The 57671-nt window shown below is 70.3% G+C and carries 49 protein-coding genes; 32 read left to right on the top strand and 17 right to left on the bottom strand.

Annotated elements, in window-relative coordinates:
- Nucleotides 1-70: 70 nt before the first annotated feature.
- Together ACFYOS_RS19100 and ACFYOS_RS19095 are read left to right on the top strand one after the other, a co-directional pair.
- Complete coding sequence (locus ACFYOS_RS19100; protein WP_387142956.1) at nt 71-1063, top strand: hypothetical protein; 993 nt, start codon at nt 71-73, stop codon at nt 1061-1063.
- Between the two features lie 380 nt (nt 1064-1443).
- On the top strand, nt 1444-2082 hold the full coding sequence (locus ACFYOS_RS19095; RefSeq protein ID WP_387142953.1) for a hypothetical protein: 639 nt from the start codon (nt 1444-1446) through the stop codon (nt 2080-2082).
- Nucleotides 2083-2252: 170 nt separating this feature from the next.
- On the opposite strand, the gene ACFYOS_RS19090 is transcribed toward ACFYOS_RS19095, so the two are convergent.
- Nucleotides 2253-2732 carry a MarR family winged helix-turn-helix transcriptional regulator gene (locus ACFYOS_RS19090; protein ID WP_387142950.1) on the bottom strand — a complete coding sequence of 160 codons (480 nt, stop codon included), beginning with the start codon at nt 2730-2732 and terminating at the stop codon, nt 2253-2255.
- Between the two features lie 308 nt (nt 2733-3040).
- Between ACFYOS_RS19090 and ACFYOS_RS19085 the strand changes: the two genes are divergently transcribed.
- Both ACFYOS_RS19085 and ACFYOS_RS19080 read left to right on the top strand, forming a co-directional pair.
- On the top strand, nt 3041-3946 hold the full coding sequence (locus tag ACFYOS_RS19085; protein WP_387142947.1) for an NAD(P)H-binding protein: 906 nt from the start codon (nt 3041-3043) through the stop codon (nt 3944-3946).
- Nucleotides 3947-3989: 43 nt separating this feature from the next.
- Complete coding sequence (locus ACFYOS_RS19080) at nt 3990-4166, top strand: hypothetical protein (protein ID WP_387142945.1); 177 nt, start codon at nt 3990-3992, stop codon at nt 4164-4166.
- A 254-nt stretch (nt 4167-4420) separates the two neighbouring features.
- Here the strand turns inward: ACFYOS_RS19080 and ACFYOS_RS19075 are convergent, their stop codons facing one another.
- From ACFYOS_RS19075 to uxaC, 3 genes are all read right to left on the bottom strand, one after another.
- A complete protein-coding gene (locus ACFYOS_RS19075) occupies nt 4421-6217 on the bottom strand; it encodes a helicase-associated domain-containing protein (RefSeq protein WP_387142942.1) in 1797 nt (598 codons plus the stop codon).
- 489 nt (nt 6218-6706) lie between these two features.
- Nucleotides 6707-8767, bottom strand: a complete 2061-nt coding sequence (locus ACFYOS_RS19070; RefSeq protein WP_387142939.1) for a glycoside hydrolase family 3 protein — start codon at nt 8765-8767, stop codon at nt 6707-6709.
- A gap of 217 nt (nt 8768-8984) precedes the next feature.
- Complete coding sequence (gene uxaC, locus ACFYOS_RS19065) at nt 8985-10406, bottom strand: glucuronate isomerase (RefSeq protein WP_387142936.1); 1422 nt, start codon at nt 10404-10406, stop codon at nt 8985-8987.
- Between the two features lie 173 nt (nt 10407-10579).
- On the opposite strand from uxaC, the gene ACFYOS_RS19060 reads away from it, so the two are divergent.
- From ACFYOS_RS19060 to ACFYOS_RS19005, 12 genes are all read left to right on the top strand, one after another.
- Nucleotides 10580-11569 (top strand): LacI family DNA-binding transcriptional regulator, encoded by a 990-nt coding sequence (locus tag ACFYOS_RS19060; RefSeq protein WP_387142933.1) that lies wholly within the window; start codon nt 10580-10582, stop codon nt 11567-11569.
- A 66-nt stretch (nt 11570-11635) separates the two neighbouring features.
- On the top strand, nt 11636-12853 hold the full coding sequence (locus tag ACFYOS_RS19055) for an ABC transporter substrate-binding protein (RefSeq protein WP_387142931.1): 1218 nt from the start codon (nt 11636-11638) through the stop codon (nt 12851-12853).
- On the top strand, nt 12850-13989 hold the full coding sequence (locus ACFYOS_RS19050) for an ABC transporter ATP-binding protein (protein ID WP_387142928.1): 1140 nt from the start codon (nt 12850-12852) through the stop codon (nt 13987-13989). Before ACFYOS_RS19055 ends, ACFYOS_RS19050 begins: the two co-directional genes overlap by 4 nt.
- A complete protein-coding gene (locus ACFYOS_RS19045; RefSeq protein ID WP_387142925.1) occupies nt 13986-14912 on the top strand; it encodes an ABC transporter permease in 927 nt (308 codons plus the stop codon). Before ACFYOS_RS19050 ends, ACFYOS_RS19045 begins: the two co-directional genes overlap by 4 nt.
- Entirely contained in the window at nt 14912-15805 is an 894-nt protein-coding gene (locus tag ACFYOS_RS19040; protein ID WP_387142922.1) for an ABC transporter permease, read from the top strand. The genes ACFYOS_RS19045 and ACFYOS_RS19040 overlap by 1 nt, the downstream gene beginning before the upstream one ends.
- Nucleotides 15802-16416: a bifunctional 4-hydroxy-2-oxoglutarate aldolase/2-dehydro-3-deoxy-phosphogluconate aldolase gene (locus ACFYOS_RS19035; protein WP_387142919.1), complete on the top strand. Its 615-nt coding sequence runs from the start codon at nt 15802-15804 to the stop codon at nt 16414-16416. The genes ACFYOS_RS19040 and ACFYOS_RS19035 overlap by 4 nt, the downstream gene beginning before the upstream one ends.
- Nucleotides 16413-17621, top strand: coding sequence for a D-mannonate dehydratase ManD (gene manD, locus ACFYOS_RS19030; protein ID WP_387142916.1), 1209 nt, complete (start codon nt 16413-16415; stop codon nt 17619-17621). Before ACFYOS_RS19035 ends, manD begins: the two co-directional genes overlap by 4 nt.
- A complete protein-coding gene (locus ACFYOS_RS19025; RefSeq protein WP_387142913.1) occupies nt 17615-18571 on the top strand; it encodes a sugar kinase in 957 nt (318 codons plus the stop codon). The genes manD and ACFYOS_RS19025 overlap by 7 nt, the downstream gene beginning before the upstream one ends.
- Nucleotides 18568-20088, top strand: a complete 1521-nt coding sequence (locus ACFYOS_RS19020; RefSeq protein WP_387142910.1) for a UxaA family hydrolase — start codon at nt 18568-18570, stop codon at nt 20086-20088. Before ACFYOS_RS19025 ends, ACFYOS_RS19020 begins: the two co-directional genes overlap by 4 nt.
- Nucleotides 20085-21560 (top strand): mannitol dehydrogenase family protein, encoded by a 1476-nt coding sequence (locus ACFYOS_RS19015; RefSeq protein ID WP_387142907.1) that lies wholly within the window; start codon nt 20085-20087, stop codon nt 21558-21560. Before ACFYOS_RS19020 ends, ACFYOS_RS19015 begins: the two co-directional genes overlap by 4 nt.
- 83 nt (nt 21561-21643) lie before the next feature.
- On the top strand, nt 21644-22675 hold the full coding sequence (locus tag ACFYOS_RS19010) for a LacI family DNA-binding transcriptional regulator (protein WP_387142904.1): 1032 nt from the start codon (nt 21644-21646) through the stop codon (nt 22673-22675).
- A gap of 398 nt (nt 22676-23073) precedes the next feature.
- Nucleotides 23074-25290, top strand: coding sequence for a beta-glucosidase (locus ACFYOS_RS19005; protein WP_387142900.1), 2217 nt, complete (start codon nt 23074-23076; stop codon nt 25288-25290).
- Between the two features lie 213 nt (nt 25291-25503).
- Here the strand turns inward: ACFYOS_RS19005 and ACFYOS_RS19000 are convergent, their stop codons facing one another.
- A complete protein-coding gene (locus tag ACFYOS_RS19000) occupies nt 25504-25935 on the bottom strand; it encodes a hypothetical protein (protein ID WP_387142897.1) in 432 nt (143 codons plus the stop codon).
- 74 nt (nt 25936-26009) lie between these two features.
- Here ACFYOS_RS19000 and ACFYOS_RS18995 point away from each other — a divergent pair, with 74 nt between their 5' ends.
- Nucleotides 26010-26543, top strand: a complete 534-nt coding sequence (locus tag ACFYOS_RS18995) for a TetR/AcrR family transcriptional regulator (RefSeq protein ID WP_387142894.1) — start codon at nt 26010-26012, stop codon at nt 26541-26543.
- A 63-nt stretch (nt 26544-26606) separates the two neighbouring features.
- Here the strand turns inward: ACFYOS_RS18995 and ACFYOS_RS18990 are convergent, their stop codons facing one another.
- The 3 genes from ACFYOS_RS18990 to ACFYOS_RS18980 all read right to left on the bottom strand — a co-directional run bounded on the left by ACFYOS_RS18990 (nt 26607) and on the right by ACFYOS_RS18980 (nt 29780).
- Nucleotides 26607-27092, bottom strand: coding sequence for a nitroreductase/quinone reductase family protein (locus ACFYOS_RS18990; protein WP_387142891.1), 486 nt, complete (start codon nt 27090-27092; stop codon nt 26607-26609).
- A gap of 301 nt (nt 27093-27393) precedes the next feature.
- Nucleotides 27394-28842, bottom strand: a complete 1449-nt coding sequence (locus tag ACFYOS_RS18985) for an aldehyde dehydrogenase family protein (protein WP_387142888.1) — start codon at nt 28840-28842, stop codon at nt 27394-27396.
- Nucleotides 28843-29084: 242 nt separating this feature from the next.
- Nucleotides 29085-29780 carry a heme-binding protein gene (locus ACFYOS_RS18980; protein WP_387142885.1) on the bottom strand — a complete coding sequence of 232 codons (696 nt, stop codon included), beginning with the start codon at nt 29778-29780 and terminating at the stop codon, nt 29085-29087.
- A gap of 39 nt (nt 29781-29819) precedes the next feature.
- On the opposite strand from ACFYOS_RS18980, the gene ACFYOS_RS18975 reads away from it, so the two are divergent.
- From ACFYOS_RS18975 to ACFYOS_RS18940, 8 genes are all read left to right on the top strand, one after another.
- Entirely contained in the window at nt 29820-30947 is a 1128-nt protein-coding gene (locus ACFYOS_RS18975) for a sensor histidine kinase (protein WP_387142882.1), read from the top strand.
- The gene (locus tag ACFYOS_RS18970) at nt 30944-31576 is read left to right on the top strand and encodes a response regulator (protein ID WP_387142879.1); all 633 of its coding nucleotides are present in this window, start codon (nt 30944-30946) and stop codon (nt 31574-31576) included. Before ACFYOS_RS18975 ends, ACFYOS_RS18970 begins: the two co-directional genes overlap by 4 nt.
- Nucleotides 31573-32244: an ankyrin repeat domain-containing protein gene (locus tag ACFYOS_RS18965; protein WP_387142876.1), complete on the top strand. Its 672-nt coding sequence runs from the start codon at nt 31573-31575 to the stop codon at nt 32242-32244. The genes ACFYOS_RS18970 and ACFYOS_RS18965 overlap by 4 nt, the downstream gene beginning before the upstream one ends.
- A 305-nt stretch (nt 32245-32549) precedes the next feature.
- The gene (locus ACFYOS_RS18960) at nt 32550-33437 is read left to right on the top strand and encodes an ABC transporter substrate-binding protein (RefSeq protein ID WP_387142873.1); all 888 of its coding nucleotides are present in this window, start codon (nt 32550-32552) and stop codon (nt 33435-33437) included.
- Nucleotides 33434-34393: an amino acid ABC transporter permease gene (locus tag ACFYOS_RS18955; RefSeq protein WP_387142870.1), complete on the top strand. Its 960-nt coding sequence runs from the start codon at nt 33434-33436 to the stop codon at nt 34391-34393. Before ACFYOS_RS18960 ends, ACFYOS_RS18955 begins: the two co-directional genes overlap by 4 nt.
- A complete protein-coding gene (locus ACFYOS_RS18950; protein ID WP_387142867.1) occupies nt 34390-35154 on the top strand; it encodes an amino acid ABC transporter ATP-binding protein in 765 nt (254 codons plus the stop codon). Before ACFYOS_RS18955 ends, ACFYOS_RS18950 begins: the two co-directional genes overlap by 4 nt.
- Nucleotides 35154-36776: an amidohydrolase family protein gene (locus ACFYOS_RS18945; protein ID WP_387142864.1), complete on the top strand. Its 1623-nt coding sequence runs from the start codon at nt 35154-35156 to the stop codon at nt 36774-36776. The genes ACFYOS_RS18950 and ACFYOS_RS18945 overlap by 1 nt, the downstream gene beginning before the upstream one ends.
- Nucleotides 36773-37570, top strand: coding sequence for a serine hydrolase (locus tag ACFYOS_RS18940; RefSeq protein ID WP_387142862.1), 798 nt, complete (start codon nt 36773-36775; stop codon nt 37568-37570). The genes ACFYOS_RS18945 and ACFYOS_RS18940 overlap by 4 nt, the downstream gene beginning before the upstream one ends.
- Here the strand turns inward: ACFYOS_RS18940 and ACFYOS_RS18935 are convergent.
- The gene (locus tag ACFYOS_RS18935; protein ID WP_387142859.1) at nt 37453-38466 is read right to left on the bottom strand and encodes a LysR family transcriptional regulator; all 1014 of its coding nucleotides are present in this window, start codon (nt 38464-38466) and stop codon (nt 37453-37455) included. The two genes, ACFYOS_RS18940 and ACFYOS_RS18935, sit on opposite strands and share 118 nt — an antisense overlap.
- A gap of 667 nt (nt 38467-39133) precedes the next feature.
- The gene (locus tag ACFYOS_RS18930; RefSeq protein WP_387142856.1) at nt 39134-40540 is read right to left on the bottom strand and encodes a hypothetical protein; all 1407 of its coding nucleotides are present in this window, start codon (nt 40538-40540) and stop codon (nt 39134-39136) included.
- Between the two features lie 887 nt (nt 40541-41427).
- Here ACFYOS_RS18930 and ACFYOS_RS18925 point away from each other — a divergent pair.
- Together ACFYOS_RS18925 and ACFYOS_RS18920 are read left to right on the top strand one after the other, a co-directional pair.
- Nucleotides 41428-41589, top strand: coding sequence for a hypothetical protein (locus ACFYOS_RS18925; protein WP_387142853.1), 162 nt, complete (start codon nt 41428-41430; stop codon nt 41587-41589).
- 62 nt (nt 41590-41651) lie between these two features.
- Nucleotides 41652-42008 carry a VOC family protein gene (locus ACFYOS_RS18920; RefSeq protein ID WP_387142851.1) on the top strand — a complete coding sequence of 119 codons (357 nt, stop codon included), beginning with the start codon at nt 41652-41654 and terminating at the stop codon, nt 42006-42008.
- 93 nt (nt 42009-42101) lie between these two features.
- Here ACFYOS_RS18920 and ACFYOS_RS18915 read toward each other — a convergent pair whose 3' ends face one another.
- Together ACFYOS_RS18915 and ACFYOS_RS18910 are read right to left on the bottom strand one after the other, a co-directional pair.
- Nucleotides 42102-43010 carry an LLM class flavin-dependent oxidoreductase gene (locus ACFYOS_RS18915; RefSeq protein ID WP_387142848.1) on the bottom strand — a complete coding sequence of 303 codons (909 nt, stop codon included), beginning with the start codon at nt 43008-43010 and terminating at the stop codon, nt 42102-42104.
- Nucleotides 43007-45295, bottom strand: coding sequence for an LLM class flavin-dependent oxidoreductase (locus ACFYOS_RS18910; RefSeq protein WP_387142845.1), 2289 nt, complete (start codon nt 45293-45295; stop codon nt 43007-43009). Before ACFYOS_RS18910 ends, ACFYOS_RS18915 begins: the two co-directional genes overlap by 4 nt.
- 132 nt (nt 45296-45427) lie before the next feature.
- On the opposite strand from ACFYOS_RS18910, the gene ACFYOS_RS18905 reads away from it, so the two are divergent.
- Nucleotides 45428-45907, top strand: a complete 480-nt coding sequence (locus ACFYOS_RS18905) for a MarR family winged helix-turn-helix transcriptional regulator (RefSeq protein ID WP_387142842.1) — start codon at nt 45428-45430, stop codon at nt 45905-45907.
- Between the two features lie 209 nt (nt 45908-46116).
- Here the strand turns inward: ACFYOS_RS18905 and ACFYOS_RS18900 are convergent, their stop codons facing one another.
- From ACFYOS_RS18900 to ACFYOS_RS18880, 5 genes are all read right to left on the bottom strand, one after another.
- Nucleotides 46117-48597, bottom strand: coding sequence for a M14 family metallopeptidase (locus ACFYOS_RS18900; RefSeq protein ID WP_387142839.1), 2481 nt, complete (start codon nt 48595-48597; stop codon nt 46117-46119).
- Nucleotides 48598-49005: 408 nt separating this feature from the next.
- Entirely contained in the window at nt 49006-49197 is a 192-nt protein-coding gene (locus tag ACFYOS_RS18895) for a hypothetical protein (RefSeq protein ID WP_387142836.1), read from the bottom strand.
- Nucleotides 49198-49200: 3 nt separating this feature from the next.
- Nucleotides 49201-50223, bottom strand: coding sequence for a LacI family DNA-binding transcriptional regulator (locus tag ACFYOS_RS18890; protein WP_387142834.1), 1023 nt, complete (start codon nt 50221-50223; stop codon nt 49201-49203).
- 52 nt (nt 50224-50275) lie between these two features.
- On the bottom strand, nt 50276-51457 hold the full coding sequence (locus tag ACFYOS_RS18885; RefSeq protein WP_387142831.1) for an MFS transporter: 1182 nt from the start codon (nt 51455-51457) through the stop codon (nt 50276-50278).
- On the bottom strand, nt 51457-52368 hold the full coding sequence (locus tag ACFYOS_RS18880; RefSeq protein WP_387142828.1) for an ABC transporter substrate-binding protein: 912 nt from the start codon (nt 52366-52368) through the stop codon (nt 51457-51459). Before ACFYOS_RS18880 ends, ACFYOS_RS18885 begins: the two co-directional genes overlap by 1 nt.
- A gap of 194 nt (nt 52369-52562) precedes the next feature.
- Between ACFYOS_RS18880 and ACFYOS_RS18875 the strand changes: the two genes are divergently transcribed.
- The 4 genes from ACFYOS_RS18875 to ACFYOS_RS18860 all read left to right on the top strand — a co-directional run bounded on the left by ACFYOS_RS18875 (nt 52563) and on the right by ACFYOS_RS18860 (nt 57471).
- Nucleotides 52563-53663 (top strand): alpha/beta hydrolase family protein, encoded by a 1101-nt coding sequence (locus tag ACFYOS_RS18875; protein WP_387142825.1) that lies wholly within the window; start codon nt 52563-52565, stop codon nt 53661-53663.
- A 54-nt stretch (nt 53664-53717) separates the two neighbouring features.
- The gene (locus tag ACFYOS_RS18870; RefSeq protein WP_387142822.1) at nt 53718-54677 is read left to right on the top strand and encodes an NAD(P)-dependent oxidoreductase; all 960 of its coding nucleotides are present in this window, start codon (nt 53718-53720) and stop codon (nt 54675-54677) included.
- 2 nt (nt 54678-54679) lie between these two features.
- Entirely contained in the window at nt 54680-55936 is a 1257-nt protein-coding gene (locus ACFYOS_RS18865; RefSeq protein WP_387142819.1) for a M24 family metallopeptidase, read from the top strand.
- 62 nt (nt 55937-55998) lie between these two features.
- Complete coding sequence (locus ACFYOS_RS18860) at nt 55999-57471, top strand: NAD-dependent succinate-semialdehyde dehydrogenase (RefSeq protein WP_387142816.1); 1473 nt, start codon at nt 55999-56001, stop codon at nt 57469-57471.
- Nucleotides 57472-57671: the final 200 nt, after the last annotated feature.

The raw sequence follows: 57671 nt of genomic DNA, 5'->3' as shown, positions 1-57671 counted from the left end.
CGGACGAGTCGGGAGGGTGCCCGTGGTGCGGCGTCGCGGCGGACGACTCGCTCGGGCGATGGTGCGCGGGATGCTGCTGTTGGGTGGCCTCATCGCCACTTGGGTCGCTTACGACGCGGTCATGGACGATCCCGCATACGCCGTTGGCGAGCCGCGCCCGGGCATGGCCGGCGATCTGTTCGACCGCGCACGGGCGGTGGTTGGCAATGTCCTGTCAAGTCCGTCCGCGTCGCCTGGAGGGTCGGCGACGGTCGACCGCAGCCCGGCCGGGACCGACGCGGTGCGCGAGCCGGCGCCCGTGACCGCGGGGACAGCTGCCACCCGGGCGCCTGCCCGTGCGGAGCCCGACCCGGCGGTGCGGGTCCCGCCCGCTGGGCTGTCGGCGGCGGTGGCGCCGGTGCGTCGCGTGGTGGACCGGTCGGCCGGTACGGGGGTGGCGGGAGCCGTCGAGGCCGTCGCGCCGGTGACGCGTCCGCTCGTGGGCGTTGCGGCGCCGGTGCAGGAGATCGTTGGGACGGGACTGCGCAAACCCGTTGACGCCGTTGTCCGGCGGGTGGCCGACCCGGTCGTCGAGACACTGGCCCCCGTCCTTGCCCCGGTGCTCGGGGTGACCCGACCGATCGTCCGGCAACCGGCCCTGGTGGTTTTACCTGGCGATCTGGTCGAACCGAATCCCAGTCCTGCACGTGCGGTGCCGGTCATCACCACTCCGGGCACTATCGAGCACCCTGTTCGAGCGCCAGCTGCGACCCCGGCGCACCCGGAAGCCGCGCCGTACTGGAACGTGACGGCGGGGTGTAGGAGCGGCGGCGAGCCAGCCGCAAGCGCTGCGGTCGACGTGAGTCGTGACCCCGGGCGCGTCGGTGGGACCGGCGCCGGCGGTCTGACGCCGATCTCGTCCGGCAGCGCGAGCAGGTCCGCTGCCTCAGGCGCCGGTACGGCGACGGCAGCCGACATATCACCGCATCCGTGGACGCCGGAGTTGGTATCGCAGCGCTGCGCTTCGTCCTGGTGCGAGAAGTTCGCCCAACGATCGCCTCAGCCTGGCACCAGACCTGCCTGAGGGGCGCCTCGGCGTCACGTCGTGCGGCAACGGCTGACGCACCGGCACCGCCGGACAGGCAACGGAGGCGCGGTCGCGGGTCGCGGCCGCACCTCACCAACTGCCGGTCTGGGCGACAGAGTGGTGGCCCGCCGTCGTGCACGGCGGACGCCGTCATCGCCCCACGTGCCCATGGTGGTGCCACCGCGCCGTGACTCCCGCGCCCGCCCGGTCAGCTGGGCGCTCGTCCCTCGCCGGCGCTGATCCGTGACGCGACAGCGGAATGCACCGGCACGTCCGCTTCAGTGGCGGGCAACCACCTGACCGGACTGCACAGCCTCGCTTGGCGGACGGCAGTGCCGCCCACTGGGCAACCACGCCTAATCCACCGGAGATTCCGCATGACCGGCATTCTGTCCACAGTCCGCGCCCACTGGTGCGACATCGGCGAGATCGCCAGCCTCGTCGCCGACCCCGTGCACTCCTCAGCGATCGGCGCGTGGCTCGTGCCTGATGAAGACCAGCGACGCTCCGTGCTCACCGCCGTCTCCCGCATCTGGGTCGAACACGCCCTTCTCGTCGGCGACGCCTGTCTCCTCGATGACGGCTCCGCCGCCGCCGTCTGGTTCCACCGCTACCGTCCCATTCCGCCGCCAGGCAGCTACCGCCAACGGCTCGCCGCCGCCTCCGGTGACTACCTGGACCGCTTCCGATGCCTGGACCGCGTCCTCAAGGCCCACCGTCCCACCGATGCCCACAACCACTTGGCCTTCCTAGCGGTCCCGCCGGCGACCTGCCGTGTCACCCGCGCCTCGGTCCTGCTCGCCCGCAGCCTCGCTTTGATGGAACGTCTTGGGCTTCCCTCCTATGCAGAGGCAACGACTCTCGCCGAGGCTGCCCTCTATACCCGGCACGGCTACACCGCCCGCGACCCCTTCGCGCTCCCCGACGGCACCACGGTCCACCCGCTTTGGCGTCGGCCGGCGGGCCATCGCGCTGCCCCGGCAGTGAGACTGTCCAAAGGTCGACCAGGGTGGTGAGAAACGGGACCCGGCGACCCGACCGCCAAGGATGGGGGAGCGGACTGGGAGCAGCACGGTGCACTGAACGGCGCGCAACTGCACTCAACAGCCTTGAATTGCTCTCAACGGGCACCGTCCCCGATCTGGGGGTTACGTTTTCGCTGGTCAGACGCGGTGTAGCGTGCTGGTTAACACGGAGTGCTCAGCCGTATTGAGCAGCGTCCGGCGTAGCGGACCCGACGAGTTGGTGAACCCTCACCGCGGGCACCAGCCGGGAACGCCTCACGGTGGGCGGTCAGCAGCTCGACGGCGAAGTCTGGCACCGGGACGGTACGCCGACCGACGCGCAATTTCGGATTAAGGGCTTCACTCGGCCCAGGGCTGGAAGCCGGTGTCGAGGACGGCCTGGAGAGACGCGCGCAGTCGGCCCGCCGCGCGAGCGGCTTGAGGTTGGTGGCCATTGTTGTTCGGTCCATGGAGATCATGTCGGCGAGGCTGCTGATCGTCATCGCCTCGTGGGCGGCGAGCTTCTGCAGGATGGTCAACTGCGTGGCACGAAGGCCGACCGGGCCGAGGGCCTTGTCGTAGGTCGCCGTGAGGTACCGCGAGGCCCGCCGCAGTGCCAGGCAGTTGCACGGGTCGTCGAGGGGTGTCGGGGTACCAGTCATTTCTCCTCCTGGTTTCACCTCATGATCAGCGCGTATGCGCCCACGCCTCCGGGTACCGCGACGGGGGCCTTCAGGGAGGGGCGGCGGACCAGCCGCGCGGCGCGCGTCCTGGCGGCTCGGTGGATACGAGCATATACTCCTAATGCCGGTGCCGCAGCCCGGTCGCGACCGGAACGGACATCCGGCGCCTTGGAGGACAGCGCGGGCGGCGGGACGCACCATCACACCCGGCAGCCGCCGCGTGATCCATGCGCCTCCGCCGGAAGCTGTACGCGCCCCGGCGCTCCCGACCGCAAGGAGATCAACTCATGGCTGACAACGACCTCGTCCTCGTCACCGGTGTCGGTGGCGTGGGCCGTACCGTCATCGATCTCCTGCGGGCGCAGGACGTCCCAGTGCGGGCGATGGTCCGCCGCGACGACGAGCGTGCGGCCGAGTTGCGGGCGCTCGGCGTGGAGGTTGTCTTCGGCGATCTGACCCGGCCGGAGACGGTCGCGGCCGCGCTGCCGGGTGCCGGACGGCTGTACTTCGCCATGCCCGTGTCGCCGGACCATCTGCTGGCCGCGACCGTGGTGGCCACCGTGGCGCGGGAGTACGGGAAGCTGAGGGCAGTGGTCGCCATGTCGCAAGGGACGGTGTCCCAGATGACCGCCACCAGCACCGCCGAGTCACACCAACAACGGCTGCACTGGCTGGCCGAGCAGGTGCTGAACTGGTCGGGCCTGCCGGTGGTGCACATCCGGCCGACGTCGTTCCTCGACAACCCGCTCTTCACCACGCTGGCGGCGGCCTCGATCCGGGCGAACGGCACGATCGCGCTGCCGTTCGGCACCGGACGCACGTCGCCGATCGCCGTGGCGGACGTCGCCAGGGTGGTCGCCACCGTGCTCCGCGACCCGACCCCGCACATCGGGCACGTCTACGAGCTGACCGGGCCCCGCAGCCTCGACATGACGCAGGTCGCCGAGGAGTTCTCCCGGGCGCTGCAACGACCGGTGAGGTACGTGGACCTGCCGGCGGAGAAGTGGCAGTCGGAGGTGCTCACGAAAGCCGGCCTGCCGGCGCACACCGAGCAGCACATCGCCACCATGGCCCGACTGCACCGCGAGAACCGCTACGACCGCACGTCCGGCGACGTCGGGCGCCTCACCGGCACGCCCGCCCAGACGGTCGAGGAGTTCGTGGCCACCCGGCGGGACCTCTACCTAGGCTGACCAGCCCGAACCGCCCCCAGCAGGCTGTTGAGGAGACGATGCGATGTCACCCGTAAAGAACAGCAACGACGGCGCCACGGCGGCACGCCGGGCCCGGTTCGGCACGCTCCCGCGGCGGATCCGCCCCGAGGAGATGGTCGAGGAACGGGCGGTCACCGTGCCGGACCCGGCGAAGGACACCTACAACTCCGATCACTGGCTCGTTCGGTACTGCCTGTGAACCACGTCAACCACGAGATGGAGCTCCCGATGCGCATTCCCAGACCCCTCATGGCTCTCTCGATGGCGGTGCTGTCGATGGCCGTCGCCGTGGGTTGCTTCGCCCAGGTCTTCTGACGGCCGGTGCACGCGGGTCCCGGTCGTCACCGACCGGGGCGCCGTGCGCGTCAGGTCTTGGGCACCTGGTGGGCGTCGAGCACCGCCGCGACCTCGTCGGGGATGCGGGCAGGCAGGGTGCGTGCCGCTGCCAGCCCGTCAGGCTCGGTGGCGGCGGGCTCGCTCGATGACGTCCCGGCCGTCGGCGTCATGCTGGCGCGGCGCGTAGCCGGCCTTGCGCAGGGCGGCCATCGTGTCAGCCGTGGTGGCTTGGCTGGCCAGCACTGTCGGGGCGAGCAGACGCAGGTTGAGCTTGTCCAGCCGTTTGTCGGCGCAGATCTGCGTCAGCATCGCGGTGTCGTCGCTGACCAGGGTGCTGGCCACGGGCGCGACCCGTACCGAACCGTGCTGGCGGGCGACGTCGGCCAGCAGGTAGACCAGCGGTTGCGGCAGTGCGCCTTCGGCGATCTTCGTCAGGGCTCTCGTCAGGCGGTGCTCGGTCCAGCCTGCGTCGAACGCGCCGCGTACCGTCGCTGGGCTGAAGCGCCAGGTCGTGGCCGTGCCGCGGGACTCTACGATGGCGACCGCGTCGAGTAGCTCCGCCAGTTCCGGACCCGGTGTTCCTATCACCACCGCGGTCAGGTCGGCCTGCAGCCGGGCGGTGCCGGCGACCTCACCCAGGTCGCCGACGGCCTTGGCGATGTCACTGCCGGCCAGCAGCGCCTGCCCGGCGGGGCTGATCGCGCCAGCGCCGAGAACCCCCAAGGTCGTGGCCTCCTCCAGCAGACCGCGCGCCGCTGTGGCGTCGCCGAAGGCCAGCGGCTGCCGCCACCACATCCAGTGCGCCGCCTGCTCGAGGTCCGTCGCCGCCCGGTCACCCAACGTCCGCAGCGCGGCCATCCGGGCGTGCGCAGGCCAGGCTTCGTCGTAGTCCGGCAGCCACGGCCCAGTCTGCGACGACGGCAGATAGTCCAGCTCGCGCCACGCCTTCAGCATCACCGCCAGCCGCCGGTCCAGACCGAGCGTGAGCCAGCGGTCGTACGCGGCCGTCGGCATCACGTGTTCGTCGAGTTCGGCCAGCCCGGCCTTCTCGGCGACCGCCAGCAGCAGCCGCACGGTCGAAACCGTCACGCCAAGCCTCCTCGCCGTCCGAGTCAGCTCGCGCACACCTACGCCGCCGACCTTGACTGTGGCCAGCGGCTCACGTCCGGCCCCGTCCAGCAGCGCCGACAACAGCCCGACCACGGCGATGCCCTGCGCCTGGGCGTCGCGGCGCACTGTCGCGGAATCCGGCGTGTGCCAGGTAGCCGGCGGTTCCTGCGGCTGAAACGGAGCCCGGTAGTCCGCTCCTCGCAAAGCGAGCGCGACCTGACCCGCCAGCTGATAGTCGTCCCAGGTCACGCGGTAGACCAGCCCATGCTCCTCGGCCCAGTCCAGCGGATGCACCTGCCGATAGTGGCTGGGATACCGGCTACGGTGTGCGATGCCGCTGCCGCCGTAGTGACGGATTGGTCCACCGTCGCGATCAGCTTCCTCCAACACCGCCCGCGTCGCGACGGGCATCCGCTTGACGAGACCGTGGACGTTGTCCGTATCGAGGAAGAACTCCGCCACTGCCTCCAGCAGGTCTGCCTTGCGGCCCTTCGTGGGCAGCCCCAGGTTGCTCGCAACAACCTTCAGATCATCGATGTTCAACACCGCGGCGAGCTGCCCAGCCGACGGGCCGACACCCAGCGGACGGGCGAAGACCTCGCGCATGATGCCGTTCACCGCGAGCCGGCTCCGCAGCCGCCCGACAAGCCCCGCGTTGACGGCACGCTGCAGGTACGGCATTGCATCGGCGCCGACCAACGCCGACACCTCAGCCTCGGTGACGACGCCACCCAGTGCCAAAGCCGCCTCCAACACCTGCAGGGTCGGCAGGTCAAGGCCAGCAAGCTGATCAAATGGATTCACGAGGGCGCTCCCAGGACACACGGCGACACAGTGCATCCAACCTCACCCACGGCATCCCGTGACGCGACCCCCACCTGCGGCCAAACGCTGCGCCCAGCCGTCTGGCCCGCCGCCAGTGGCCTGAGGCCAGGGCGAGCGTTGGCCCGCAGGACGATGTCGCGCAGACAGGGAACGCCGTGGCGGGGATGCAACGTCAGACCGCCCCGGTGACGCTGCGATGAGACGTCGCATCGACCTCATCAGCGACAGCTCGAAGGCGGCGAGGACACCGCCGGGCATATCAAGTCTTTCCACCAGCTGACCGGGCACGACGTCGACGCGAGCAACGGGGTCCCGGGAATCCCGGGACCCCGTCAGGTGCAGGCAGGGTTGTCAACTGAGCGGGATCGCGCCGAGAAGACGCAGCCCGTGTTGGCGATCGGCTCGGATCTCGCTGATCCTGGCGCGGCCAGCCAGCCCCATCATCGTTGGCCCGGCGATCGGTAAGGGCTACCGGTAGCTCAGCCCGAAGCCGAACGTGTAGTCGTCTCCGGCCCGGTTGGTGTAGGCGTAGTCGAAGGCCTCGGCATAGCCGGGAACATCCGACGCGTTGTTCTCGACGGCCGCCGAGTTCTTCGGCACTGTCAGCGGGAGTCTTCCGGTGGGGTTGAAGCGACCGCGGAGCACGTCCACCAGAGCGTCGGCCTTGACGTTGAACGTGGCCACGACCGCCGCGGCATCCGGTTCGATCTCGTTGATCACCCACGGGTTGACCATGTTGATCGCCAGGATCGTCGGGACGGTCGCTTCGATCTCCCGGACCCGCGCCACGTCCACGCCGGTGTTGGCGTTGAGCTCGATCGAGACGCCCTCCGTGTCGGAGATCTCGTACGTGTTGGGCCGCACCCACACCAGGGCCGCCGTGGCCTCGGCGAGGTTGTCCACGATCCGCACCGTGGGGTCGGTCTCGCCGATGAGCTCCTTGAGTGCCGCGGTCTGCGCCGCGGCGTTGGTCCCGGTGACGACCTCCACGTACAGCCGGGTCGTGGCGACGTTGGCATCGGTCAGCGGCAACAGATCCTGGTCGTTGCGCATGAGCACGATCGACTTGCGGTGCGCCTCGTCGGCCTTCGCCTGGGACCGAGGAGATTCGGCGATCTTCTGGGCCAGCTGCGGGTCGACGTACGGGTTCTCGAAGAGGCCGAGCGCGAACATCTCCGTGAGCAGTGCCCGCACCGAGGGGTTGAGGTCGGCCTCGGTCAGCAGGCCCTGCCCCACCGCACGCACGAGACCGCTCGGGTCGTTGTAGTCGGAGAAGAGGTTGGTGCCGGCCTTGATGGCCTTCGCGTACCGCTGCTCCAGCGTCAGGTCCGACACGCCCCAGGGCATGGTGGTCAGCATGCCGCTGTCGCTGTTGACGTAGCCGGTGTGGCCCATCTCGGTGCGCAGCAGGTCCGTGATCAGAGCCTTGTTGTAGGCCCCGGCCACGTCCTCGAACGGCTGCCCACCCAGCTGCGGCACGCTCAATTCGTTGTTCGGGCGGTTGTAGTACGACATGACGGAGCTGGCACCCGCGTCGATCGCCGCCTGGAACGGTGGGAGCTGGTAGGCGTAGAGGCTGCCGGGCGTCGGATAGACCGCCCACTGGCCGTTCGCGTTGTGCGGATCGAGGCCCTTGTACACCGCGCCGTCGCCGGGGAAGTGCTTGACGGTCTGCGCCACGCTGTCGCTGCTGAGGTGCTCGCCCTGGAAACCGAGGACGAGTTCCCGGGCGTACGCGGCGTTGAGGTCCGGGCTCTCGCCGAAGGTGCCGCTGACGCGCCGCCACCGCGGCTCGGTGGCGGTCTCTATCTGGTACCCGTAGTTCTTTTCGATCCCGGCGGCACGCCACTCCTTGCGCGCGATCTGCGCGAATTCGCGGATCAGCGCCGGGTCGTGCGCGGCGGCGAGGCCGAGGGTGCCCGGCCAGGTGGAGAACTGCCCGGACGCCTCGACGATGCCGAACTCCAGATTGGTGCTGACGTGGTTGCGCGGGTTCGACGTGAAGACGATCGGGATGCCCAGGCGGGTGGATTCCGCGATCTCCTGGTAGTCGTTGGCGCGATCGGCCAGGTCGAAGGCGGTGGGGTTGTCGCGGATGACGAGGTAGCGGATGTTCCGGTCCCGGACGTACCCGACGGTGTCGGGGTGTGGGTCGGCGCTCGAGGGTGCGCCGCGACGCTCCGAGGTGATGTGCATCAGGCCGGCCTTCTCCGCGAGCGTCATCCGCCCGACGAGGTCGGCAGCGCGGTCCTTGGCCGACCGGCGCCAGTCCTCGTACGGGTCCAGCCGGCCGTTGTCGTTGAGATCCCGGAAGTATCGACCCTGGACCTTGATGATGTCCTTTACCTGGGACACGACGGTGGGGCCGTGGTGCGGGGCGTTGGAGTGCGCGGGCGGACGGTTGCCGCCGGAGTCGCGGTCACCGGTCGGCGCGGCGGCCGCCGTGCCGGTGAGGAGCATCGAGAGTGGCACGGACGCGGCGAGCAGGGCGGTGCCCCGCTTCCGCGCGCGCCTGAGGTCTCGACTCATCTGGAGTCCTCCTTCGTCCATCGGTGGTGGTGCGGGGGACAGCGTTGAGTTACCGCTGGGCCGACCGAGCCCCGGGTCGTAGTCCGTCTCGCGGGACCGGCCCGGGCGCCTTCACCATCTCCATGGCCGTGGTGGGGATCAATGCGTTGCCATAAGTTGCCCTGAGGTACGGGCGCGAGGGCACGGGACAGCGGGAGCGATCCCTGGCTGGTCGGCCTCACGCACCCCGTCGGGCGTAGGACTCCTGCGGGAGCCGGTAGGCGAGGTCGACTGCCGTCTCGACCGCCTCGTCCTCGGGGAGTCGGTTTTCCACCACGAGGCGGGCCAGATAACCGGCGTCGATGCGCCGCGACAGGTCGTGCCGGGCGGGGATCGACAGGAAGGCCCGCGTGTCGTCGACAAATCCGGAGGTGTTGTAGAAGCCGGCCGTTTCGGTGACCAGTTCGCGGAAGCGGCGCATCCCGTCTGGACTGTCGAGGAACCACCAGGGCGCACCGAGACGTACGGCGGGGTAGACGCCGGCGATCGGAGCGAGCTCGCGGGAGTAGACGGTTTCGTCGACGGTGAAGAGCACCAGGCGGAAGTTCGGGTCGCGGCCGAAGGCGCTGAGCACGGGCCGGAGGGAGCGGGTGAACTCGGTGGCGACCGGGATGTCGAACCCTCTGTCGGAGCCGAACGTTTCGTGGATCGCGGCGTCGTGGTCGCGGAGCACCCCGGGGTGGATCTGCATGACCAGGCCGTCGTCGCAGGACATCCGGGCCATCTCGAAGAGCATGTGACCGGCGAAGGCGGCGGCGGCCGCGTCGCTCACGCTGCCGTTGCACGCCTCGGCGTAGATCCGCCGAGCCTCGGTGACGGACAGCGGTTCGGCGGCGGCGCTGAGGTGGCCGTGGTCGGTGGCGCGCGCCCCGGCCAGGGCGAAGGTCTCGCGTCGGTGGCGCAGGGCCGCGACGAATCCGTCATAGTCCCCGGTGTCGATTCCGGAGAGCTCCTGGAGCCGCTGCACCTGCCGGACCCAGCCGGCATGCCCGAGGTGCGTGACGGCGTCTGGCCGGAACGTCGGGATGACCCGTTCGCCGAGCCCCGCGGAGCGGAGTTTCGAGTGGTCCTCGAGCGTCGAGGTGGCCGAGTCGGTGGTGGAGATCAGCTCGATGTTGAAGGCGTCGAGCAGCGCTCGTGGTCGGAAGCCGGGCTCCGACAGCCGGGCATCGATGAGGTCGTAGAGCGTGTCGGCGCTGTCGGGGCCAGGCGCGATGTCGATCTTCAGAACCTCGGCGATCTCGTGCTCCAGCCAGTAGCGGCTCGGTGTGCCGCGGAACAGGTGCCAGTGGGCGCAGAAGCGGCGCCAGATCTGCCGGGGGTCGGTCTCGACCTGGCCACCATCGACCCGGGGCACGCCGAGCTGCTCGAGCGGCACGCCCTGCGAGACGAGCATCCGGGTCACGTAGTGGTCGGGTACCACGAGCAGGTGCGCCGGGTCCGAGAAGCGCCGGTCGTCGGCGAACACCGCCGCGTCCACGTGCCCGTGCATGCACAGCAACGGCAGCCCCCGGGTGGACTGGTAGATCCGGCGGGCGACGGCTCGGATCTCGTCCCCCGCGGGCAGGGCTCGGTCGGGATGCAGACGCAGCTGTGCCACGCAACTCTCCTTTGACGCCTTGTCGAAACGGATCCTGAAAAGGATTGCACTCCAACCCACCCGCTACAAGGCAGGAGCGTCCCCGCTTCGGAAACATCCACGCAACAGAGTATTGACACGGGTCTGCAAACGGTTTCAAACTTGTCGCTCACAAGGGCTGAGGAGGTGGAGCCGTGCGAGCAACGATCCGCGAGGTGGCTCGCGAGGCGGGCGTCTCGCCGTCTACCGTGTCCCGGGCGCTGTCGACGCCCGAGATCGTCAACCCGACGACGCGGGAACGCGTACTTCGGGCCGCCCAGCGACTGGGCTACGCGCCCAACCGCGCCGCCCGGGGTCTCATCACCGGCCGCACCGGGAACCTCGGCCTGATCGTGCCGGACCTGGCAAACCCCTTCTTCCCGAGCGTGGTGAAGGGAGTTCAGGCCAAGGCGCGGGAGGTGGACTACGCCGTCTTCCTCGCCGACACGGATGAGGATCCGGCGGCCGAGATCGGGCTGGTGCGCGCCCTCGCCAAGCAGGTGGACGGTCTCATCCTCTGCTCTCCTCGAGCACGCGAGGAAGAGATCCGCGAACTGGGCGGGAGCGCCACCCTCGTCATGGTCAACCGCCGCTTCGGCAGCGTTCCGTCCGTCGTCTTCGACAACGCGGACGGTATGCGACAGGCGGTCGCTCATCTCCAAGCGCTCGGCCACCGGCGGGTTGCCTGGGTGGGCGGGCCGCGTACCTCCTGGTCGACCCGGGACCGGGTCCGCGGCCTGCGCGCCGCGACCGCCGCGGCCGGCATGGAACTGCTCGTGACCGGTCATTTCCCACCGCACTTCGAAGGCGGGGTCGCCGCGGCGGATCTCATCATCGCCTCCGGCGTCACGTCGGTCGTCGCCTACAACGACCTGATGGCGCTCGGTCTCCTGGGCCGGCTACGGGACCGTGGCGTGCAGGTGCCGCAGGACATCAGCGTGATCGGCATCGACGACATCCAGATGTCGTCGATGTCCGCCCCGACACTCACCACGGTCTCGCTGGCCAAGGAACAGGCCGGACGCGCCGCCGTGGACCTTCTCATCTCACTGCTGGAGCAACCGGAAGGCGTCCGCAACGTCCGCCGGGAGCTGCCGACCCAACTGCTCGTGCGTGGCTCGACCGGAGTCGCGCGGACCAACTGACGATCCTGGCCGGAACGCGGCCGCACGCACCCCGACGTCCGGGGTGCCCGAGGGAGGGAACGTTTCATGGGCATTACCCGGCGGAGCGCCCTAATCGCCGCAGCATCGTCCATCCTCACCGTCACCGCCGCCTGTGGTGCACCGGACAACTCCGGCGCCGTCGGCGACAGCAACGGCGAGGTGCCGCAGCAGCCGAAGAAGGCCGTCACACTCAACGTCCTCGACGTCGCGGGCAACCTTCAGCTGACGCAGGGGATGATCGACGAGTTCGTCAAGAACAACCCCGATGTCATTTCGCGGGTGACCTACTCCAAGTCCCCGGCTCCGGAACTCGCCGGCAAGATCAAGGCGCAGCAGAACGCGGGGCGCGTGGACATCGGCCTGGTCCTGACCGGGGTGGACGGGCTGGCGGCCGGCGTCGACCAGGGGCTGTGGCTGGACGTCCTGCCCAAGTTCGAGGATCGCCTGCCCGGCATGAAGGACTACCTCGAGCCGGCTGCCGCCATGCAGAAGCTGGCCGGCAACGCGGGGGTGACCGTCACCTACTACCCGTCCGGTCCGCTGCTGGAGTACCTGCCGGCAAAGGTGCCGAACCCGCCCACCAGCGCGGAGGAACTTCTCGCCTACGCCAAGGCGCATCCGGGCAAGGTCCAGTATGCCCGTCCGTCGAACTCCGGGCCCGGGCGTACCTTCCTGATGGGCCTGCCCTACATCCTCGGGGACAAGGATCCGAAGGACCCGGTGAACGGGTGGGACAAGACCTGGGCCTATCTGAAGGAGCTCAACCAGCACGTCTCCTACTACCCGAGCGGCACGACGGAGACGATGAAGAACCTGGCCAACGGTTCCGTCGAGGTGATCGCCTCGACGACCGGCTGGGACATCAACCCCCGCGTGCTCGGAACGGTGCCCAAGGAGGCCAAGGTCAGCTCGATGCGGGGCTTCCACTGGGTGACCGACGCGCACTACGCGGTCATCCCGAAGGGGGTCTCGACCGACACCCAGGCCGCCGTCCTGGCGCTGCTGAAGTTCATGCTCACGCCCGAGCAGCAGGCCAAGGCGTTCGACGACGGCTACTTCTACCCGGGGCCGGCCGTCAAGGGAGTCGAGCTGTCGATGGCGCCGCAGAAGAGCCAGGACGCCATCAGGAACTTCGGCCGGCCGGAGTACGACGCGCTCATCGCGAACAACCCGACCGAGGTTCCGCTGGAACCGAAGGCGCTGGTGGCGGCGTTCGACCGGTGGGACCGCGAAATCGGCAGCGGGAAGGTCAAGCAGGGATGACGGCGGCCGAATTCTCCCAGCTGCGGCTCGACGGCGTATCCCGCCGTTTCGGCAGCCAGGACGCGCTGACCGGCCTCGACCTGACCATCCGCGCAGGCGAGTTCATCGCGCTGCTCGGTCCCTCTGGCTGCGGCAAGTCCACCGCGCTCAACTGCCTGGCTGGGCTGCTGCCATTGACCGCGGGCAGCATCTGGCAGGACGAGCGGCGGATCGACACCCTGCCGCCGGAGCGCCGCGGCTTCGGGATGGTCTTCCAGAACTACGCACTGTTTCCGCACATGTCCGTCCGCGCGAACATCGCGTTCGGACTGCGGATGCGACGGCTGCCCAGGGACGAGATCCGCCGCCGCACCGGGGAAGCGATCCGTCTCGTACGTCTGGAGGAACACGCCGACAAGCTGCCGGGCCAACTCTCCGGCGGACAGCAGCAACGGGTGGCCATTGCTCGGGCCGTCGTCCTGGAGCCGTCGCTGGTGCTGATGGACGAGCCGCTGAGCAATCTCGACGCCAAACTTCGGCTGGAGATGCGCACCGAGATCCGGCGGTTGCACCAGTCGCTGGGGCTCACGACGGTCTACGTCACCCACGACCAGGAGGAAGCGCTGTCCCTGGCCGACCGCCTCGTCGTGCTGCGAGGTGGCCGGGTGCAGCAGATCGGGTCGCCGCAGGAGCTGCACACGCGGCCGGGCAACTGGCACGTCGCCGACTTCATGGGCTACCGGAACCTGTGGCCGATGCGGGTGCGGTCGGTGCAGGGCGGCCTGGCCACCCTGGAGGCCGACGGCTTGCGGCTGGTCGGTGATCCGGTTGCCCCGGTCGCCGTCGGCGAGGCGGTCATCGCGGGCGTGCGACCGGAGGACGTCCGCGTCGACGCGGCGGGGGCGGAGCACGCGGTGCCCGCCGAGATCGAGGTGGTCGAATACCAGGGCCGGGAACTGGCCGCGGAGGCCCGCACCGCCTCCGGGCTGCAGGTGCACGTACGCACCGACAGACGGATCGCCCCCGGCGACCGGGTCGCGTTGAGCGTGGCACCGCAGCGGCTGCTGGTCTTTCCCGCCGAGGCCGGTGCGCATCCCGATGTCGTCCCGGTCGACCCGGGGGACGCCCTGGTCGAGGAACCGAGGCCGGTCGGATGAGCATCACGACCGCGCGCCGGACCCGACCGGCCGGCGCGCCACGGTCCCCGCGTGCACACTGGCGGCATCGCCTCGCAGAACGGGGCGTCGACCAGCAGCTGTGGCTGCTCGCCCCGGCGGTGCTCTTCGTCGCCCTGCTCTTCCTGTACCCGTTCTTCTACGGGCTCGGCCTGTCCTTCCAGCCGAACGAGGGCGGCCCCTTCAGCGACTACGCACGCTTCTTCGGGGACGCCTACCAGCGGGACACGATGTGGATCACCCTGCGCATCGCCCTGCCGGCAGCCCTGCTGAACGTGCTCGCCTCGGTCCCGATCGCCTACCGGTTGCGGGGTCGCTTCCGCGGCAAGCGGCTGGTCACCATCCTGCTGGTCGTACCCATCACGCTCGGCACGGTGCTCACCGCCCAGGGCCTGCTCAACTTCCTCGGCCCGACGGGCTGGTTCAACCGGGTGCTGATGTCGCTGCACCTGACGGACGAACCGGTGCAGCTGGTGCACAACTACTGGGGCGTCTTCTTCTCGCTGATCATCACCGGGTTTCCGTTCGCCTTCCTGCTGGTGCTGTCCTACCTCACCGGCATCGACCCGACCCTGGAGCGGGCGGCGGCCACGCTGGGCGCCGGCTGGTGGCAACGGTTCCGCACGGTCACCCTGCCGCTGCTGATGCCAGGGCTCGCCACGACGTTCTGCCTGACGTTCGTGCTGGCCTTCAGCGTGTTCCCGTCCGCCGTGCTCGTCGGCAATCCGGCCGGCGAGACCCGGGTCATCTCCATCGCCGCGTACCAAGCGGCCTACGAGCAGTACGACTACCCGTACGCGTCCGCGATCGCCATGATCATGGGCTTTATCGAGCTGGTCGTCATCTCGGTGGTGCTGCTGGGCCGCACCCGCTTCTACACCGGATCGACGGGGGGTAAGGGCTGATGAGTACCGTCACCGACGTCCGTCGCGGCACCGCGGCGGGCACCGGCGAGGGCCGGCCCCGACGGCGGCTTGTGGCGCGTCCCGCCGCGTGGCTGGTCTGGGGCGTGGTCGTCTTCTTCTTCCTCAACCTGCTCGGGGTCGTCGGATCCGTCCTGGTCAGCTCCTTCGGCCAACGCTGGTTCGACACCTGGCTGCCGGACGGCTACACCACCAAGTGGTACGGGCAGGCGTGGAGCGAGTTCGCCCTCTTCGACGTCATCGTCGTCACCCTGCAGGTCTCCCTGCTGGTCGTGGCGCTGTCGCTGCTGGTCGGCGTACCGGCGGCCTACGTCCTGGCCCGCCGCAACTTCCCCGGCAAACGGCTGGCCTACCTGGTCTTCCTGCTGCCGATCCTGATGCCGCCGATCACCTACGGCATCCCGCTCGCGACGGTGCTCTACAAGTTCGGCCTCGCCGGTCACCTCTCCGGCGTCGTGCTGGCGAACCTCGTGCCGTCGGTGCCGTTCGTGATCCTCACGATGACACCGTTCATCGAGCAGATCGACCCGCGGATCGAGAGCGCCGCCCGGATGTGCGGAGCCGGACTGCGGTCGGTGTTCCTCCGGGTGTTGGCACCGTTGCTGCTGCCCGGGATGCTCGCCTCGGCGATCCTCGTCCTGGTCCGGACCGTGGGCATGTTCGAACTGACCTTCCTCACCGCCGGTCCGGACTCGCAGACGCTCGTCGTCGCCCTCTACTACTCGATGTCCGCGGCGGGCATCCGCGCGCAGCAGTCCGTGGACGCCATGGCGGTCATCTACACGTCCATGATGCTGGTGCTGCTCGTGATCAGCCTGCGCTACGTCAATCCGACGCAGTTGGTCGCCCGGGTCAAGGAAGAGCCGGACGCATGAGCGGCGTGCTCGAGCTGCTGCGCCGGCAGCGCGTTCTGCCGGTGTTGCGACTGCCGTCGGCGGCGCAGGCCACGGCCGGGGCGACAGCGATGTTCGGTTACGGCCTTCGGGTGGTCGAACTGACCGCGACGACGCCGGACTGGGCGGCGGCGCTGCGGGACACGCGCCGTGCGGCACCTCGAGGCACGCTGGTCGGGCTCGGCACCGTTACGAGCGGGGCGCTGGCCATACAGGCGGTCGAGGCGGGGGCGCAGTTCCTGGTCAGCCCGTGGCCCGCGCCGGACGTGCGGGCGGTCGCGCAGAACGCCGGGCTGCCCTTCCTGGAGGGAGCGTTCACTCCCGGCGAGGTGGCGGCCGCCGCCGCGCACGGCCCGGTGAAGGTGTTCCCCGCCCATGTGGGTGGTCCCAGCTTCCTGGTCAGCCTGCGGCAACTGCTGCCGGAGGCGGACCTCGTGCCCACCGGCGGGATCGCGCTCGAGGCGGTGCCGGACTGGCTGCGGGCCGGCGCCTGCGCGGTCGGCGTCGGCAGCGACCTGCTCCGGCCGGGTGCGGCGGACCGGCTGCGGTCCCTGCTGGCCGCATTCGATGAGCCGACGGAGGAGGCCCGATGAAGATCGTTGACGCCCGGGTGATCGTGACCTGCCCGGGCCGGAACTTCGTCACCCTGAAGATCATCACCGACGAGGGCGTCACGGGAGTCGGGGACGCCACCCTCAACGGCCGCGAACTGGCCGTCGAGTCATACCTGCGCGACCACGTCGTCCCGCTGCTGATCGGGCGCGACCCGGCGCGGATCGAGGACACCTGGCAGTACCTGTATCAGGGAGCCTACTGGCGGCGCGGCCCGGTGACGATGAGCGCCATCGCGGCTGTGGACACCGCACTGTGGGACATCAAGGGCAAGGTCGCGGGCCTGCCGGTCTACCAGTTGCTCGGCGGCCGATCCCGGGAGGGCGTGACCGTCTACGGCCACGCCAACGGCGAAACGGTGGACGAGGTGCTGACCGAGGTGGCCCGCTTCGTCGATTTCGGCTACCGGGCGGTGCGGGTGCAGTGCGGCGTGCCGGGCCTGGCAAAGACCTACGGCGTCAGCGGCGACAAGATGTTCTACGAGCCGGCGGACGCGGCCCTGCCCACCGAGTCGACCTGGTCGACCGATCGCTACCTGGCGCACGTCCCGTCGGTCTTCGCCAAGGTACGCGACGAGTTCGGCCCCACCCTGCGGCTGCTGCACGACGTGCACCACCGGCTGACCCCGATCGAGGCGGCGCGGCTCGGCCGCAGCCTGGAGCCGTACGCACTGACCTGGATGGAGGACCCGGTCCCCGCCGAGCTGCAGGACGGCTTCCGGCTCATCCGGCAGCACACCACGACGCCGATCGCCACCGGCGAGATCTTCAATTCCGTCTGGGACGCCACCCAGCTCATCCGCGAACAGCTCATCGACTACATCCGGACGACGGTGGTGCGTGCCGGGGGCATCACCCACCTGCGGCGCATCTTCGACTACGCGGCGCTGCACCACGTCCGCAGCGGGTCCCACGGGGCCACCGACCTTTCCCCGGTCTGCATGGCCGCCGCGCTGCAGCTCGACATCGCGATCCCGAACTTCGGCCTGCAGGAGTACATGCGGCACACCGAGCAGACCGACGCGGTGTTCCCGCACGAGTACCACTTCGCCGACGGCTACCTGCACCCGGGGGAGGTGCCGGGCCTCGGGGTGGACATCGACGAGGAGGCGGCCGCCCGCTTCCCTTACTCTCCCGCCTACCTGCCGGTGAACCGGCTCGAGGACGGCACGGTGCACCCATGGTGACCCCGGCCCCGGACGTGCTCGTCCTCGGCGAGATCCTGGTCGAGCTGACCGCGCTGGAACCGCTGCGGGACGGCGCGGCGCTGCGGTTGGGTTTCTCCGGGGACGCGCTGAACGCGGCAGCCGCGGCGGCTGCCGCCGGAGCGCACACCTGCCTGCTGGCCCGGGTGCCCGACGATGAACTGGGTGACGAGCTGGTGGCGCGGGTGGCCGCGCTCGGCGTCGACACGTCACGCCTGATCCGCACCCGAGGGCAGCACGGCCTCTACCTGCAGCACGCCGATCCGTCCGGGCAGCGCGAGTTCGTCTACGTCCGGCGGGGCAGCGCCGGTTCCGGCCTGGCCGCCGCCGACGTGCCGGCGGAACTCGCCGCGCGCGCCGGCGTGGTCCTCTCCAGCGGCGTGGCCTGCGCCATCTCGACGACGACCTTCGAGGCGGTACGCGCGGCGGCGCGCGCCGCCCGGTGCTTCGTCTACGACCCCAACTGGCGGCCACGACTCATCGACGTGGAAACCGCCGGCGGTCACCTGCGGGCGCTGGCCCCTCACGCACGGCTGGTCACGCCGGCGTGGCCGAGCGAGGCCGCCGCGCTGCTCGGAACTCCCGTTACGGAGCCGGCCGCGGCGTGCGCCGCCTTCCGCGCGCTCGGCGCCACGGCGGTCGCCCTTACCCGGGGCGGCGACGGGGTGCTGCTGGACGATGCCGGGGAGGTGACCACCGTCGCGGCGTATCCGGCCGAGCGGATCGTCGACCAGACCGGCGCCGGGGACGTGCTGGCCGGCACGGTCGCGGCGCGGCTGGCCCTCGGCGACGACCTGCCCGACGCCGTCCGGCTGGGCGCCGCAGCGGCGTCGCTGTCGCTGCGCGGGCACGGCGGCACCGGATACCTGCCCGACCTCGCCGAGTCGCGCCGGCTGGTCACGCAAACGTGCACGGTGGAGGTGTCGGGATGAGCCTGGTGGTGCTGCACGAGGGTGACGATGTCGCGGTGGCGACGACGGCGATGCCGACCGGCGCGTCCGTCGCGGTGCGCGGGGCAGGCGAGGTGACCCTGCGGGCTGAGGTGCCCGCCGGGCACAAGGTAGCCCTGCGCGACCTCCCCGCCGGGGCACTGGTACGCAAGTACGGCCAGGTGATCGGGCGTACCCTCGGCGAAATCCGAGCGGGCGAGCACGTGCACGGGCACAACCTCGGGATGCCGGAGCACGCCGCCGTCCGCGTGGCGGACGGGACGGCGGGTTCGGTTCTGCGGCTTCCCGCCGACCTGCGCCGTACCTTCCAGGGCTTCCGCCGGCCGGACGGCCGGGTCGCCACCCGCAACTACATCGGCGTCCTCACCACCGTCAACTGCTCGGCCACCGTGGCCCGCAAGGTCGCCCGGCTCACCGAGGACGAGGCCGAGGGCGTCGAGGGCGTCGACGGAGTGGTCGCCCTGACCCACGGCACGGGCTGCGGCATGGCCAGCGAGGGCGAGGGCTGGGACCTGCTGCGCCGCACCCTCGCCGGGTACGCCCGCAACCCCAACATCGGCGGGCTGGTGGTGGTCGGGCTCGGTTGCGAGGTCAACACGGTGACCGGGCTGATGGCGGAGCTCGGACTGGCCGAGCACGTGCCGGTGTCGTCGTACACCATCCAGGACCTGGGCGGCACGTTGTCGGCGGTGCAACGCGGCGTGGAGCTGGTCCGCGGCATGATGGGCGATCTGGCCGGCACGGCGCGCACCGAGGTCGACGTATCGGAGCTGGTCCTCGGCCTGCAGTGCGGCGGCTCCGACGGGTGGTCCGGTCTGACCGCGAACCCGGCCCTCGGGGTCGCCTCGGACCTGCTGGTCGCCGCCGGAGCGACCACCGTGCTCGGTGAGACGCCCGAGGTCTACGGCGCGGAGCACCTGCTGGCCGCGCGGGCCGCCAACCCGCAGGTGGCGGACGCGCTGATGACCCGCATCCGCTGGTGGGAGCGGTACACGCAGCAGCAGGGTACGACCCTCGACGCGAACCCCTCCCCGGGCAACAAGGCCGGCGGCATCACCACCATCCTGGAGAAGTCGCTGGGTGCGGTGGCCAAGGCGGGCCACAGCCCGTTGTCCGCGGTCCGGGAGTACGCCGAGCAGATACCCCGGCCGGGACTGGTCTTCATGGACACCCCCGGCTACGACCCGGTCTCGGTGACCGGGATGGTCGCCGGCGGGGCGAACCTGATCTGCTTCACCACCGGCCGCGGCTCGGTCTTCGGCAGCCGCCCGGTGCCCACCGTCAAGCTCGCCACCAACGCCGAACTGGCCGGCCGGATGGCCGGCGACATCGACCTGGACTGCTCACCGGTGATCGAGGACGGCGTGCCCCTCGAGGAGATGGGACGGCAGGTGTACGACCTGCTGCTCGAGGTCGCGTCGGGCCGGCGCAGCACCAGCGAGGAGCTGGGACTGGGTGGAGAGGAGATCGTGCCGTGGCAGCTCGGGGCGGTGCTGTGAGCGGCGAGGCACAGCGGCTTCGCCTCGACACCCTGGACCAGCTCTCGGGGCAGGGCCGGGGCTGGATCGGTCCGGCGCTCGATCCGCGCGCACTCCGGGTCGGGGTCGTGCATCTTGGGATCGGGGCCTTCCACCGGGCACACCAGGCGATCTTCACCGAGCTGGCCGGGGCGGCGACCGGGCGCGACGACTGGGGCATCACGGGTGTCACCCAGCGGTCGGCGTCCGTGCGGGACCAGCTGATGCCGCAGGACGGTCTCTACTCGGTGCTCGAACGCGGTCCTGGCGCCGCGCCGCTCCGGGTGGTCGGCAGCGTCCGGGAGGTGGTTTCCGGCGCCGCTGACCCGGCGGTGGTTGTCGATCGGATCGCCGACCCGGCCGTACGCGTCATCACGCTGACCGTGACCGAAAAGGGATACCGCCGCGACGCCGCCGGTCGGCTGGACCGATCCGACCCGCAGATCGCGGCCGACCTCGCCGGCCGGCCGCCCCGCACGGTCGTCGGCCAACTCGTACGCGCGCTCCAGCGTCGCCGGGCGGGAAGCGCGCGGCCGGTCACCGTGCTCTCCTGCGACAACCTGGTCTCCAACGGCGAGGTCCTGCAAGGACTGGTGCACGACTTCCTGGACGCGCTGCCCTCGGCCGAGGCCGGCGGCCTCGCCGACTGGATCGCCACCTCGGTGCGTTTCCCTACCTGCATGGTCGACCGCATCGTGCCGGCCACGACCGCCGAGGATCGCGCCGACGCCCTCGCCCTGTTGGGGCTGGCGGACGAGGGCGTGGTGGTGGCGGAGCCGTTCCGCCAATGGGTCATCGAGGACGACTTCGCGGCCGACCGGCCCGCCTGGGAGCGTGCCGGTGCGGTGCTGACCAAGGACGTCGCCGCCTGGGAGGCGGTGAAGCTGCGGATGCTCAACGCCACCCACTCGCTGCTCGCCTACCTGGGCGCCCTGCGCGGGCATGACACGATCGCCGCCGCGGTCTCCGACGACCAACTCGCGGCGGTCGCCGAGGCGCTCATGGTCGAGGACGTGACACCGACCTTGCGCGTACCGGACGGCCTGGACCTGGACGACTACCGGCGACAGGTGCTGAAGCGGTTCGCCAATCCGGCGCTTCGGCACCGGACAACCCAGGTCGCCATGGACGGATCACAGAAATTGCCGGTCCGGCTGCTCGGCACCGTCCGCGACCGCCTGGCCGTCGGCGTGGTGCCGCAATACGCCGCGCTCGCCGTTGCGGCCTGGATGGCGTACGTGGCCGAAGGGCGGGAAGCCCGCGGGCGTGAGCTCCCGCTCGACGACCCGCTGGCGGACCGGCTGCGGGCCGCCGCGACGGCCGGCGTGGGCGACCCGCGACGACTGGTCGACTCGCTGCTGCGCGTCGAGGAGATCTTCGGTGCGGATCTGCCCGAGCACGACGGGTTCCGGGCAGCCCTGATAGACCATGTCCGCCGCCTCGCCGCGGGGTGAGCCCGGTGGCGGCGCGGTCACGCGAGACGGGTCCGGGCGGGCGCGGCGATCGGTCGGCCGGTGAGTTCATCCGGGAGGTGTCCGTGGCCTCGGAACAACGCCGGTCGGGCGACGGCTCGACGCCCACGATCTACGATGTCGCCCGCGAGTGCGGGGTGGCGCCGTCGACGGTGTCGAGGGCGTTCTCCCGGCCGGGTCGGGTGAACGCCGTGACCGCGGAGCGGATCCGTCAGACGGCTGCCCGCATCGGCTACCGGACGAATCCCATCGCCCGGGCGCTGCCGACCGGACGGACCTCGATGATCGGCCTCGTCGTCCCGGACGTCACGAATCCCGTCTACTTCGAGGTCATCCGCGGCGCCGAGGCCGCCGCCGCCGAAGCCTCCTTCACGATGCTGCTCGCGGACACCCAGGAACAGATGCGGCTCGAGCACGAGGCGATCGAGCGGCAGATGTCCGTCGTGGAAGGGTTCGTCCTGGGCACGTCGCGCATCTCCGACTCGGCGCTCCGGAAGGTCGCAAAGCAACGGCCGCTCGTGGTGCTCAACCGGCCGGTGGCCGACGTACCCAGCGTGGCCATCGACAACGCCCACGGCATGCGCCAGGCAGCGGAACATCTGGGGGCGCTCGGGCACCGGGCCATCACGTATGTCGCCGGCCCGGAGGCGTCCTGGGCGGACGGGATGCGGTGGAGATCGCTGCGCGAGGCCGCGCTGGAGTTGAACATGCGCGTACGGCGCCTGGGCCCATACCCGCCGACGGTGCCGGGCGGGATGGCCGCCGTGCCCAGCCTGCGGGGCGGCGCGACGACGGCGGTAGTGACGTACAACGACCTGCTGGCGATCGGCGTCCTGCGTGGCCTGCAGCGGATCGGCGTCCGCGTACCCGATGAGATGAGCGTGGTCGGCTTCGACAACATCTTCGGCGCCGACCTCTGCAGTCCGGCCCTGACGACCGTCGCCGCCCCGCTGCGGGCACTGGGCACCGCAGCGGTCCGTGAACTGCTCGCCCAGCTCCGAGGCGCGCCGGCGCGTACCGGCAACTCGCCGTTCCTCCCGACCCGCCTCGTCGTCCGGGAATCCACGGCACCACGGCCGGTACGCCGTCGCGTGTGACGTCTTGCCCGGACCTCCCTGACTGGTCGACCGCCCGGCGCACGCCGGGCACGATCCGTTCCTCAATGTCGGTCCCGACCCAGCGCCACCGGCACCGAGCGTCGGATGGTGTCGCTCGCCGGCGACCGCGGGCCACTGCCTCAAGGTGGGCTCCAGCACCTGCTTAGACGACAACATGTGGCAACCGATTGCCCACCGCACCGGGCGCTGGCCAGCCTCATTCACGACGAGATCCGGCCGCCGCCGCGCCACGGGGATCGGCTTGCCCGTGGTCGCGCCAGGGGGCCGGGTCTTGTCCGACGGAGAGGAGACGTCCCCGGCCGGCCCGGTCACGCGTTCCCTCTCACCCGCTCCAGCTCGTCTCGCCCCGTGGCATCGCACGGGAGATGGAGGATCACGTGAAACGACCCAACCGGCTGCTCGCCGGAACGCTCTGCCTCGCCGTGACCGCCGCCGTCGTCACCGGCGTCACCGCCCCCTCGTCGGCAGCCACGGACCTGCCCTGGATGAACCCATCGGCTGCACCGGCCGTACGCGCCGATCTGCTCGTCGACGCGATGACGCTGGACCAGAAGATCCAGCAGATCGCCATGAACCCGGTGGAGAACCGCAACATCCCCGGCTGCGGCTTCTCGCGCCAGGGCCGCCACGTCGAAGGAATCCCCGAACTTGCCATTCCGACACTCCGGATGACCAACGGCCCGTTCGGCGGCGGGGACTGCCTGGTTGCCCCCACGTCGACTGGGCTGACCAGCGCGCTCTCGGTGGCGTCGTCCTGGGATCCGGCCGTCTCGACCGCCTGGGGCGACATTCTCGGCGAGGAGACCCGGGCCAGTGCACACAACGTGCTCCTGACCCCCGGCATCAACCTCGGCCGCATCGCGAACGCCGGCCGGAACTTCGAGTACTTCGGCGAGGACCCCTACCTGGCCGGCGTCATGTCGGTCGCCCAGGTCAACGCGGTACAGGCACACGGCGTACAGTCCGTCGCCAAGCACTACGCGGCGAACGAGCAGGAGACGCAGCGGCAGCGCATGGACACGATCGTCGACGACCGCACCATGCACGAGCTGTACCTGCTGCCTTTCGAGATGACCATCCAGGACGCGAACCTGGCCTCGGTCATGTGCTCCTACCCGCACCTCAACGGCGTGTACGCGTGCGAGAACACCAAGCTGCTGACGGATTGGCTGCGGGGCGACCTGGGCTTCGAGGGCTACGTGATGTCCGACCGCGGCGCCACGCACAGCACGGCGCCGGCGATCAAGGCGGGTCTGGACCTGGAGTTCGCGAGCCCCCGGTGGTTCACCCCTGAGTTGATCAACGCCGCCCTCGACGCGGGTGAGATCGCGATGGACGACATCGACCAGATGCTCCGCCGCCGGTACACCGTGATGTTCCGGCTGGGCCAGTTCGACGATCCGATCAACTCGCTCACGCCCATCGACTTCGACACGAACGGCCAGCGGGTGCGGGAACTGGGCGAGCAGGGCACCGTGCTCCTCAAGAACGAGAATCGCACCCTGCCGCTCGACGCGAAGTCCCTGGACTCGGTGGCGTTGATCGGCACCAAGACCTTCGCCGGCGAGGCGAAGTTCAACTCCCAGGGCCCGTCGGACACCATCGTGGTGACCGCGCCGTACACGGTGACGCCCAAGGAGGGCCTGGAGAATGCCCTGGACGCACTGGGTTCGGACGCGACCGTCACCTACAACAACGGTACCGACGTCGCCGCCGCCACAGCCCTTGCGGCGGAGTCGGACGTCGCCATCGTCATGGTGGGTGACATCTCCCGCGAGGGAGTGGACCGCTCCACCCTCTCGCTGCCGACAACCGACGGCGTCGACCAGAACGCCCTCGTCTCCGCCGTCGCCTCCGCCAACCCGAACACGGTCGTCGTGCTCAAGAACGGCGGACCGGTCCTGCTGCCGTGGCTGGACAAGGTTCCCTCACTGCTCGAAGCCTGGTACCCGGCTCAGGAGGACGGCAACGTCGTCGCCAACACGTTGTTCGGCATCGCCAACCCGTCGGGCAAGCTGCCGATCAGCTTCCCGACGAAGGAGCGGGAGGGCGCAAACGCCACGGCCGAACAGTGGCCCGGCGTCGACCCCGACGGCGACGGCAACCTCACCGCGACCTACCGCGAAGGCCTGGAGATGGGTTACCGCTGGTACGACGCGAACGACACGAAGCCGACCTTCCCGTTTGGATTCGGCCTTTCGTACACCGACTTTGAGATCTCGAAGCTGGTGACCACGCCGCAGACGACCGATGGCACCAAGCCGATAAAGGTTCAGTTCTTCGTCGAGAACACGGGTGATGTGGCGGGTGCCGAGGTGGCCCAGGTCTACCTCGGGCTGCCGTCTGGTGCGGGAGAGCCGTCGAAGCGTCTCGTCGCCTTCGAGAAGGTCTGGCTCCAGCCAGGGGAGAAGAAACGGGTCGAGCTGACGATCGACCCGGCCGCGTCGAACCACCCGCTATCGGTGTGGGACACCACGTCCGACGCCTGGGCGACTGTTGACGGCAACTACCGGATCTACCTCGGCAACTCGTCGACCAGCCTGCCGCTGACCGGCTCGGTCACGGTGCGCACGCCCCCCGGTCACCGGAATTAGCGACCGCAGAATCCGCGCCTCATCAGCCCAACGACAAAGGACAAAGGTCATTGCGCCCCTTCCGAGGGGCGCAATGACCTTTTCAGTCGCCACGCCTGCCGGCGCCGCCACGAGTACCTCCTGGCTGAACCGAACGGCAGTCAACGAGGTCGGCGGGGAGAGCGCCCTGACCTGCGGTGATGTGGGCGAGCGGGTCGGCGTGGACGCCCTGCGTCACGCCGCGGCCCGTGCGGTCGACCAGGCAGTCCAGCCCTTGCTGAGCACATACGCGGCCAGCAGGATGAGCGTGATCGATCCATCGGCGATCAGTGCCGCGCCAGCGCCGTCGGTCCCGCTGCCGAAGGACAGGGCGGCCAGGGTCAGGCCGAGCTTGTTGAGGATGGCGAGCTCCCAGATCCCGGCGTAGAGCCGGGGGCGGTAGGCCAGCAGCAGGAACAGGCCCGCGAAGACACCGAAGCCGAGCATGCGCCAGGTCTCGACCATCCGGGTGGCGGGTCCGGCGTCCGCGACACCGTCCACTGCGCCAGCCACCGCGGCGACGGCGCCGGCTGCGGCGAGGACGAGGAGGGCCCGCGCGACGCGGTCACGGATCCGCGTGGAGCCGGTGCCGGTCTCGACGTGAAGAAACGGGGCAGGAGCGGGCATCGATGCTACCTTTCGACCTAACGGTGTTAGGGTGGAACCTAACACCGTTAGGGCAATCTGGGAAGGCGGGACGGATGGCTTCCTACGCACTGAGCCGACTCACTCCACGAGCCCGGGAGATCGTGCAGACCGCGCGCCAACTCCTCGAGCGGGAGGGGCCCGAAGCGCTGTCGATGCGTCGCCTCGCCGCCCAACTCGGGATCCGCGCCTCCTCGATCTACGAGCACCTCCGCGACAAGCAGGCACTGGAGGCGGCGCTGATCTCGGTCGGCTTCGAGGAGCAGGCCGAACTGTTCGCGCAGGCCGCCCATCGATCCGACGCCCCGATCGCGGCCCTCACCGCCGCGTACCGCGACTTCGCGCGCCGCCAGCCGAACCTCTATCGGCTGATGACCGAGCGGCCCCTGCGCCGCGACCTGCTCACCTCCGGCGTCGAGGAGGCGGCCGCAATCCCGCTCCTCGACGCCACCGGCGGTGACCGCGAACGCGCACGGGCCATCTGGGCCTTCGCGCACGGCATGGTCAGCCTCGAGCTGAACCAACGCTTCCCACCCGGCGCCGATCTCGACACCACCTGGCGCAAGGGCATCGACGCGTTCTCAGGCTGACCGCCGCCTACGCGGTGGCTGCGCCATGTCGAAGCCGACCGCTGGCCACGACGGAAAAGCTTCCTACAACGTGTCCGATGCGCCGGATCTGGGCTCCAGCACCACCACCGCGGTCTCGGACGACCGCAGCGCCGCGTAGGCGTCGAGGTCCGCGTCGATCTCGCGCCAGCGGGCCCATAGTCGCAACCGCTCGTCACCTGTTGCGGCGTGACCACGTACCCGCCGCTGCCCGCCGACCAGATCGACGGTCGCGTCCGGATGTGCCTGCAGGTTGAGCCACCAGGCGGGCTCACCTTCGCCCCACCCGTTCATCGCCAGCGAGACCAGATTCGGGCCATCCTCGAAGTACGCGATGATGACGCTGCGCTGCTGGCCGGTGCGGCGCCCGGTGGTGGTCAGCCGCACAGTGCCCCAGCGGTTGGCCCGTGGTCGCCACAGAGCGACCCGGCCGCGAAAGACCCGGTACAGGCCTCGGTGCACCGACCAGGCCAAACGGATGAACCAGCGCGGCGGAAGCCGCGGCCGTTTTGCGCGGTCCTCGACCGACATGACGACCTCCTACACCTGCTGGCTATCGTACGAACAGGACGCCAGCCGCAGCCGCGGGCGGCCGGCAGCGCCGATTGGCCCGCTGGGCGCCCCGGCTGCATCATCTCCTCGTCGGCCTCGCATCGGGGCAGCCCGTTGAGCCGGTCGCTCGTCGGATGCAGCCGCAGTAACGCGCCGCGGACCAGAAGCAGACGCCGCCGTTGACGATGGCCGACGTTGCCACAGTGAACTGCTTCCATAGGAGATCGCGGCACGTAATCGAGACCTGCCTGCGCAGCGCGGTGGCTCGTAGCGCAGTTCCCTACGCGTAGGGGTACCACCAAGGCTTGCGCTCGGCGCGGGTGTCCCAGTGCACGTGCTTGGTCTCCCGGAACGCCTCCAGACCCTCCGGGCCCAGCTCACGGGAGTTGCCCGACGCCTTCATGCCGCCGAAGGGCCCGGCATCGTTGTCGGTGAGCGGATCGTTGATCCAGACCGTGCCTGCTTTCAGCTCGTCCAGGCAGCGATACGCGTAGTCGGTGCGATTGGTGTAGACGTTGGCGCCCAGACCGTAGGGCAGCGCGTTGGCGCGGGCGATTGCCTCGTCCAGCGAGGAGACCCGCACGATCGGCGCGACCGGCCCGAATGTCTCCTCCCGCATGAGCGGCAGGTCGTCGCTGGCGTCCACGACGACGGACGGGGAGAGGAACCAGCCGCGCTCGAACCCGCCCCGATCGCCGCCGACCAGGATGCGGGCGCCACCCTCACGGGCCGAGGCGAGCTGGCCCTCCACCTTCGCCCGCTGCACTTCGGCGATCATCGGGCCCATGTCGGTCCCGGCCGCCAACGGATCACCGAGCCGGACCGCGGCCGCCTCGGCGACCATCCGCTCGACGAACTCGTCGTAGACGGAGTCCATGACATAGAACCGCTCGGCCGAGGTGCAGACCTGCCCGGCGTTGAGGTACGCGGCCCACGCGGCACCTGGTGCCGCGACCGAGAGATCGGCGTCATCGCAGACGATGAAGGCGTCCTTGCCACCCAACTCCAGGTGCGTGCGTTTGACCTGACGCGCGCACAGCTCGCCGATGCGCAGCCCGGCGGCCGTGGAACCGGTGAAGGCGACCAGATCCGTACCGGGGTGCACCACCAGGGCCTCCCCGACCTCGGCACCACCCGTCACCAGATTCACCACACCCGGCGGTAGCTCGGCAAAGGCCGCGGCAAGCATCAGCGTCGACAACGGTGTGTAGGGCGAGGGCTTCGCCACGACCGTGTTCCCCGCAGCAAGCGCCGGAGCGAGCTTCCACGCGAGCAGCAGCAGCGGATAGTTCCACGGCACGATCGCGGCGACCACGCCGAGTGGCTCCTTGATGACCAGCGCCAGCTGCCCGTCCTCCACCGGCGGCAGCACCCGGCCCCGCTCGTGCCGGCCCAGCTCCGCGTAGTAGTCGAAGCAGGCCGCCGACCAGCCGACCTCGTCGGAGTTCTCGATCAGTGGCTTGCCGCCCTCGATCGACATCTGCCGTGCCAGGGCGTCGGAGTGTTCACGCAGCCAGGTGGCGATCCCGTGCAGAAGGTCGGCCCGCTCGGCCGCGGGGGTACGCCGCCAGCCGTCGGCGGCGTCGCGGGCAGCACGGACCGCGCTATCGACCTGCTCAGGAACTGCGGATCCGACGGCGGCGACGACCTCCTCGGTCGCCGGGTTGATCACCGTAACCGAGGTTCCGGTCCCCGCCACGTGCTGGCCCGCGATCCACAACTGCGTCACTGCCGACTCCTGTCTCGAAGCGGTGCGGCGGCGATCATAGGCGCCGGAACTCGGCCGCAGCTAGTGCCCCGTCGTTGAACGTTGATCGGGTAATCCGTCGCTTCTGAGGATTCGAGTTCCTGGGCATCGACATGCGCCCACAGGCCGGACACGACAGCCGGGGACGATCGAAGAGGTAGCGCGGCGAGGTGGCGCAGGGCCAGGCTGTCCAACATCCCGAGCCCTGCGCCTGCCAACCTCGGTCAGCGCAGAGTGGCTGTTCCCGTGGTGGCGTACTGCTCGTCGAGGTCGCCGGAGGGCGCGCCGCCGACTCCGATGGCCCCGACGACCTGACCGTCGACGGTCACCGGTACGCCGCCGGCGAGAAACAACGTTCCGGGGATGTCGCGCAGTGTCGCTCCCTGGCCAGTGACCCGGCCGGCGAGCGCAGAGGTCGGCTGGCCGAAGGAGGCGGCCGTGTACGCCTTGCGCTTGGCGGACTCGGCCGTCTGCGGGCCTGCGCCGTCGCCCTTGAGCTGCACCTGGACGTTGCCCGATCGGTCGAGGACCACGACGGTGACGCGATGGCCGCCCTTCTCGGCCGCCTTGAACGTCGCTTCGGCCGCACGCAGCGCCGCGTCGATGTCGAGTGACGGGTTGGCGACGACGGCGCTCTGGCCGGCAACTGCGGCGGTGCCGGGTGCGACCGTGGACTCCGCGGCGTTGGCGTTGATGGTGACACCGGTGACGGTGGCCACGCCCACGGCGCCGGCGATCAGGCCGAGGGCGGCCCGGCGGCGGACATTGATCATTGCGGTGCTCCTCTGGTTCGACGTTCGAGTCGAGGTGACGTCCTCCAGCCTCGTCGTGACCTGCGGCGCGGGCATGGCCCGCCGGATCCAACCGCTATACATCAGATGGTTGATTCGCCCGCCGGAGACCTGCCGTACGCTGGGCATTTATCAAGATCAGACGGAATGCGTGAGGGAGGTGCGGCGATGCGGGAGGACCGGCTGGGCGCGGCGATGCGGTGGGGGTTTCTGCTCCTGCTGGCCGCTTCCGCTTCCCGGTATGTGGTGTACCACGGTGGGGGAGCCGCCACCGTCGGCGTGCTGGCGCTGGCCGGCGTGCTACTGGCCGCGTACGTGGTGAACGAGCTGGGGCGTTTCGCGCCGGGTGCCCGCTTCGCGGTGGTGACTGTCCCGTTCCTCGCGCTCGTGTTCCTCGCGCCGAGCTTCGCCTGGTGCGCGATTCCGCTGTTCTTCCTGGGCCTGCGCCAGCTCCCGCGACGCGCGGTCTGGCCCGTGGTCGGGGTGCTGACCGCGGCGGTGGTGATCGCGCAGATCCGGCTGGCCGACCGGTTCGACCCCAGCCTGCTGCTCGGGCCGGCGGGTATCGCCGCCATCACCACCACTGTCTTCCTCGAACTGGATCGGCAGAACCGAGCCCGGCAACACGCGCTCGATGACCTGCTGGCCACCCGCGACGAGCTGAGTCGCAGTCAGCGCGAGGCCGGGGCGCTGGCGGAACGAGCTCGGCTGTCCCGGGAGATCCACGACACCCTGGCGCAAGGTTTGTCGAGCATGAACCTGCTGCTGCAAGCGGCCGACCAGGACTGGGACACCGAGCCCGCGCGGGCGCGCGGGCACGTCCGGCAGGCCGCGGCGACCGCCCGGGAGAACCTGGCCGAGGCGCGCCGTTTCGTCCGGGGGCTGGCCTCTCCGGCGCTCGACAACGCCTCGTTGACCGACGCCCTGCGGCGGTTGTGCGCGGCGACCGAACGCGACACCGGCACGGCGGTTCGATTCACCGTGGCGGGCACGGTCGTGCCGCTCGGCGTCGACAACGAGGTCGCCCTGCTGCGGGTCGCGCAGGGCGCCCTGGCCAACGTTCGCCGCCACGCACACGCGCGCCACATCGCGGTGACGCTGACCTACGGCGACAAGGAGGTGATGCTCGACGTGTACGACGACGGGACAGGTTTCGACCCCGCGGTCACCACCGGATTCGGGCTCACCGGCATCCGCGAACGGATAGCGCACCTCCACGGCACGGTCACCATCGAAAGCGCACCTGGTGAGGGCACCGCGCTCGCCGTGAGCCTGCCGCTGCGGGAGGGGCGATGACGGACCCGCTGCGGCTGATCCTCGTCGACGACCATCCGGTGGTGCGCGCCGGCCTGCGCGCGCTGCTCGGCGCCCGACCGGACATGACCGTGGTCGCCGAGGCGGCCACGGCTGACGACGCCGTCCGGCAGGCCGCCGCGCTGCGCCCCGACGTGGTGCTGATGGACCTGCAACTCGGCGACGGAGCCGATGGGGTCGCGGCCACCGAGCAGCTCCTCGCCCTGCCGGACCCGCCGCGCGTGCTGGTGTTGACCACGTACGACACCGAGGAGGACATCATGCGCGCGATCGAGGCCGGTGCGACCGGATACCTGCTCAAGGACTGTCCGCCCGACGAACTCTTCCGCGCCGTGCATGCCGCCGCGGCCGGACAGACCGTCCTCTCCCCGCCGGTCGCCGCCCGGCTGATGGACCGGATGCGCGGCCCGCGTACCACCCTCAGCAGCCGCGAGGTGGAGATCCTCACGCTGCTTGCCCGCGGCCACGCCAACAAGGAGATCAGCCGACGGTTGTTCATCAGCGAGGCCACCGTCAAGACCCACCTGGTCCACATCTACGCCAAGCTCGGCGTCGACTCCCGTACCGCGGCGGTGCACGCCGCCGTCGAACGGAAGCTGATCCGGCTGTGAAGCGCCGCGGACTGCTCATCCTCACCCTCGCGCTGGCCGGCTGCACGCAACCGGACCTGACACCCCAGGAGGACCACATGCCCACACCCGCCGACGAGGCGCTGCTCGCCGCGGCGGACGCCGGCGAGCCGGCAGGCGTACGTGCAGCACTGGCGGCCGGCGCCGACCGCGAGACCCGCGATGCGCGGCAGCGCACGGCGCTGCTGCTGGCCGCCGCGAACGACCACATCGAGGCCGCCCGCGTGCTCGTCGCCGCCGGTGCGGACCCGAACGCGCTCGACGACCGGCACGACACCCCCTGGCTGGTGACGGGCGTGACTGGCAGCGTGGCGATGCTTGAGGTACTGCTGCCCGCGGGGCCGGACCTCACCGTGGTGAACCGATTCGGCGGAATCTCGATCATCCCGGCGAGCGAGCGTGGCCACGTCGCGTACGTCCGGCGCGTCGTCCGTACCGGCATCAACGTCAACCACGTCAACAACCTCGGCTGGACCGCCCTGCTGGAATGCGTCATCCTCGGCGACGGAACGAAGCCGTACCAGCAGATCGCGGAAATCCTCGTGGCCGCCGGCGCGGAGGTCCACCAGCCCGACAAGGACGGCGTCGACGCGCTGCAACACGCACGCAACCGCGGATACGACCAGATCGTCGCCATTCTGTCCCGCTGAGCACGGGCCAGGACGCGGGCCGGTTCCGTTTCGCGCCTGGTGTCGCCATCCAGGCACTTCGATGAACTGCCGAGGGCTCGGCCGCCACGATTCGAGCAGCTTGCCCGGGTCGGCAGGGCCCTCGGCGCGGTGAGCATTCTGCTGGCTGGGGGACCGCCTGGCCGCCGACCCGTCCAGGCCCGGCATCACAGTCTCCACGGGTGAGCGCCGAAAATTTCGATGCTCACCCCGCAAAGCATTCAGGCTGTTCATGCTGACCGATCCCGGATAGGGTCCCCGCCATCGTCTCAGGCAGGAGGTTTCCGGTGGTCAGGAAGCGTGCGCTTCGCATTGTCGTCGGTCTCGCCGCACTCTCACTCGCCGTCGCCGGCTGCGGACGCTCGACCAGCGGTCAGACACCGCAGGCCGGTGGCTCCGCCTCAGTCGCCGCCGACGCCAAGGCCGCCGACCTGGTCCCGGCCGCCCTCAAGGAGAAGGGCGTCCTGCGGGTCGCCACCGCCGAGGGCTACCCGCCGATGGAGATGTACAAGGAGGGGACCCAGGAGCTGATCGGCGTGGATCCGGAGCTGGCGGCGGCGATCGCCGGGCGGCTCGGCCTGAAGCTGGAGATGACCAACGCGAGCTTCCCCGGCCTGATCCCGGGCCTGCAGGCCGACCGGTGGGACCTGGCAATGTCCTCGATGAGCGACACCGAGGAGCGCCGTAAGGCTGTCGACTTCGTCGACTACTTCCAGGCCGGCGGCGCGATCATGGTGGCGAAGGGCAACCCGGCCGGGGTGAAGGACCTGGCGGACCTGTGCGGCCGCGCGGTGGTGCTCGCCAAGGGCAGCTCCAACCTCGCCATCGGCGAGAAGCAGAACACCTCGTGCGCCAAGAAGATGACCATCTCGCAGAGCGAGGACGCCCCGACCGGTCTGCTGCAGATCGACGCCGGTCGCGCGGTGGCCACCATCGTGGACTACCCGGTGGCCAAGATGCTGGCCCAGGAGAGCGGCAAGTACGAGGTGCTGGAGGCCCAGTACGAGGCGGGCCCGTGGGGCATCGCGATCGACAAGAAGGACAGCCAGCTGCGGGACGCCGTCCAGCGGGCCCTGCAGGAGCTGATCGAGGCGGGGGAGTACGCCAAGATCCTCGAGAAGTGGGGCGTGCAGGGCAGCGGCGTGCAGACCGCGACGGTCAACGACCAGAAGTGAGCACACCGGTGGATGCGACCGTCACGGGCCCGGCTTCGGCCGGGCCCGCCGGCCCGGAGACGCCGGAGGTGAACCGGATCAGCCACCCGCTGCGACCGGGGCGCTGGCTGGCGGCCGGGGCGACCACCCTGATCCTGGCCTGGCTGGGCTGGACCATCGCGATCAACCCGAACCTGCACTGGGACATCGTCGTCAAGTACCAGTTCGACCGGGTCATCCTGGAAGGGCTCTGGGTCACCGCCCAGCTCACGGTCGCGTCCATGGCGATCGGCATGGTGCTCGGCGTCATCGTGGCGCTCATGCAGGTCGCCGACAGCCGGATCCTGCGCGCCGGCGCCATGGCGTACGTCTGGTTCTTCCGCGGTACGCCGCTGCTGGTGCAGCTGATCTTCTGGTTCAACATCGCGCTGATCTTCCCCGAGATCGGGCTGGGCGTGCCGTTCGGCGGCCCGAAGCTGGTGACCTGGGAGACGAACACCCTGGTCACCGGATTCGTCGCGGCGCTGCTCGGGCTCAGCATCAACGAGGGCGCCTACATGAGCGAGATCGTCCGGGCCGGCCTGCGCGCGGTCGACCCCGGCCAGCAGGAGGCCGCGGCGGCGTTGGGCATGTCCCGCCTGAAGATCATGAGGCGGGTGGTGCTGCCCCAGGCGATGCGGATCATCGTCCCGCCGACCGGCAACCAGTTCATCTCCATGCTCAAGACCACCTCGCTCGTCTCGGTGATCGCCGGCGCCGACCTGCTCACCGTCGCCCAGCGGCTCTATCTGACCAACTTCGAGGTGATCGCCCTGCTGATCGTCGCGTCCCTGTGGTACCTGGTCCTGACCACCGTCGCCAGCATCGGCCAGTACTACCTGGAACGCCGGTTCAGCCGTGGCTTCGGCGCCACCGTGCCGGTGACCCTGCGCGGGCGGATCGCCCGCAACCTGCGCTTCACGGGGAGCGCGCGATGACCCCGCCCATGGTGGAATGCCGCGGTCTGCGCAAGAGCTTCGGCCGGCTGGAGGTGCTGCGCGGCATCGACCTGACCATCGAACGCGGCCGCGTGGCCTGCGTGGTCGGCCCGTCCGGCTCCGGCAAGTCAACCCTGCTGCGCTGCCTCAACCACCTCGAGGAGCCGCAGGCGGGTCGCGTCTACGTCGACGGCGAGCTGATCGGATACGAGGAGCGCAGCGGCCGGCTGAGGCCACTACCGGACGCGCGACTGCGCCGCCAGCGCGAGTCGATCGGCATGGTCTTCCAGCGATTCCACCTGTTCCCGCACCGCACCGCCCGGGAGAACGTGATGGAGGGCCTGGTCGCGGTGAAGGGCGTCCCGACGGCCGACGCGCGGCAGCGCGCCGCTGACCTGCTCGACCGGGTCGGCCTGGCCGACCGCGCCCACCACTACCCCGCACAGCTCTCCGGCGGCCAGCAGCAGCGGGTGGCCATCGCCCGCTCGCTGGCCATGTCGCCGAAGCTGATGCTTTTCGACGAGCCGACCTCGGCGCTCGACCCGGAACTGGTCGGCGAGGTGCTGGAGGTGATGAAGGACCTCGCGGCGAGCGGGATGACCATGATCGTGGTGACTCACGAGATGGGCTTCGCCCGGGAGGTCGGCGACCACCTCGTCTTCATGGACGAGGGCCTGATCGTCGAGCAGGGGCCACCCCGCGAGGTGCTCGCGGCGCCGCGGCACGACCGTACCCGCGCCTTCCTGTCCAAGGTGCTCTGATGACGCGGCTCGACCTGCTGATCACCGGCGGGGACGTGCTCGACGGCACCGGCTCGCCGGCCCGCACCGGCGACGTGGGCGTCCGGGACGGGCGGCTCGTGCTGCTGCCACCGGGCAGCCGCACGCCCGCCGCCGAGGTCATCGACGCGACCGGGCTGGTCGTCACGCCGGGGTTCATCGACGTGCACACCCACTCCGACCTGCTCGCCGGCGACGACGAGCAGCGGGAGGTGCTGCGCCTCGCGCCGCTGCGCCAAGGCGTCACCACGGAGATCTGCGGCAACTGCGGCATCAGCCCCTTCCCGATCCCGCCCGACCGCGATGGGCCGGTGCGGGAGCTGATCGCCGCGACCTTCGGCCCACCCACGTCGGCGTACGCGTCGTTCGCCGAGTTCGCCGACGCGCAGGGCGCGGCCCGGCGCAACCACCTCGCCGCCCTCGTCGGCCACGGCACGCTGCGCGCCGCGGTGGTCGGCTTCGCCCAGCGGCCGGCCACGCCCGAGGAGCTCGGGCGGATGTGTCAGCTGCTCGACGAGGCGCTCGCCGCGGGCGCGGCCGGCCTGTCGACCGGCCTGATCTACTCCCCGGGCGTCAACGCCGGCACCGACGAGGTCATCGCCCTCGCGCGGGTGGCGGCCGCACACGGCAAGCCTTACGTGACACACCTGCGTGACGAGATGTCCCAGGTCGAATCCGCGCTCGAGGAGGCCATCGAGATCGCCACCGCGGCCGGGTCGGCGCTGCAGGTCTCCCACCACAAGACGGCCGGGCGGCGCGCCTGGGGCGCCACCGTCCGCACCCTCGCCCGACTCGAACGGGCACGCGACGACGGGCTGGACGTCACCTGCGACGTCTACCCGTACACCGCCGGCAGCACCGCCCTGCACGCGATGCTGCCGCCGTGGCTGATCACCGACGGCGTACCGGCGATGCTCACCGCCGCCGCCGAGCCGGCGGTCCGCGACCGGATCCGCCACGACCTGGTCGCCGGCGTGCCAGGCTGGGAGAACACCGTCGGCAACGGCGGCTGGGACCTGATCCGCGTCGCGTCCGCCGCGAACAACCCCGACGCCCAGGGCCACACCATCGCCGACCTGGCCGCCGCGCGCGGCGTCGACCCCGTCGACTACGCCTGCGACCTGCTTGCCGCCCAACACGGCGACGTCACCATCCTCAGCCACTCCATGCACGAGGACGACGTACGCCGGGTGCTGGCCAGCCCGCTGACGATGCTGTGCTCCGACGGCGTACCGAAGGGAGGCCGCCCCCACCCGCGGTGGGCGGGCAGCTTCGCCCGGGTGCTCGGCCACTACGTGCGAGACGTGGGACTGCTGGATCTGGCGGAGGCGGTGCACAAGATGACGGCGATGCCCGCCCACCGCTTCGGCCTACGGGACCGCGGGCTGCTCGCTGACGGGTACACCGCGGACCTGGTGGTCCTCGACCCGCAGCGGGTCGCCGACGGCGCTACGTACGACGATCCGCTGGCACCCCCGCACGGCGTGCGGTGCGTGCTGGTCGGCGGCCGGGTCGTCGTGGACGGCGGTGCGGTCACCGACGCGCGACCCGGCCGGGTGCTGGCCGTGGCGGATCGGCAGCCGGCCGTGCCGGGGCGGCGATGAGCGCGGCGCACGACGGCCCGCCGGTGCGGGTCGGGGCGATGGTGCGGCGGCTGGACGACGGCCGCACCCTCTCGACCGACCCCGACCTGGTCCTGCCGCTGGCCAGCGTCGGCAAGGTGCTGCTCCTTGGCGAGGTTGCCCGCCGGCTCGCCGACGGGACGCTCGCCGAAGGCCAACCGGTCGAGCTGCTCGACGCAGACCGGGAGGTCGGCGGCACCGGCCTGATCGGCAAGCTGTCGCCCCGACGGTGGACGGTCGTCGACCTGGCCACCGCGGTCGCCGCGGTCAGCGACAACGCCGCCACCAACGCCCTGCTGCGACTGGTGACCCTGGACGCGGTGCAGGACCTGGCCCGCCGCGCCGGGCTGCGGAACACCATCCTGCACGACCGGATCCGAGCCGAGCGCGGTCCCGACGTACCGGAAACCTTCGCCACCGGCACCGCCCGCGAACTCTGCGCCTTCCTCGCCGGGGTGGCGCAGGGGACCTGGCAGAGCCCGCAGGCGCGCCAGCTGCTACGCGGCTGGCTCGCCGGGAACACCGACCGCACGATGGTCGCCGACTCGATCGGCCACGACCCGTGGTCGAGCGACGGCGTCCGGGTGGAGAACAAGACCGGCACCGACACCGGGGTACGCGCCGACACCGGCATCGTGTCCGGCGGGCACACCGTCGTCTACGCCGTGGTCGCCGCCTTCGCGCCGGGGGCCGAGCGGGCCGCCGTGGCCGAGCTGCGGCGCTGGGGTGCGACGGTCGACCGGCTCGCCGGACCCCACCGTTCCGACAGCTCCTGACTGAGCGTCGCCGCCGCGTCCGTTAGCCGCTCGACGAACCTGCCGACCACCGGATTGGGGTTGCCGGGGCGCAACGCCACGCCGATGTCCCGGTACAGCTTGGCGTGGGCGAGCTGCCGCACCGCCACCCCGCCAGGGTTACGCAGGCCGAGCGACGGTACCAGCGCCACCCCGACACCGGCCCGAACCAGGCCCAGCACCACCTCGTAGTGGTCGCTGCGGCAGCGGATCCGCGGCGCGAAACCCTCCGCTCGCGCTGCCAACTCCAGCACCGACACCTCGCCCTGCACCCCGAGCGTGGTGATCCACGGCTCGGCAGCAAGGTCTGCGAGCCGAAGCCGCCGCCGGCGGGCGAGCAGATGATCCGCGGGGAGCACCACCAGCTGCGGGTCCACCATCAGCGGCTCGACCTTCGCGTCCGGCGACTCCAGGGCAGGACTCAGCGGATGATCGAAGACCACCACCAGGTCCAACTCACCCTGGTGGAGCCGCGGCAGCAGCTCGTGCGGCTGCCCCAGGATCAGCGCCAACTCGACCTGCGGATTGTCCCGGGTGAAGCTCGACAGCGCGCGCGGCAGCAGCTCTGTCCCGGCGGTGGCGAAGAACCCGATCCGCAGCAGTCCCCGGCGGCCCTCGCCGTGTGCGGACAGCTCGTCGCGGGCCGCCGACATCAGATCGGCGATCTGCTGCGCGTAGTCCGCCAAGCGCTGACCCGCGACCGTGAGCCGCAGACTGCGCGGCCCCCGGTCCACCAGCGCCACCCCGGCCTCCTGCTCCAACGTGGCGAGCTGGTGGGAGACCGCGGACGGGCTCAGCTGAAGCCGCTCCGCGGCGGCGACGATGGTGCCGTGGCGGGCGATCTCCAGGACGACCTGCAGGCGTGCGGTGTTGAACATCGGCCGGTTGCCTCCCTGCTCCGAGGCGGTGCGGTCAGTCGTCGACCTTCACCCAGCCGACACTGTCGCATGCCGGCCGTGTCTGCCCTGCGCCGACCACGACGGTCCATACGCCCGCCGCTGACCGCAGGATGCCACATGCGCTCGACGCCGCTCTCGGGCCTCGGCGGGCCGCGGTGGCCCCAGAACGGCACCAGACGCGCCCACCCTTGGCCACGTCACCGGACCACGCACCCCAACCACGGCGGCTGCGTCAGCAGTGTCAGCGGCCAGCGCGGATTCCCCACGGACGGCCAGTTGAGATGTCACGCCATCAATCGGCGGGCATCGGTACTGCGACTGCGGGGATCTGGCGTTACGTCGTTCGGCACGTCACCGCTGCAACCCTGGTCATTCGGCTGCGATGCGACAACGGTGGAGTGTCATCGGTAACGGTTCACGATCGGGTTGTCCCGGTCCCGCAGGTCGATGAGGGTGACCTGTCCGGGTCCGGCGGGATCGCTGCAGTGCGGGTGCCCAGGCCGTCGGAGTTGACAATTTGATCTCTAATGCGTAGGTCGACGGTTCTATCCGTTCCGTTGGGCCGCTCCCAAGAAAGGCCCGGGTCACGGGCTTGATCGCCGATCGTGACCCGGGCCTTCTTCAAACCGTCGAACGCCAGCCGACCTCAGGGCACGTTGCTCGCCACCCCGCTCTCGTTGACGGTGAACTTTCCGTTAGAGGCGCGGTTGAAGGTTCCGCTCGTGATCCACTCGATCAGCGCCGCCTTGAATGTGGAATGGGGACCGGCCCAGGGAGCACCGGGGGTGCCGCCGTAGGGGGTGCCCACGGTGGGGGTGCACCGGTGCCCGGAGCAGCCCTCCCACAAGAAGGTGTGGCTTCCGCACGCAATCTTTACTAGCACCTTGTTCGTCATCGGGGCGGCGTTGTAGATGGCGTCCGCGTTCGCTGGCGACGTCGGCGGGGCGTCTTCAAGACCGTGGATGACGAGCGTGGGTGGGGTCAGCTGTGCTGCGACTTCGGTGTTCCAGCCGTAGCTGGAGAAGACCGGACTGCGGGCGAGGCCGGTCGGGTGCCCGGCGATGGTCCCTCCCCACTGGGCGCCCACGGGATCCTCCTCCCGGTTCTGCGCCGCGACTTGCTCCCGACTGCCCGGGACCACACGGCCGGTGCAGGCCGCCTCGCGGTCGGGCGGCAGGTTCCCGGGTCCGCCACCGACGAAGACGTGCAGCGGGAAGGTAGCGAAGCTGCCGCCCGGCGGCGGTGTCTCCTCGGTGTCGAAACCGAAGAGCGACGCCGCGAACACGACGCGGTTGACCTTGGCGATGTACTGGTCGCTGTGGGGAAGGAGCGGGTTCGGGTTGGCCGCGTATAGCGTCCGGCCGACGTGCTGCGCGCCAGCCGAGTAGCCCACCAGGGTTACCTTGCCGTCCGACGGCTGTGCCCGCGCGATGGCGTCGTCGATGACCTGACGGATGTCGCGAACGAAGGTGTCGACGCGGGCGAACCGGACGTGGCTCGAGTGCGCCCGCAGCTGTCCGCCGAGCGGATTGGTGAGCAACGTCGGATCCTGCGCCGCCCCCTGCTGATTGAGGGGGAAGACCGGGACATGGGTGCGGTCGCACCCGACCGGGTTCGAGCAGGTGCCGTCTGGGTTGTAGGCGGGCAGGCTTGCGTTGCCCGGATCGTCCAGGCCGTGGGAGAAGCGCGTCGAGCGGCCGTAGCCGAGCAGGTTGGGGGCGAAGGTGTCGATCCCTGCCCGGGCGAGTGCCTTCTGCACGCTGAGCTCGCCGCCTTCGGGGGCGGGCTGTCGCAGGTCGAATGTGGTGGGGCCGTAGTTGGTGCGGCCGTGGATCAGCACCGCGGCCCGGTTGGGCACCGAGTGGCACTTGCCGTGGGCGTAGACGGGCTGGACGCGGTGCACCTGCAGCTCGGCCGGGAGCCCGTCGAACTGCGGGTCGGGCATCAGCCCGGCGGGGACGGTGAAGGGCAGAAAGTGATCGCTGACCTGCACACCGGTCGGCACCTTGTCACAGGCGGCGGCGGCCGCAGACGCGCCGCTGACACCGGCCAACGGTGAGGACCATGCTGCGGAGAACGGCTGAGAGAATGCGGCAGTCAGCGCAGTTACTGCGACAATCGTGAATGCCGACCCTCCGAGTCTTCGCTTTGTTCTGGACATGGGGGTCTCCTTAATGGGAGTGCTACGCGCGCTTCGCGTAGTCGTGACACCTGGCCACACTCGCCTAATTGCGAGGGCGGGGCGAGGGCGTGCCGAGCAGGATGAAAAGGGCCGCGACGGCGACCAGGATGCGGGATTTCACATTGGGACGTTCCTGAGACGCGGAGTATGCGTTGGATGAGGAACGGTGCCGCTTCCGCAAATCGGGTCGCGATGCGCGCCGAGCGGCATCTGGTGTCACTACCCTCCGCTGGTTGTGGATCCCACGGAAGGTTGTGTCGACAGGAACTGCGCGAGCGTGTTGACATGGTCGTTTGTCAACGATCGTGTCTCTACTTCTCGGGGTCCTTTTGCCCGGGCCGCCTAGTTCTGTCGACTTTGAATGCGTCACTGATGGTGCTCGCATGGCGATGACAAGTCAACGCCTGAACTTTTCACCAACTGGCTGACAGCATGGCAGCGGCCAAGCGCTACATTCGCGGCAAAAATGAGGAGGCTTTGATTTCATAGCCTTCTCTGGTTTCTGGCCTTCATGGGTTAAAAATGTCGAAATAGCCCACCAAAGTTCCATGGTGATGCGAGCTTGCCCAGCTCACTCGGAGATCTTGTCACGCTACCGTCCGGGTGTCCATATTGAAGGACCCGTCTGCCGAAACGTTGGGGAAGAGGATCAGGCAGTGGACCAGCGGCGGGGAACCGACTCGCAATTGGAGGTTGGTTGGTGGAGCTCGGCTGCCTTCGCCCGGGCGCTTCGCACGAACCCGAGGCTCCGCGCCCGCGTGGAGGCGGTCGCCCGCTCCGATGCCCAGACGACATACCGCCGGCTCGGCGGCGGGACGCTGCCCGACGAGGAGGTGCGACGCGGCTACTTCCGTGACGACGTTCCCTTGGCGACGGGGGAGCAGTTGCGGCTGGGCGTCGGTCAGGAGGTCCATAAATAGCCCTGGGCAGTGTGGGCGATGTTCTCGCGTTCTCGATGGACGCGCTCTGCCAGGATCGGCGAATGGCGAACGTCTGGTCCGGTGTCACGATCGACTGCCTCGACCCCGAGCGGGTAGCCCGATTCTGGAGCGCCCTGCTCGGTCGCGAGCCCGGACCGTCGCAGGAGGGCTGGGTCTACCTCGGCGAGCGAGGTGACTCGCAGCCGCGGCTGGTGTTCCAGCCAGTGCCTGGGCCCCAAACAGGCAAGGTGCGGATTCACCTCGACATCACCGTCGACGACATCGACGAGGCCATGACGGCGGTCATCAATCTCGGTGGCCGGTTCACCGGTAAGCGGCACGACTACGAAGAGGGTGTGGTCGTCGTCATGGCCGACCCGGAGGAGCATGAGTTCTGTCTGGTCGAGTACTACGGCTAACGGCGGCGCGCGGACGCACACCGATGGCTGATGCCAGGCCTCGGTGCCCGCTGCCTCGGTCCGCCAGCGGCGGCCCGCGCGCCGCCGACGACGTCAGGCCGCGCGGCGGGCGCGCTCCTCGGCGACCAGTTGCCGGGTGGCCGGGACGACCTCCGCGGCGAACAGTTCGATCGCCGCCGGGTCGTCGGCGGCCAGGATGAAGGCGCTCGCCCCATGCTCCAGCGTCAGCCCGGCGAGGTCCTCCGCCCACTGCTCGGGCGGGCCGTTGAGCAGCGACCGGCCGGTCGACGCGAACTGGCCGCCGATGTTGAGCAGCCGGCGGACCTGCGCGGGCTCCCGGCCGGCCGCCGCGGCGCCCTCGTCGATGAGCGCGTTCATCTCCGTCAGGTCGGCCGGCCCTCCTGAGAGGTACTGGAGGGTGGGCAGCCAACCGTCGGCCACCCGCCCGGTCAGCCGCAGCATCCTCGGCTTGTACGCGCCGATCCAGACGTTCACGTCGTGGGCCGGGGCGGGTCCCCGCTTGGCGCCGTGGACCCGGTAGTACTCGCCGTCGACGCGTACGCCGCCGGGCTTGTCGGCGGCCCAGATATCGCGGACGACCCGGATCGCCTCCTCCAGCGCGTCGACCGCCTGACCGGGACTGAGCCGCCGGCCGCCCATCGCCTCGATGGCGTCCCAGAACCCGCCCGCGCCGATGCCCAGCTCGAACCGGCCGCCGCTGAGCAGGTCGAGGCTGGCCGCGCTGCGGGCCAGCACGGCCGGCTGCCGCAGCGGCAGGTTGAGGACGTTGCCGCTGAGGTGGATCCGCTCGGTGCGCGCGGCCACGTAGCTCAGCAGCGTCCAGGTGTCGTGGAACCGCGGCTGATACGGGTGGTCCTGGAAGGTGACCAGGTCGAGCCCGGCCCGTTCGGCCGTCACGGCCAGGTCGACGGCGTGCCGGACGGGCTGGACGGTGGGCGTGACGAAGGCTCCGAACAGCAGGTCGTGTCCGTAGTCGGTCATGGCGTGGTCCTCGATGCGGTGTCGGGTGTGATTAGGAAGTTGTCGCGGAACAGGCCGGCCGGGTCGTACCGCTTCTTCAGCGTGCGCAACCGGGCCAGGGTGCGGGGCGGAAACGCCTCGGCGAGGCGCTCCGGCCGTAGGTCGGTCTCGAAGCTGAGATAGGTGCCGCGCAGGTAGGGGGCAAAGAGGTCGTCCCACAGCGCGTCCAGCCGGCCGCGATGCCGCCCGAACGCGGTGACGTGGAAGTTCACCCCTCGGTGGCTCCACGCCATGGCGTCCGGGTCGACGTCGGTGACCGCGCCGCCGACCGACCGGATGTGGAAGAAGTAGACGACGCCGCTGGCCAACAGGCGGGCGGCGGCCTCGGCGAACGCGGGCGTCAGGTGCTCGATCAGGCCGGTGCGGGAGATCGGTTCGCCCTGCGCCTGGTGCGGGCCGTCGCTGGCGTTGGCCATCACCGAGGCGTAGGAGGTGAGCACCACCGACTGGTCGTAGCCGGGGGCGATGTCGGCGACCGGCTGGAGCTGGGCCACGATCGTGGCCGGGTCGTCCGAGTCGACCATCGCCATCACCTGGGCCACCGGCGGCTGACCCAGCCGGGGCGGGCCCATGATGATCGCGCTGGTGAGGTCGCGCGGCGCGGCCTCGACCGCGGCGCCCCACTTGACCATCAGGTCGGCTGGCTTGCTCGCGTCGAGGACGAACTGAGCCCAGCCGGCCGGCCCGACCTCGTCGACCTCGAACTCGAACGCGGTCGCGATCCCGAAGTTGGCGCCGGCGCCGCGTACCGCCCAGAACAGGTCTTGGTTCTCCGTGTCGCTGGCCCGGACCTGGGTACCGTCGGCGAGGACCAGCTCGACCGCGCGCACGTGGTCGATGGTCAGCCCGTGCTTGCGGGCCATCCAACCGACGCCGCCGGCCGTGGCCAGCCCGCCGACGCCCACACCGCCGTAGTCACCGGAGGTGAGGGCCCAGCCGTACGGGGCGAGGGCGGCGGCCACGTCCATCCAGCGCGCCCCGGGCCCGATCCGGACCCGGCGGGTCGCCTCGTCGAGCACGTCGATCTCGTTCATCCGGGCGAGGCTGATCACGAGGCCACCGTCGTTGGTCGACCGGCCACTGATGCCGTGACCGCCGCTGCGCACGCCGAGCGGCAGGTGGCGGTGTGCCCGGGCGAACGCGAGCGCGTCCGCCACCTCGGCCGGAGTTCGCGGCTGCAGCACCAGGCCCGGCGCGCCACCGCGCAGGTAGGTCGACTTGACCCGGGCGTACCCGATGTCGCCCGGCTCCACGGCGGTGCCGGCCAGGGACGCAGGCACCTCGTCGTACGCGATGCCCGGGCGCCGCTTGCCGCGGACCGCGACGGGGCGCAGCCCCATGGTGCGCAGCGGCGTTCCCAGTTCCCGGTCGACCGCCTCCCGCAGCGCGGGCGCCACCTCGCGCGCGAACCGCTCCATGGTCACGGCGTCGTCGGCCATGAGGATGAGCGTGCCGACGCCGTCCTCGACGACCAGCGGCAGCAGGTCCTCGACCCAGCTCGCGGCCGGCCCGTGCAGGAGGCCCTGCCGGGTGGACGCGAACCGGCCGGAGATGTTCAGCAGCCGCCGGATCTCCGCCGGGTCCCGGCCGGCCTCCCAGGCCGCCTCGTCGATGATCTTGTTGCCGGCTCGGAGATCGCCGGGCTCGATCGGGCCGAGCGAGGGTAGCCACCCATCGGTCTTCGCGCCGACCAGCCGCAGCATTCGTGGCCGGTACGCGCCGAGCCAGATCGGGATGTGGTGGGCCGGCAGCGGGCCGCGCTCCGCGCCGTCGAGACGGTAGTGCTCGCCGGCGTAGCGGAGCGGCGTGGGGTCACCGGCGTCCAGCACGGCGCGGATGACGTCGATCGCCTCGTCCAGCGCGTCGACCGCCTCCCGTGGGCTCCGCCGCCGGCCGCCCATCGCCTCGATCGCCGGCCAGAACGCGCCAGCGCCGAGGGCGAGGTCCAGCCGGCCGTCGGACAGCAGGTCGAGGCTGGCGGCGGAACGCGCCAGCACCGCCGGGGAGCGCAGCGGGACGTTGAGCACGTTCGCGGCCAGGTGGATCCGCTCGGTCTTCCCGGCGACCCACGACAGCAGGGTCCAGGTGTCCAGGAACGCCGGCTGGTGTGGGTGGTCCTGGAAGGTGACCAGGTCGTAGCCGAGCTCCTCGCTGCGCCTGGCGAGCGCCACCGGCGTCTCGGGCGACGCGTTCGTCGGCGTGACGAAGGTGCCGAACTCGAGGCGGTGGCCGTAGTTACCTGACACGACTACCCCCAAAGGTTGATGCGTCAACCAGTGTACGGCGCGCGCCACGGGCTGCGATGTGACCCCGCTCATCCCCGACCGGCCCCCGATTTCCCGACCAGTCAAGGCGTGGAGGCGAACTACGCTGGTCGGGTGGACGAATGGGGAAACCGGCTCGACGAGCACGAGCAGGAGGTCTGGCGCACCTTCCACCGGCTGCGCAACCAGCTCGCGCTCGCGCTGGGCCAGTCCCTCCAGCAGGATTCGGGCATCTCCGAGTCCGACTTCGAGGTGCTCGCCGCCCTCGCCGGCGCCCCGGACCACGCCATGCGGGCCCGGACGCTCCGGGCCGAGCTCCAGTGGGAGAAGAGCCGGCTCGCCCACCAGATGCGCCGGATGGAGCAACGGGGCCTGGTCGTCCGGGAGGAGTGCCTGGAGGACGGCCGGGCACCTACGGTCCGGCTCACCGACGCGGGCCTGGCCAGCATCCGGTCTGCCGCACCCACCCACGCCGCCCGGCTCCGGGAGCTGTTCTTCGACGCGCTCACCCCGGCCCAGGTCGACGCCCTGCACGAGGCGGGCAGGGCGGTGCTGGCCCGGCTGCGCCAAACCTGCCCGGCCGAGGCGCCATGACCGCCGCCAAGAAAGCGGTTGGTGCCGCGAACCGTGAGCGCACGACCGCATCGGCGTTCCCGCTGATGCCGCTGCACAAGCGCTGACACTCTTCCACTGTGGTGGCGGAACGTGAGGTATTTAGGTGGAGCACGTGCGGCCATTGCCTCGTCAGTGCGGGCGAAACCCCACTGACGAGGCAATGAGCACGGGATGGGCGTGCCGCCCGACTACTGCTCGACGACCGTAATCGTCGCCGTGCGGTAGTTGTTGCGCGTGTCGTTGTTCGCCGGGTCGTAGTTCTGCTCGATGTTGCCGGCGCTGTCGACCGAGAACCAGCGGAACGTGGTGGTCTCTGTTACGTGGAACACCTGCCCCGGCTCGCGGAACTCGGTCGCTTCGTAGCGTGGCGACTCGAGTGTGGGCCGGCTGCCGTCCGTCGTGTAGTAGATGGTGGCCGGCTCGCTTGTCTCGAAGCGCACGTCGACGGGCCCGGAGTACGTCCCGCCGCCGGGGACAATCCGGGACGTTGGCTTCTGGTGGTCCTTGCCCCACTCCGCCGCGATCCGGAACATCTCCATGATCCCGTTGGCGTACTCCATCGTCTCGGAGTGGCCGCTGACGAGGTCCGGGTTTCCCACCCACGCCGGCTGGAATGAACCGCCCTGCCAGTTGCCGGTGGCCGGGTTGTAGACCGAGCCGCCGACCTCCCAGCCGAAGGCGTAGATCCCGTAGGTGTGGTACAGGTCCTCGCGCACGTTGCCCGCGGAGGAGTAGAGGACATCCGACGAGCCGCCGACGTTCTCCGGCGTGACGACGGTCTGCCGGTGCGCCTTGACCTGCGACAGGATCCGGGCGGCCGATTGCCAGTAGAACGCCTCGTCACCCAGGGGCGGGCGCGGCGTGGTGATCCGCCCGTCGGCGATGTAGGCACCGGGCTGCCAGAACAGCTGGCCGCCGTTGGAGTGCACCGACATCATGAACTTGATGTTCGAGTACTTCTCGACCAGCCAGATGATGTTCTTCGACTCAGGCTCGGACAGCTTCTCCGGTCCCTGGTAGGTGTCGCTGACGCAGCTGGTCGACCCGCCCGAGTAGCCGTCGTGGCCCGACCCGACCCGGTAGTTCCGGTTCAGGTCGACGCCCCAGGCGTTACGCCGGGCCGGATCGGCGTTGTCGTCCGCGCAGTGGTTCGTCATGTTCCGGCGCTGCGAGGCGAAGTTGTAGAAGCTGTAGTTCGCCCCGTCGGGGTTGTTGGACAGGATGAGGAAGATGTCGGTGTTGTCGACGATCTTCTTCGTCTCCCAGTCGGACTTGTAGTTGTGCACCAGGCGCTCGGCCGTCTCCAGCGAGGTCGTCGCGGGCACCCACTCGCGGGCGTGGTCCTGCGCCTGGATCAGGACACCCGGGTTGCTGCCGTCGCGGTGCTTGCCGATCCGCAGGACGGGGATCGTGGCCGGGCCGCGCGGCACCTCGCCCTCTGGCGCGCCGACGCGCTTCTGGTCGAGGAAGTCGGTCAGCGCGACCGGTCCCGACGTCGGCGCGACGATGCCGGTGCCCGCGTTGGTGCGGTACGGGTGCGCCCGGTCGATCAGGCCCTGGGACTGGCTCTCCAGTGCCGCCGCCACCTGTGCGGCCGTGCTCGCGAGCCCAGCGGAGGCGTCCTTCGCGAGGAGGACGCGGACCGCCTTGCCCGCCACCTCTACTGCGAGCGGGAGGTTCGCCCCCGGCCGGTTCACGAACTCGACGGTGATGTCGTTGCCACCCTCGTGGCCCCACGCCGCCGAGCTGACGACGACGGCGGCCTGCCCGGTGCCCCCGATCGTGGCCTGCGCCTTCCGCTGGTAGCCGTTCGTCTTGTTCGGCAGGTAGACGATCTCGGCGATGTCCGGGTACTGGCGGGCGATCTCCTCGGCGCGGCTGAAGAGCTGCTGCGGGTGCCGGTAACCGTCGACGAAGTCCCACTTGTAGGCGGGGTTCGCCGTCAGCGGCGGCGCGCCGTCCTCGAGCCAGTTGGAGACGTAACCGGTGTTGACGCCCCCCGTCGAGCTCGTGACTCGAATCTGGTTCGGGCGTGCGTCGAGCTTGAACAGGTTCCGGTGGAACATGTACTGCCCGGAGTCGACGAACCGGCTCATCGTCCGGGCGGAGCCGAACGATGTGTCCGCGCCCGAGTCGTTCTCGAGCTGCATCGTCACGATCGGGCTCGTCTGCTGCCCTTCGGTGGTTCGTGCCTCGACGTACAGGAAACCCTGGCCCTTCGTCGTGAACCAGTCCGCGCGGACGATCCGCACCGTCTCCTCGTGACTGAGCGGCTGGACAACCCCCGCGCGGGAGGCCTGGGTGCCGCCGTCGGCTTCCCCGCTCCACGCGAAGCCCTCGCCGTCGCCGAGGATACCGACGCCCATCGCCTCGAGTTCAGCGATCTGCTCCCCGGTCACCACGGCCTCGCCCTCGATGCCAGTGGGCACGCGCTTGAGGCCGTGTTCCAGGTCGAAGCCCGCGGCGACCACCTTGTCCAGCATGTCGGCGCCGGTCAGGTGGATGCGTACGAGGCGTACCGCCTCCGGATCCTCGAGGCGGGATCGTCCCGAGCCCGCCGTGGCTGCCGACCCGGCGGGCTCTGCGCCCGCGGGCCCGGTTGCCATGAGGACGCTTCCCACCAGGGCGGGCAGCGCGAGAAGCGCGATGCGCCGTTGTATGCGTCGCATTCTCCCCTCCTTCTGCTTGCGACGTGTGGTTGACGTGGTGGCTGGCCCTGCTGCGGTCGGACCGATCCATCCAGGACGGTTGTGCTGAGCTCGCGCAAGGTCGGCCCGCGCACGACGACGGTCGCCGTCGTGACGGGGTCGGGGAGGACCGTGAGAGAGCCGGGTGCGATGAGCGTATGCACGTTCTTCGCTGCGAAGAGCTGCCCGAGCCGGATTTGAGCATTACTTGAGGCAATGCGCGACGGCGAAGGCCCCGACTGGACGGCCAGCCCGAGCGTTGGAATCCGGTCTGGCAGCCGCTCACTGGGATCGGACGCTCATTCCCAGGCGAGCGTTCGAGGCGCGGGTTCGAGCCCGGTCCGCCCCGGCTGAACGGCACGGCGGCCGCTTCGCCGGCTCCTCAATCGGCTAGCCGGACTGGAGTTCGAGGCGGGGCCGTCCCTGGATCGTCACCAGGGCCCGAAGAAGCAGCAGTCCAGCCGCCGTCTGGTGGAGGCTGACCCGTGGGCGAGGACGAGTCGCCGTGCCGGCGGTGCGGCGCGCCATCTCCTCCTGGCTGAACTCGGGGCCGGCGGGCGTGCTGGCGGGGCCCGCGGTCATCTGTCACCTGCGAGACGGGCGTGCCGTGGAGCCGCGCACGACGAGCGACAGGGGGAGGAGAACCGACCGCGAGGGTCGGGCGGAGTCCTCGAACAGCTCCAGCAGCATGTGGGCCGCCTCCACCCCGACCTGGTGGTGCGGAACCGCGATCGTGGTCAAGGGCGGACGCAGCTTGTCCAGGAAGGGCATGTCGTTGAAGCCGACCACGCTCATGTCCCGAGGACAGGAGATTTTTCGTTCGGCGAAGACGTCGTAGCATCCGAGGGCGATCAGGTCGTTGCCGGCGACGATCGCGGTTGGGTCCGCTCCGGAGTCCAGGAGGTGCCGCAGGGACTGCGCGCCCGCGTCCTCCGTCCAGTACTCGCAGGCGACAATCAGCGACGGGTCGTCATCGAGGCCGTGCTCGTGCAGGGCTGTGCGGAACGCGTTCGCGCGGACCACACCGGTGGAGGTGCTGGTCGGACCGGCCAGATGTGCGATCCGGGTGTGCCCGAGCCCGGCGAGGTGCTTGACGGCCATGGCGACCCCGGCCGCATCGTCGGGGGTGACGCAGGGTACGTCGACGTTCTCGGTGCGGCGGTTGACCAACACCATCTGGACGCCCTGCTCGTGCAGCTCCCGCAGCAGGGGGTGGTCGAGGCGGGCCGTGGCGATGATCAGCCCTTCGACCTGCCGCGACCGGAGTGAGGCCACAAGGGCCTCCTCTCGGGCCGGGTCGTGGTCGGTGTTGACGATCAGGGCGCTGTAGCCGGCAGGGCCGAGGACGTCCTCGATGCCGCGGACGATCGGGGGGAACAGCGGGTTGGTCAGGTCCGGGATGACGAGCCCGATCGTCCGCGACTTTGCGGTCTTCAGGCTGCGTGCGATCGGGTTCGGCTGGTATCCGAGCGACTCAGCCGCCTTCAGCACCCGCCGGGCCGTCTCCGCGTTCACCAGTCGTCGCGTCTCGGGGTTCAGGGCCCGGGAAGCGGTGGCTGCGTGAACACCCGCAGCTTCGGCGACGTCGCGGAGGGTGGGGTTGGGCACGGCAGTGATGATAGTGCGCCTTTTGCGAATTGGCCTGCTCATCGCCTACCCCTCACGCCGGTTCCTCCTCCGCCCGGCGCCACGTCGCGCGGCCCCATACCGCGAGCAGCACAAGCGGGACGCTTGTGGCAGCAGCGAGGAGGAAGATCTCTCGGTAGCGGTCGTCCTGGGCGAGGCCGGAGACCACGACGGCGGCGACGGCGCTGCCGACGAAGAGTGACCCGGCGAAGAGCGACACGACCGTCGCCCGCGCTCCCGGCAGCACCTCCGTCGCCCAGGTCTGCAAGGAGGAGTGCATGGCGGCCCAGGCTAGGCCGAGCAGGAGCGCGACCAGCAGGGCCGCCGTCGGCGCCTGGGACGCCGCCATGACGACGCAGCCCACCAGGGCCGCGGCGCCGCCGAGACCGATCAGCCAGGAGGGATGCAGGTCCCTGGAGAGATGCCCCACGAGGCGCGCGGACACGAAGACGGCGACGCCGTAGGCGGCGGTGACGCTGCCGGCCACCGAGGAGCTCACCCCCGTTGCCTCCACCGCCGGCGGCAGCAGGGTGAGCGCGCCGAGCAGGACCGCACCCTCGATGAAGGCCAGCAGGAGGACCAGCACGGTCACCCGCGACCGCATCGCCTGCACGAGGGGTGCGACCACGGTCCGGTGCGTGCGGGTCACCGCCGGTTCGGCGAGGCGCCCCAGGCCGCTGGCCAGCAGCAGCGCGGAGCCCCCGGTGATGAGGAAGGCCAGGCGCCAGGTTGCCACGTGCGCCAGGATGCCAGCCAGTGTGGACGCCATCGCTGTTCCGAGGGCGACCCCGACCATGAGCCGGGTGATCTGGTTCTGTCGTTGCGGTGCGGGAACCGTGTCGCCGACGTAGATCAGCGCGGCGGGGAAGGCCGCTCCGAAGAAGCCGCCGGCCAGGCAGCGGAGGACCGCCAGGGCGAGCACCGAACCGGCGAGTGCCGAGGCCGCTGTGGTGATCGCCGACAGGAAGAGTGTGATGCGCAACGTCCGGACGAGCCCCAGCCGGTCCGACACCAGCCCCCAGACCGGTTGCATGAGGCCGTACGCCACGAAGTAGGCGCCCGCCGCCTGGACGGCGCGGGACAGGGGCACGTCGAGGTCGACCGCGATGGCGAGCAGCATCGGGGGCATTGCAAAGCGATCCAGCGTGCTGACGAATGCGGTGTACTGCAGCAGCCGGATCGGCGAGGACCAGCGCCGGGAGGCCGTGCCGCCCATCAGGCCTCCGAGGAGGCGTACGACGTCAGGCCCGACTCGGGAGCCAAGGCACCGGCGAGCACGTCCCGGCCGTCCCTCCAGGTAGGGAGGTAGCGCCGGCGCAGGTCCACGACGGTCGTGAGTGCCGCCAGGTCGACCGCCGTGTCGAGGACCAGGCCCTCGCTGGTGCTCTGCAGGCGTGCCACGTAGCGCCGGGCCAGGTCCCCGGCAAGGCCGAGCACCGACGCCGCCTCCTCCGCGGCCGCCGTCTCGGCTGTTCCATGACAGATGTCACGAGCCGTTTCCCTCAGTGCATCACCGAAGCGACGCGCCGGCTCGAGGAAGCGCTCGCCCACAACACTGACGACCGTGCCGAGGTAGGGCGAGCAGACATCGCCTACCCGGGCAAGGGTCACCGCTCCCGCTGCCTCAGCCAGCAGCTCGTTGCCCGCGTTGAGCATCGTCGCGTCACACTCACCGGCCAGCAGGGCGTCGAGTCGCCTGGGCGTCGAGCCGAGGGTCAGGAGTTCGTACTCGTCCCTCCCGACGCCGAGCGATTCGGCGAGCGCATACATGGCGAGGGCGAAACCGGAGGTCGGTACGTCGACACCCACCCGAGCCGCGCGAAGCTGCTCGGGGGCAAGACCTGGCCTGCCGTAGAGCCCGAGCCCCAGGCCGCGGTCCACGGCGCTGACGATGCGGGCGTCGGCCATGACCCCCAACGGGTTCTCCGGGCTGAACCGGTACGCCACCACGTTGTCGGGGCTGGTGAGCGCGACGTCGATCTCGCCCGCGATCAGGGAGCGGAACTGCGCGGGGGAGGATGGCACGGCCACCTCCGTCACCTCGAGGCTCTGCTCCTCAAGCCGCCCGGTGCGCCGCGCTACGGCGAGCAGGACCGACGGGGTGAAGGATCCGACAACCAGTTCCACCTGCGTCTCCTCGTCCTCCGGCCGCCCTGACGTTGCTGGGCAGACTAACGCAACGTGCAGTCGATTGCAGTATTCCAACCATGAAGTCTCGCATCCCCGACGTGCAACCGAGCTAAGCGGTGTGCTTGACATGCCGTGGAGAGCGCGGAGAGACTGCATTCGTTTGCAGGAGTCGGACGCAGGGAGGTCGAGGAGTGGCAGACACGGACGCAAGGGTGGCCACCGCCATCGCCCACTGGGCCCCCCGCTTCACCACCAACGGGGTCACCGTCTGGGACTTTCAGCGGATCACCGCAAGCGTCGCCCGCTGGGAGGACTGGTGCCGGGCATGGTCCGAGGTGGGTGCGGAGCACGAGCGCCTCGGTCGAGACGCCCTTGCGCAGGACCGGCTTCTCTCCGCCGGAGAGCACCTGACCCAGGCGGCCGTCTACTACCACTTCGGCAAGTTCGTCTTCGTGGAAGACCTCGAGCAGATGCGCCGGGCCCATGAGCGGGCGGTTCGCTGCTACCGCGACGCGCTGCCTCACCTGCGACGACCCGGCCGGCGGGTGGAGATCCCGTTCGAGGGAGCCCGCCTGGTCGGCGTGCTCCGGCTACCTGAGGGTGAAGGCCCCCACCCGGTCGTGCTCATGGTCCCCGGCCTGGACTCGACCAAGGAGGAGTTGCACAGCACGGCGGAGACCTTCCTCGACCGTGGGCTGGCCACCTTCAGCGTTGACGGCCCCGGGCAGGGCGAGGCGGAGTACGACCTGCCGATCAGGGGCGACTGGACCGCGCCCGCCGAGGCGCTTTTCTCGGCGCTCTTGCAGATGACTGAGGTGGACAGCGACCGGATCGCCGTTTGGGGAGTGAGCCTGGGCGGTTACTACGCACCACGGATCGCTGCCGCGCTCGGGGACCGGGTGAAGGCTTGTGTCGCCCTCGCCGGACCGTTCAACTTCGGGGAGTGCTGGGAGGGCCTCCCCGAGCTCACGCGCAAGACGTTTGAGGTCCGCTCGCGGGCACGCGACGAGGCGGAGGCCCGGCGGATCGCCCTCACCCTGTCGCTGGAGAAGTCCGCGTCCGAGATCACCGCCCCACTGCTGATCGTCTTCGGCCGGCAGGACCGGCTGATTCCGTGGCCGCACGCCGAGCGACTGCGGCGTGAGGCGGGGGGAGAGGTGGAGTTGGTCATGCTCGAGAACGGCAACCACGGCTGCGCGAACGTCGCCCCCTGGCACCGGCCCTACACCGCCGACTGGCTCGCGCGGAAGCTCGCAGGAGCCCGGTCCGCACACCCCAGACCCTCGGCTTGACTCGGGAATCAGCCGTTACTACCTTGTTATGCAAACGATTGCAAAGGCAGGCTCATGACAACCAACAGTGACTCCACCGATCTGACGGTCGGTTGGATCGGGACCGGCCGGATGGGCTTCGCCATGGCCCGCCGCCTCGCCAAGGGGGGCGTGGATCTCGCCGCCTGGAACCGCACCCGAGCCAAGGCCGAACCTCTGACCGAGGTCGGCGCCACCGTGGTGGACTCGATCGCCGAGCTGCGGGACCGCGACGTCGTGTTCACGATGGTCTCCACCCCGTCCGACCTGGAGCAGGTGCTCCTCGGCGAGGGTGGCCTGCTCGAGGACCGCGACCACGTCCCCGGCGTCGTCGTGGACTGCTCCACCGTCTCGACCGAGTCGTCGGAGCGGATGCGGGAAGCCTGCGCGGAACGCGGCGTGGCCTTCCTCGCCGCGCCGGTAAGCGGCAACGGCAAGGTGGTCAAGGCCGGCGGCCTCAGCCTGGTTGTCTCCGGCCCCGAGGACACCTACCACCTCGTCGCCCCACTGCTGGCGCACCTCGGCAAGTCGGTCACGTACGCCGGTCAGGGCGATGTCGCGCGGCTGGTCAAGATCTGCCACAACCTGTTCCTGGGCGTGGTGACCCAGTCGATGGCCGAGATCACCGTCCTGGCCGAGAAGGGCGGCGTCTCCCGGGCGGCCTTCCTCGACTTCCTGAACAACAGCGTGATGGGCTCGGTGTTCTCCCGGTACAAGACGCCGGCGTTCGTGAACCTCGACTACACCCCCACCTTCACGCCGACCCTGCTGCGGAAGGACTTCGACCTCGGTCTTGCCGCGGCTCGTCAGCTCGACGTACCCATGCCGGTCGCCGCAGCCACCGCCCAGCTCGTGCAGGCCACGGTGAGCAGCGGCCGCGTCGACGAGGACTTCGCGATCCTCCTCGACCAGCAGGCGGCGGCCTCGGGCCTCGTGCTCAAGCCGGAGGACGTCGTCGTCGACGACGGACTGAGCGCAGCGGACGAGGTGAGCTAGCCATGAAGCCGGCAGCTCCGGCCGCCGCACCCATGGCCGCCCCCGGTCACATGGGCGTCGACTACGAGCAGCGCGTCGACTTCGACAGGCTGCGGAAGTACCGCCTCGCCCGGGCGAAGGCCTCCCTGGAGGCCAGCGAGTGCGGTGCCTACCTGCTCTTCGACTTCTACAACATCCGGTACACCACCCAGACCTGGATCGGTGGTGCCCTCGGCGACAAGATGACCCGCTACGCGCTGCTCACCCGGGGTGGCGAGCCGATGCTCTGGGACTTCGGGTCGGCCGCACGGCACCACCGCCTCTACTCGCCCTGGCTGGACCCGACCAACTGCCATGCCGGCATGCTCGGGCTCCGCGGGGCCATCGCCCCCACCGCCGGCCTGATGGAGCAGGCGGTGCGACAGATCAAGGGGCTGCTCGAGGACGCCGGGGTCGCGGACGCCCCGGTCGGCGTCGACATCGTGGAGCCGCCGTTCCTCTTCGAGATGCAGCGGCAGGGGCTGACCGTGGTCGACGCCCAGCAGCTCATGCTCGACGCGCGGCAGATCAAGTCCCACGACGAGATCATGCTGCTGACCCAGGCCGCCGCGATGGTCGACGGCGTCTACCAGGACATCGTGGAGGTCCTCAAGCCCGGGATCCGGGAGAACGAGATCGTCGCTCTGGCCAACAAGCGGCTCTACGAGATGGGGTCCGACCAGGTCGAGGCGATCAACGCGGTCTCGGGTGAGCGGTGCAACCCTCACCCGCACAACTTCTCGGACCGCCTGATCCGGCCAGGGGACCAGGCCTTCTTCGACATCATCCACTCTTTCAACGGCTACCGCACCTGCTACTACCGCACCTTCAGCGTGGGCAGTGCGACCCCGAGCCAGCGTGACGCCTACACCAAGGCCCGCGAGTGGATGGACGCCTCGATCAACATGATCAAGCCAGGTGTCGGCACCGACGAGGTGGCGGCGGTGTGGCCGAAGGCGGAGGAGTTCGGGTTCGAGAACGAGATGGCGGCTTTCGGCCTCCAGTTCGGCCACGGACTGGGCCTCGGCCTCCACGAACGCCCGATCATCTCCCGGCTCAACAGCATGAAGGAGCCGATCGAGCTCCAGCCCGGCATGGTGTTCGCGCTGGAGACCTACTGCCCGGCCAGCGACGGCTTCTCGGCGGCGCGGATCGAGGAGGAGGTTGTGGTGACGCCGCAGGGGCCTCGGATCCTCACTCTCTTCCCGGCCCAGGACCTCGTGGTCGCCAACCCGTACTGAGCCGACGTCGCGGAACCCCTGCTCCTTCTCTCGTGTCCACTTCTCTGGAAAGGTGACACCCCATGCCCGAGACGACCTCTGCCCCCAGTCCGCTCCGGGTTGCCGACCTGCTCACCGACCTGTACATCGGTGGCAAGGCCGTGCCCGCCGCCGACGGCGGTCGGTTCGACGTGGTCGATCCGGCGACCGGGTCGGTGATCACCACCGTCGCAGACGGCACCGTCCAGGACGCGATCGCTGCCGTGGACGCAGCCGAACAGGCGGCGGCGCGGTGGGCGGCGACCGCCCCGCGGCAGCGCGCCGAAATCCTCCGCCGCGGGTTCGAGCTGATGACCGCGCAGGCCGACGACCTGGCCAGGTTGATCACGCTCGAGAACGGGAAGGCGCTGGCCGACGCCCGCGGGGAGGTGGCCTATGCCGCCGAGTTCTTCCGCTGGTACTCGGAGGAGGCCGTCCGGGCAGCCGGCGAGGTGGTGACAGCACCCTCCGGGACGAACAAGATCCTGGTGTTGCAGCAGCCGGTCGGCATCTGCGTGCTCGTCACCCCGTGGAACTTCCCGGCGGCCATGGCGACCCGGAAGATCGGTCCCGCGCTGGCGGCCGGGTGCACCATGGTGCTCAAGCCCGCCAGCGACACGCCGCTGACCGCGCTCGCCATGGCCCGCATCCTGGAGGACGCCGGCGTGCCACCAGGGGTCGTCAACGTCCTGCCCGCCCGTCGTTCGGGTGCCGTCGTCTCGGCGATGTTGCACGACCCGCGGGTGCGCAAGCTGTCGTTCACCGGTAGCACCGAGGTGGGCAGGATCCTGCTGAGAGAGGCTGCGGACCAGGTGATCAACTGCTCCATGGAGCTGGGCGGCAACGCCCCGTTCCTCGTGTTCGCCGACGCCGACCTGGATGCCGCTGTCGACGGCGCCATGGTCGCGAAGATGCGCAACGCCGGTGAGGCGTGCACAGCCGCAAACCGGTTCTACGTCGAGGCCTCCATCGCCGACGAGTTCAGCAAGCGGCTCGCCGAGCGGATGAAGGTGCTCCGCGTCGGGCCCGGGCTGGACGAGACCAACCAGGTGGGCCCGCTCGTCAACGGGGACACCGCCGCCAAGGTCGAGGAGCTGGTCCGGAGCGCGGTCGATGCGGGCGCGAAGGCCGTGGTCGGTGGTCGCCGTCCAGAGCGCGAGGGCTTCTACTACGAGCCCACCGTGCTGCTCGACGTGACCCCGGACTCACCGATCCTGACGGAGGAGATCTTCGGGCCGGTGGCGCCGATCGTGACGTTCGAGGACGAGGACGAGGCGATCCGGCTGGCCAACGCCACCGAGTACGGACTGGTGTCGTACGTGTTCACCGGCGACCTGGCGCGCGGCCTGCGGGTCAGCGAGGCGCTCGACTCGGGCATGGTCGGCCTCAACCGTGGCCTGGTCAGCGACCCGGCCGCACCGTTCGGCGGCACCAAGCAGAGCGGCGTGGGCCGGGAGGGCGGCCACCACGGGATGCTGGACTACCTGGAGGCGAAGTACATCGCCGTGCAGTGGTGACCCCGGCCACGAAACAGCAGCAACAGGAACAGCGGACACGAACAACAGCCGACACCACAACGGCGGGGGGGGCGGCGGCGCGGGGGGGGGCCCCCCGGGGGGGGGGGGGGGGCGGCCGACCCCCGCCCCCCCCCCGGGCGGCCCCGCGGGCGGCCCGCCCCCCCCCCCCCCGCCGCGCCGCCGCCCCCCCCCCCCGCCGC

Origin of the sequence: Micromonospora sp. NPDC005806 (assembly GCF_042871425.1) — a bacterium.
Lineage (GTDB): Bacteria > Actinomycetota > Actinomycetes > Mycobacteriales > Micromonosporaceae > Micromonospora.
The sequence above is the reverse complement of the archived record's forward strand: the minus strand, read 5'-3'. Positions and strand labels throughout refer to the sequence as shown.

Coding starts and splice junctions, on each gene's coding strand:
- ACFYOS_RS19100 (WP_387142956.1), top strand. CDS start 71: ATGCTGCTGTTGGGTGGCCTCATCGCCACTTGGGTCGCTTACGACGCG.
- ACFYOS_RS19095 (WP_387142953.1), top strand. CDS start 1,444: ATGACCGGCATTCTGTCCACAGTCCGCGCCCACTGGTGCGACATCGGC.
- ACFYOS_RS19090 (WP_387142950.1), bottom strand. CDS start 2,732: ATGACTGGTACCCCGACACCCCTCGACGACCCGTGCAACTGCCTGGCA.
- ACFYOS_RS19085 (WP_387142947.1), top strand. CDS start 3,041: ATGGCTGACAACGACCTCGTCCTCGTCACCGGTGTCGGTGGCGTGGGC.
- ACFYOS_RS19080 (WP_387142945.1), top strand. CDS start 3,990: ATGTCACCCGTAAAGAACAGCAACGACGGCGCCACGGCGGCACGCCGG.
- ACFYOS_RS19070 (WP_387142939.1), bottom strand. CDS start 8,767: ATGAGTCGAGACCTCAGGCGCGCGCGGAAGCGGGGCACCGCCCTGCTC.
- ACFYOS_RS19055 (WP_387142931.1), top strand. CDS start 11,636: ATGGGCATTACCCGGCGGAGCGCCCTAATCGCCGCAGCATCGTCCATC.
- ACFYOS_RS19050 (WP_387142928.1), top strand. CDS start 12,850: ATGACGGCGGCCGAATTCTCCCAGCTGCGGCTCGACGGCGTATCCCGC.
- ACFYOS_RS19045 (WP_387142925.1), top strand. CDS start 13,986: ATGAGCATCACGACCGCGCGCCGGACCCGACCGGCCGGCGCGCCACGG.
- ACFYOS_RS19040 (WP_387142922.1), top strand. CDS start 14,912: ATGAGTACCGTCACCGACGTCCGTCGCGGCACCGCGGCGGGCACCGGC.
- ACFYOS_RS19035 (WP_387142919.1), top strand. CDS start 15,802: ATGAGCGGCGTGCTCGAGCTGCTGCGCCGGCAGCGCGTTCTGCCGGTG.
- manD (WP_387142916.1), top strand. CDS start 16,413: ATGAAGATCGTTGACGCCCGGGTGATCGTGACCTGCCCGGGCCGGAAC.
- ACFYOS_RS19025 (WP_387142913.1), top strand. CDS start 17,615: ATGGTGACCCCGGCCCCGGACGTGCTCGTCCTCGGCGAGATCCTGGTC.
- ACFYOS_RS19020 (WP_387142910.1), top strand. CDS start 18,568: ATGAGCCTGGTGGTGCTGCACGAGGGTGACGATGTCGCGGTGGCGACG.
- ACFYOS_RS19000 (WP_387142897.1), bottom strand. CDS start 25,935: ATGCCCGCTCCTGCCCCGTTTCTTCACGTCGAGACCGGCACCGGCTCC.
- ACFYOS_RS18995 (WP_387142894.1), top strand. CDS start 26,010: ATGGCTTCCTACGCACTGAGCCGACTCACTCCACGAGCCCGGGAGATC.
- ACFYOS_RS18990 (WP_387142891.1), bottom strand. CDS start 27,092: ATGTCGGTCGAGGACCGCGCAAAACGGCCGCGGCTTCCGCCGCGCTGG.
- ACFYOS_RS18980 (WP_387142885.1), bottom strand. CDS start 29,780: ATGCCCAGCGTACGGCAGGTCTCCGGCGGGCGAATCAACCATCTGATG.
- ACFYOS_RS18975 (WP_387142882.1), top strand. CDS start 29,820: ATGCGGGAGGACCGGCTGGGCGCGGCGATGCGGTGGGGGTTTCTGCTC.
- ACFYOS_RS18970 (WP_387142879.1), top strand. CDS start 30,944: ATGACGGACCCGCTGCGGCTGATCCTCGTCGACGACCATCCGGTGGTG.
- ACFYOS_RS18950 (WP_387142867.1), top strand. CDS start 34,390: ATGACCCCGCCCATGGTGGAATGCCGCGGTCTGCGCAAGAGCTTCGGC.
- ACFYOS_RS18945 (WP_387142864.1), top strand. CDS start 35,154: ATGACGCGGCTCGACCTGCTGATCACCGGCGGGGACGTGCTCGACGGC.
- ACFYOS_RS18940 (WP_387142862.1), top strand. CDS start 36,773: ATGAGCGCGGCGCACGACGGCCCGCCGGTGCGGGTCGGGGCGATGGTG.
- ACFYOS_RS18935 (WP_387142859.1), bottom strand. CDS start 38,466: ATGTTCAACACCGCACGCCTGCAGGTCGTCCTGGAGATCGCCCGCCAC.
- ACFYOS_RS18920 (WP_387142851.1), top strand. CDS start 41,652: ATGGCGAACGTCTGGTCCGGTGTCACGATCGACTGCCTCGACCCCGAG.
- ACFYOS_RS18915 (WP_387142848.1), bottom strand. CDS start 43,010: ATGACCGACTACGGACACGACCTGCTGTTCGGAGCCTTCGTCACGCCC.
- ACFYOS_RS18900 (WP_387142839.1), bottom strand. CDS start 48,597: ATGCGACGCATACAACGGCGCATCGCGCTTCTCGCGCTGCCCGCCCTG.
- ACFYOS_RS18895 (WP_387142836.1), bottom strand. CDS start 49,197: ATGACCGCGGGCCCCGCCAGCACGCCCGCCGGCCCCGAGTTCAGCCAG.
- ACFYOS_RS18885 (WP_387142831.1), bottom strand. CDS start 51,457: ATGGGCGGCACGGCCTCCCGGCGCTGGTCCTCGCCGATCCGGCTGCTG.
- ACFYOS_RS18870 (WP_387142822.1), top strand. CDS start 53,718: ATGACAACCAACAGTGACTCCACCGATCTGACGGTCGGTTGGATCGGG.
- ACFYOS_RS18865 (WP_387142819.1), top strand. CDS start 54,680: ATGAAGCCGGCAGCTCCGGCCGCCGCACCCATGGCCGCCCCCGGTCAC.
- ACFYOS_RS18860 (WP_387142816.1), top strand. CDS start 55,999: ATGCCCGAGACGACCTCTGCCCCCAGTCCGCTCCGGGTTGCCGACCTG.